The 57265-nt window shown below is 61.6% G+C and carries 52 protein-coding genes and 1 other RNA gene (2 of these 53 cut by a window edge); 19 read left to right on the forward strand and 34 right to left on the reverse strand.

From position 1 onward, the window contains the following. The 22 genes from J3351_RS05080 to J3351_RS05185 all read right to left on the reverse strand — a co-directional run. Positions 1–47, reverse strand: partial view of a YqeG family HAD IIIA-type phosphatase gene (locus J3351_RS05080; RefSeq protein WP_156061865.1) — the beginning only. It extends 457 nt beyond the left edge of the window; 47 of the gene's 504 nt are visible here — the first part of the coding sequence; its start codon is at positions 45–47; the stop codon falls past the left edge of the window. 277 nt (positions 48–324) lie between these two features. Then, the gene (gene rpsU, locus J3351_RS05085; RefSeq protein ID WP_005928271.1) at positions 325–501 is read right to left on the reverse strand and encodes a 30S ribosomal protein S21; all 177 of its coding nucleotides are present in this window, start codon (positions 499–501) and stop codon (positions 325–327) included. 143 nt (positions 502–644) lie between these two features. Continuing rightward, positions 645–3194 (reverse strand): leucine--tRNA ligase, encoded by a 2550-nt coding sequence (gene leuS / locus J3351_RS05090; protein ID WP_207697238.1) that lies wholly within the window; start codon positions 3192–3194, stop codon positions 645–647. 51 nt (positions 3195–3245) lie between these two features. Next, positions 3246–3626: a ribosome silencing factor gene (gene rsfS / locus J3351_RS05095; protein ID WP_156068715.1), complete on the reverse strand. Its 381-nt coding sequence runs from the start codon at positions 3624–3626 to the stop codon at positions 3246–3248. Between the two features lie 21 nt (positions 3627–3647). Then, on the reverse strand, positions 3648–5078 hold the full coding sequence (locus J3351_RS05100) for an LCP family protein (RefSeq protein WP_227622307.1): 1431 nt from the start codon (positions 5076–5078) through the stop codon (positions 3648–3650). A 126-nt stretch (positions 5079–5204) separates the two neighbouring features. Further along, positions 5205–5792, reverse strand: a complete 588-nt coding sequence (gene yqeK, locus J3351_RS05105; RefSeq protein WP_207697239.1) for a bis(5'-nucleosyl)-tetraphosphatase (symmetrical) YqeK — start codon at positions 5790–5792, stop codon at positions 5205–5207. Next, on the reverse strand, positions 5746–6432 hold the full coding sequence (nadD, locus tag J3351_RS05110) for a nicotinate (nicotinamide) nucleotide adenylyltransferase (RefSeq protein ID WP_207697240.1): 687 nt from the start codon (positions 6430–6432) through the stop codon (positions 5746–5748). Before nadD ends, yqeK begins: the two co-directional genes overlap by 47 nt. Continuing rightward, complete coding sequence (locus J3351_RS05115) at positions 6429–6725, reverse strand: YhbY family RNA-binding protein (RefSeq protein WP_005932885.1); 297 nt, start codon at positions 6723–6725, stop codon at positions 6429–6431. Before J3351_RS05115 ends, nadD begins: the two co-directional genes overlap by 4 nt. A gap of 14 nt (positions 6726–6739) precedes the next feature. Continuing rightward, entirely contained in the window at positions 6740–7372 is a 633-nt protein-coding gene (rdgB, locus tag J3351_RS05120; protein ID WP_117533525.1) for an RdgB/HAM1 family non-canonical purine NTP pyrophosphatase, read from the reverse strand. Positions 7373–7482: 110 nt separating this feature from the next. Beyond that, entirely contained in the window at positions 7483–8421 is a 939-nt protein-coding gene (ftsY, locus tag J3351_RS05125; RefSeq protein ID WP_207697241.1) for a signal recognition particle-docking protein FtsY, read from the reverse strand. A 149-nt stretch (positions 8422–8570) separates the two neighbouring features. After that, positions 8571–12128 carry a chromosome segregation protein SMC gene (smc, locus tag J3351_RS05130; RefSeq protein ID WP_207697242.1) on the reverse strand — a complete coding sequence of 1186 codons (3558 nt, stop codon included), beginning with the start codon at positions 12126–12128 and terminating at the stop codon, positions 8571–8573. Then, positions 12129–12803: a ribonuclease III gene (gene rnc, locus J3351_RS05135; protein ID WP_005935533.1), complete on the reverse strand. Its 675-nt coding sequence runs from the start codon at positions 12801–12803 to the stop codon at positions 12129–12131. It lies immediately after the preceding gene. A 69-nt stretch (positions 12804–12872) separates the two neighbouring features. Beyond that, entirely contained in the window at positions 12873–13883 is a 1011-nt protein-coding gene (plsX, locus tag J3351_RS05140; RefSeq protein ID WP_207697243.1) for a phosphate acyltransferase PlsX, read from the reverse strand. A gap of 175 nt (positions 13884–14058) precedes the next feature. Then, on the reverse strand, positions 14059–15435 hold the full coding sequence (trmFO, locus tag J3351_RS05145; RefSeq protein ID WP_207697244.1) for a methylenetetrahydrofolate--tRNA-(uracil(54)-C(5))-methyltransferase (FADH(2)-oxidizing) TrmFO: 1377 nt from the start codon (positions 15433–15435) through the stop codon (positions 14059–14061). Between the two features lie 115 nt (positions 15436–15550). After that, on the reverse strand, positions 15551–17635 hold the full coding sequence (topA, locus tag J3351_RS05150) for a type I DNA topoisomerase (RefSeq protein ID WP_097772669.1): 2085 nt from the start codon (positions 17633–17635) through the stop codon (positions 15551–15553). 138 nt (positions 17636–17773) lie between these two features. Continuing rightward, positions 17774–18919, reverse strand: coding sequence for a DNA-processing protein DprA (gene dprA / locus J3351_RS05155; RefSeq protein ID WP_207697245.1), 1146 nt, complete (start codon positions 18917–18919; stop codon positions 17774–17776). Further along, on the reverse strand, positions 18916–19695 hold the full coding sequence (locus tag J3351_RS05160; protein WP_005935549.1) for an RNA methyltransferase: 780 nt from the start codon (positions 19693–19695) through the stop codon (positions 18916–18918). The genes dprA and J3351_RS05160 overlap by 4 nt, the downstream gene beginning before the upstream one ends. 79 nt (positions 19696–19774) lie before the next feature. Beyond that, a complete protein-coding gene (gene rplT / locus J3351_RS05165; RefSeq protein ID WP_005935552.1) occupies positions 19775–20125 on the reverse strand; it encodes a 50S ribosomal protein L20 in 351 nt (116 codons plus the stop codon). Positions 20126–20178: 53 nt separating this feature from the next. Beyond that, positions 20179–20382 (reverse strand): 50S ribosomal protein L35, encoded by a 204-nt coding sequence (gene rpmI, locus J3351_RS05170; protein ID WP_005935556.1) that lies wholly within the window; start codon positions 20380–20382, stop codon positions 20179–20181. Between the two features lie 18 nt (positions 20383–20400). Next, entirely contained in the window at positions 20401–20952 is a 552-nt protein-coding gene (gene infC / locus J3351_RS05175) for a translation initiation factor IF-3 (RefSeq protein WP_005935558.1), read from the reverse strand. Between the two features lie 255 nt (positions 20953–21207). After that, entirely contained in the window at positions 21208–24909 is a 3702-nt protein-coding gene (locus J3351_RS05180) for a UvrD-helicase domain-containing protein (protein ID WP_207697246.1), read from the reverse strand. Further along, positions 24906–28259, reverse strand: a complete 3354-nt coding sequence (locus J3351_RS05185; RefSeq protein ID WP_207697247.1) for a PD-(D/E)XK nuclease family protein — start codon at positions 28257–28259, stop codon at positions 24906–24908. Before J3351_RS05185 ends, J3351_RS05180 begins: the two co-directional genes overlap by 4 nt. Positions 28260–28461: 202 nt before the next feature. On the opposite strand from J3351_RS05185, the gene ruvX reads away from it, so the two are divergent. Further along, complete coding sequence (gene ruvX / locus J3351_RS05190; protein ID WP_156064953.1) at positions 28462–28893, forward strand: Holliday junction resolvase RuvX; 432 nt, start codon at positions 28462–28464, stop codon at positions 28891–28893. Positions 28894–29054: 161 nt separating this feature from the next. On the opposite strand, the gene J3351_RS05195 is transcribed toward ruvX, so the two are convergent. Then, on the reverse strand, positions 29055–29798 hold the full coding sequence (locus tag J3351_RS05195) for a peptidylprolyl isomerase (protein ID WP_242699311.1): 744 nt from the start codon (positions 29796–29798) through the stop codon (positions 29055–29057). A gap of 281 nt (positions 29799–30079) precedes the next feature. Here J3351_RS05195 and J3351_RS05200 point away from each other — a divergent pair, with 281 nt between their 5' ends. The 3 genes from J3351_RS05200 (at position 30080) to J3351_RS05210 (ending at position 31423) form a co-directional block, all read left to right on the forward strand. Further along, entirely contained in the window at positions 30080–30394 is a 315-nt protein-coding gene (locus J3351_RS05200) for a DUF1292 domain-containing protein (protein ID WP_005935590.1), read from the forward strand. A 29-nt stretch (positions 30395–30423) separates the two neighbouring features. After that, a non-coding RNA gene (gene ssrS, locus J3351_RS05205) (6S RNA) lies at positions 30424–30627 on the forward strand. A gap of 166 nt (positions 30628–30793) precedes the next feature. Beyond that, positions 30794–31423: a hypothetical protein gene (locus tag J3351_RS05210; RefSeq protein WP_098923009.1), complete on the forward strand. Its 630-nt coding sequence runs from the start codon at positions 30794–30796 to the stop codon at positions 31421–31423. A 49-nt stretch (positions 31424–31472) separates the two neighbouring features. Here the strand turns inward: J3351_RS05210 and J3351_RS05215 are convergent, their stop codons facing one another. Genes J3351_RS05215 through J3351_RS05235 form a run of 5 tightly spaced genes read right to left on the reverse strand, consistent with a single transcriptional unit; the run spans position 31473 to position 34507 of the window. After that, positions 31473–31676 carry a DUF378 domain-containing protein gene (locus J3351_RS05215; RefSeq protein WP_227611521.1) on the reverse strand — a complete coding sequence of 68 codons (204 nt, stop codon included), beginning with the start codon at positions 31674–31676 and terminating at the stop codon, positions 31473–31475. A gap of 56 nt (positions 31677–31732) precedes the next feature. Further along, a complete protein-coding gene (ispE, locus tag J3351_RS05220; protein WP_207697249.1) occupies positions 31733–32623 on the reverse strand; it encodes a 4-(cytidine 5'-diphospho)-2-C-methyl-D-erythritol kinase in 891 nt (296 codons plus the stop codon). 12 nt (positions 32624–32635) lie between these two features. After that, positions 32636–33823, reverse strand: coding sequence for a pyridoxal phosphate-dependent aminotransferase (locus J3351_RS05225; RefSeq protein WP_117505728.1), 1188 nt, complete (start codon positions 33821–33823; stop codon positions 32636–32638). Continuing rightward, positions 33823–34302 carry an Lrp/AsnC family transcriptional regulator gene (locus J3351_RS05230; protein WP_005935606.1) on the reverse strand — a complete coding sequence of 160 codons (480 nt, stop codon included), beginning with the start codon at positions 34300–34302 and terminating at the stop codon, positions 33823–33825. Before J3351_RS05230 ends, J3351_RS05225 begins: the two co-directional genes overlap by 1 nt. Next, the gene (locus J3351_RS05235; RefSeq protein WP_207697250.1) at positions 34253–34507 is read right to left on the reverse strand and encodes a hypothetical protein; all 255 of its coding nucleotides are present in this window, start codon (positions 34505–34507) and stop codon (positions 34253–34255) included. The genes J3351_RS05230 and J3351_RS05235 overlap by 50 nt, the downstream gene beginning before the upstream one ends. A gap of 184 nt (positions 34508–34691) precedes the next feature. On the opposite strand from J3351_RS05235, the gene J3351_RS05240 reads away from it, so the two are divergent. From J3351_RS05240 to J3351_RS05280, 9 genes are all read left to right on the forward strand, one after another. Further along, positions 34692–34961: an ACT domain-containing protein gene (locus J3351_RS05240; RefSeq protein ID WP_035394907.1), complete on the forward strand. Its 270-nt coding sequence runs from the start codon at positions 34692–34694 to the stop codon at positions 34959–34961. A gap of 91 nt (positions 34962–35052) precedes the next feature. Continuing rightward, the gene (locus J3351_RS05245) at positions 35053–36420 is read left to right on the forward strand and encodes a PFL family protein (protein ID WP_082210803.1); all 1368 of its coding nucleotides are present in this window, start codon (positions 35053–35055) and stop codon (positions 36418–36420) included. A gap of 162 nt (positions 36421–36582) precedes the next feature. Next, on the forward strand, positions 36583–37422 hold the full coding sequence (locus tag J3351_RS05250; protein WP_242699312.1) for a stage II sporulation protein R: 840 nt from the start codon (positions 36583–36585) through the stop codon (positions 37420–37422). Next, positions 37331–37810 carry a peptidoglycan-binding protein gene (locus J3351_RS05255; RefSeq protein WP_207697251.1) on the forward strand — a complete coding sequence of 160 codons (480 nt, stop codon included), beginning with the start codon at positions 37331–37333 and terminating at the stop codon, positions 37808–37810. The genes J3351_RS05250 and J3351_RS05255 overlap by 92 nt, the downstream gene beginning before the upstream one ends. Before the next feature lie 236 nt (positions 37811–38046). Beyond that, entirely contained in the window at positions 38047–39186 is a 1140-nt protein-coding gene (locus J3351_RS05260; protein ID WP_207697252.1) for an exonuclease SbcCD subunit D, read from the forward strand. Beyond that, positions 39183–41639 (forward strand): AAA family ATPase, encoded by a 2457-nt coding sequence (locus J3351_RS05265; protein WP_207697253.1) that lies wholly within the window; start codon positions 39183–39185, stop codon positions 41637–41639. Before J3351_RS05260 ends, J3351_RS05265 begins: the two co-directional genes overlap by 4 nt. Positions 41640–41861: 222 nt before the next feature. Beyond that, entirely contained in the window at positions 41862–42203 is a 342-nt protein-coding gene (locus J3351_RS05270; protein WP_005935628.1) for a hypothetical protein, read from the forward strand. Between the two features lie 193 nt (positions 42204–42396). Further along, positions 42397–42618, forward strand: a complete 222-nt coding sequence (locus J3351_RS05275; protein ID WP_005935630.1) for a YdbC family protein — start codon at positions 42397–42399, stop codon at positions 42616–42618. 1 nt (position 42619) lies between these two features. Continuing rightward, positions 42620–43201, forward strand: coding sequence for a hypothetical protein (locus tag J3351_RS05280; protein WP_005935632.1), 582 nt, complete (start codon positions 42620–42622; stop codon positions 43199–43201). A gap of 53 nt (positions 43202–43254) precedes the next feature. On the opposite strand, the gene J3351_RS05285 is transcribed toward J3351_RS05280, so the two are convergent. From J3351_RS05285 to J3351_RS05300, 4 genes are all read right to left on the reverse strand, one after another. Beyond that, complete coding sequence (locus tag J3351_RS05285; protein ID WP_207697254.1) at positions 43255–43869, reverse strand: hypothetical protein; 615 nt, start codon at positions 43867–43869, stop codon at positions 43255–43257. Positions 43870–43941: 72 nt separating this feature from the next. Then, positions 43942–45114: a cell division protein FtsZ gene (gene ftsZ, locus J3351_RS05290; protein WP_005935636.1), complete on the reverse strand. Its 1173-nt coding sequence runs from the start codon at positions 45112–45114 to the stop codon at positions 43942–43944. An 89-nt stretch (positions 45115–45203) separates the two neighbouring features. Next, positions 45204–46535, reverse strand: coding sequence for a UDP-N-acetylglucosamine 1-carboxyvinyltransferase (locus tag J3351_RS05295; protein WP_207697255.1), 1332 nt, complete (start codon positions 46533–46535; stop codon positions 45204–45206). Between the two features lie 285 nt (positions 46536–46820). Beyond that, positions 46821–47963: an FtsW/RodA/SpoVE family cell cycle protein gene (locus tag J3351_RS05300; RefSeq protein WP_242699313.1), complete on the reverse strand. Its 1143-nt coding sequence runs from the start codon at positions 47961–47963 to the stop codon at positions 46821–46823. Positions 47964–48208: 245 nt separating this feature from the next. Between J3351_RS05300 and J3351_RS05305 the strand changes: the two genes are divergently transcribed. Further along, positions 48209–50080: a penicillin-binding protein 2 gene (locus tag J3351_RS05305; protein WP_207697256.1), complete on the forward strand. Its 1872-nt coding sequence runs from the start codon at positions 48209–48211 to the stop codon at positions 50078–50080. A 48-nt stretch (positions 50081–50128) separates the two neighbouring features. On the opposite strand, the gene J3351_RS05310 is transcribed toward J3351_RS05305, so the two are convergent. Beyond that, positions 50129–50722, reverse strand: a complete 594-nt coding sequence (locus tag J3351_RS05310; protein ID WP_035394911.1) for a xanthine phosphoribosyltransferase — start codon at positions 50720–50722, stop codon at positions 50129–50131. A gap of 245 nt (positions 50723–50967) precedes the next feature. Here J3351_RS05310 and J3351_RS05315 point away from each other — a divergent pair, with 245 nt between their 5' ends. The 4 genes from J3351_RS05315 to J3351_RS05330 all read left to right on the forward strand — a co-directional run bounded on the left by J3351_RS05315 (position 50968) and on the right by J3351_RS05330 (position 54783). Then, positions 50968–51837 (forward strand): patatin family protein, encoded by an 870-nt coding sequence (locus J3351_RS05315; protein ID WP_207697257.1) that lies wholly within the window; start codon positions 50968–50970, stop codon positions 51835–51837. A gap of 45 nt (positions 51838–51882) precedes the next feature. Next, positions 51883–52407, forward strand: coding sequence for a nitroreductase family protein (locus J3351_RS05320; protein WP_207697258.1), 525 nt, complete (start codon positions 51883–51885; stop codon positions 52405–52407). A gap of 397 nt (positions 52408–52804) precedes the next feature. Further along, positions 52805–54205 (forward strand): MATE family efflux transporter, encoded by a 1401-nt coding sequence (locus J3351_RS05325; RefSeq protein ID WP_207697259.1) that lies wholly within the window; start codon positions 52805–52807, stop codon positions 54203–54205. Beyond that, positions 54205–54783, forward strand: coding sequence for an AAA family ATPase (locus J3351_RS05330; protein ID WP_207697260.1), 579 nt, complete (start codon positions 54205–54207; stop codon positions 54781–54783). The genes J3351_RS05325 and J3351_RS05330 overlap by 1 nt, the downstream gene beginning before the upstream one ends. A 352-nt stretch (positions 54784–55135) precedes the next feature. On the opposite strand, the gene J3351_RS05335 is transcribed toward J3351_RS05330, so the two are convergent. Beyond that, complete coding sequence (locus J3351_RS05335; protein ID WP_207697261.1) at positions 55136–55993, reverse strand: AraC family transcriptional regulator; 858 nt, start codon at positions 55991–55993, stop codon at positions 55136–55138. A 128-nt stretch (positions 55994–56121) separates the two neighbouring features. On the opposite strand from J3351_RS05335, the gene J3351_RS05340 reads away from it, so the two are divergent. Beyond that, on the forward strand, positions 56122–57265 hold the 5' portion of the coding sequence (locus tag J3351_RS05340; RefSeq protein ID WP_207697262.1) for a glycogen/starch/alpha-glucan phosphorylase. It continues 1118 nt past the right edge of the window; the window shows 1144 of its 2262 coding nt (coding positions 1–1144); it begins with the start codon at positions 56122–56124; its stop codon lies off the right edge, out of view.

Genomic DNA, 57265 nt, shown 5'->3' on the forward strand with positions numbered 1-57265 from the left:
GTGATATGGGTAACGTCCTTAAAAACATATTCGGGGGTAACTAACATACAGAACCCTCTCTTTGCCTTTCACAGGCTCACCCTCTCAGTCCGCTTCGCGTCCAGCTCTCCCAAAGGGAGAGCCTCTGGCGAAACCAATAACTTTGCACGGATTGCCAAAGCCTCTCCCCTTGGGAGAGGTGGCATTGCGCAGCAATGACGGAGAGGGCGAGGATGTTTATCTTTTTCATAAATGAAAATAGGAGAGCCTGAGTTTCAGGCTCTCCTACATCGGCGTTAGCAACGCGTTTGAAATCTAAAGCAACGTGCGATTTCAAGCAGTTAATTACTTGAACTTGCGCTTGCGGGCTGCTTCGGACTTCTTCTTGCGCTTAACAGACGGCTTCTCGTAAGCCTCGCGCTTACGAACCTCTGCGAGCACACCGCTGCGAGCGGTGCTGCGCTTGAAGCGACGCAGTGCGCTTTCCAGCGACTCGCCCTCTTTAACACGAATTTCCGACATCTTATTCCCTCCCTTGGACCGTGAGGCAGGAATTTCGTTGTTACATGGTAACTAACAGTAGACAGTATAGCGCATTTTCATGCGTTCGTCAACCTTTTTTGAAAGATTTTTTGAAAAAACTCTCCGGCAAAGCGCCTGAATAATCAGCCCTTCACAGCCAGGTTGACCAGACGGCCCTTGACGTAGATCTCCTTGACGACCTGCTTGCCCTCCAGAGCGGCGGCAACAGCGGGGTCAGCCTTGGCGGCGGCAATGGCGGCGGCAGCATCGATGTCGGCAGCCACCTTCAGGCGGGCCTTCACCTTGCCGTTCACCTGCACGGCGATCTCCACGGTGCTCTCCACGCACTTGGCCTCTTCGTACTGAGGCCAGGGGTAGTAGGCCAGCTGCTCATTGTGGCTGTGGCCCAGCTTCTCCCACAGCTCCTCGGTCATATGGGGAGCAAACGGGTTCAGCAGCTGAACAACGGTCTCCAGCTCGGCCTTGGTCGCGCCGCCGTTGTCGTACAGGGCGTTGACCAGCGTCATCAGCTGGGCGATGGCGGTGTTCATCTTCAGACCCTCGATATCAGCGCCCACCTTCTTGATGGTCTGGTGCATCAGGGTCTCGATGGCGGGGCGATAGCCCTCGCCCTCCACCAGCTTGTCGGACAGCGCCCACACGCGGTCGAGGAAGCGGTTGCAGCCGGCAATGGCAGAGGTCTGCCAGGGTGCGGCCTGCTCAAAGTCGCCCATGAACATCTCATACAGACGCATGGTGTCGGCACCGTACTGGTCCACCACCTCGTCGGGGTTGATGACGTTGCCCAGGCTCTTGGACATCTTGACGATGGGATGGCGTGCCATCTCGCCATACTTCTCTTCCAGTGCCTTTTCGGCGGCCTTCTGGCTGCCGTACTCCTTCAGCAGCTTCTCCTGCTCGTCAGCGGGCAGGTTGACAAAGCTGTGGGGGTTCAGGCCCAGGATCATGCCGTGGGCGGTGCGCTTCTGGTAGGGCTCGGCAGTGGGCACCACGCCGATATCGTACAGGAACTTGTGCCAGAAACGGCTGTACAGCAGATGCAGGGTGGTGTGCTCCATGCCGCCGTTGTACCAGTCCACAGGAGACCAGTATTCCAGCGCCTCCTTGGAGGCCAGAGCGTCCTTGCAGTGGGGGTCCATGTAGCGCAGGAAGTACCAGGAGGAACCGGCCCACTGGGGCATGGTGTCGGTCTCGCGGGTGGCGGGACCGCCGCAGCAGGGGCAGGTGGTCTTGACCCAGTCGGTGTGGCGGGCCAGCGGGGACTCACCATCGGGGCCCGGCTCAAAGTCGGTGATATCGGGCAGGGTCAGGGGCAGGCTGCTCTCAGGCAGGGGCTGCCAGCCGCACTTTTCACACTTGACCATGGGGATCGGCTCGCCCCAGTAGCGCTGACGGCTGAACACCCAGTCACGCAGCTTGTAGTTCACCTTATCGCAGCCCTTGCCGTTGGCTTCCAGCCACTCGATCATCTTTTTCTTGGCATCGGTCACAGACAGGCCGTTCAGGAAGCCGGAGTTGACCAGCGTGCCGGTGGCAACATCGGTAAAGGCAGCCTCGTCCAGATTGGACTCGGTATTGCCCTTGACCACCTCGATGATGGGCAGGCCGAACTTCTTGGCAAACTCCCAGTCGCGGGTATCGTGGGCGGGCACAGCCATGATGGCACCGGTGCCGTAGGTAGACAGGACATAATCAGAGATAAAGATGGGGATCTGCTTGTCGTTGACGGGGTTGATGCCCATCACGCCCTCCAGCTTCACGCCGGTCTTTTCCTTGTTCAGCTCACTGCGCTCGAAATCGCTCTTGCGGGCAGCCTCTGCCTGATAGGCCGTAACGGCATCCGCATTCTTGAGCAGGCCCTTTTCCAGCCACTCCTTGACCATGGCGTGCTCCGGGGAGACGACCATGTAGGTAGCGCCGAACAGGGTATCACAGCGGGTGGTGTAAACAGTCAAGGTATCGCCTGCGGTGGTACCGAAGTTCACCTCTGCACCATGGCTGCGGCCGATCCAGTTCTTCTGCTGGGTGGCAACGCGCTCGATGTAATCCAGACCATCCAGGCCGTCGATCAGCTTGTCGGCGTAAGCGGTGATTTTGAGCATCCACTGGCTTTTGACCTTGTGCACGACCTCGCTGCCGCAGCGCTCGCACACGCCGTTGACAACTTCCTCGTTTGCCAGCACACACTTGCAGCCGGTGCACCAGTTGACGTTCATTTCCTTCTTGTAGGCCAGGCCGTGCTTGTACAGCTGCAGGAAGATCCACTGGGTCCACTTGTAGTACTCGGGGTCGGTGGTGTTGATCTCGCGATCCCAGTCAAAGGAGAAGCCCAGCGCCTTGAGCTGCTCACGGAAGTGATCCACATTCTTTTTGGTGACGATGGCCGGGTGGATGTGGTTCTTCATGGCAAAGTTCTCGGTGGGCAGACCGAAGGCATCCCAGCCCATGGGGTACAGCACGTTGTAGCCGTTCTGGCGGCGCTTGCGGCTGACCACATCCAGGGCAGTATAGCTGCGGGGGTGGCCCACATGCAGGCCCGCACCCGAGGGATACGGGAACTCCACCAGCGCATAGAACTTGGGCTTTTTGTGGTCGATCTCGACATGGAAGGTCTTTTCGTCCTCCCACACCTTCTGCCACTTGGCCTCAACGGCCTTGTAATCATACTTCATAGCTTTCAATCACTCCTCATATTCGGCAGCCGCCCTTGCAGGCAGGGAAGCTTACAGACTGTTTTCCGGGGTCAGATATTCCGAGATATCCATGGGCTGACCATCGGCCCACAGATGTTCCAGATCATAGTAGGTGCGGGTGTTGGGCACAAAGACGTGCACAATGACGCTGGAATAATCCAGCAGCACCCAGTTCTTGGAGTCGAAGCCCTCGGTGGTGTAGGGCTCGATGCCCTTCTGAGAAAGCTCGTACTCCACCTCGTCGGCCAGAGCACCCACCTGGGTGGTGGAGGTGCCGGAAGCAATGACGAAGTAATCGGTCAGAACGGTCAGGCTCTCCACTTTGAGCACGCGGACATCCACGGCCTTTTTCTTATCCAGGATCTTTGCGATCTCAATGGCAAGGGTCTTGCTGTCGATCTTGTTTTCCATAAAAGTCTCCTCTCTGGTTTGTTACTGTCCTGCGGCCTGGCCGTCGGTGGTGGTCGCACCTGCCACGTCGGTATCGCCGCTCAGGATGGCATCATCGGACTCCTTGTCCAGCTGTCCCACGAACTGGACGTTGGCGCTGGTGGAAGCGGTGCCGTGGGGCCAGTTGTTGGTCACAAGGTTCATTTCCTCGGCGCTCACGGGGCCGGTGTAATTGCGGAAATAGGTGTTCAGCAGCTCTGCAATGGAACCGGCATCCGGCACCACGCAGGAGTATCCGTCAAAGCTGCTGGTCTTGCCCACATTGGGCACGCCCATGAACACAGGGGTCTGGGCCAGCATGATGTTCCCACTGTCGATGCGGGTAAAGGACACCAGCATCTTGGCAATGGTGGTCAGATCCATATCCGTGTGGATATAGTTGTTGAAGATCAGGGGCAGCTGCGCAATGACATCGGTCACGCCCATGCTGCGCACCCGCTTGAACAGGCCGGCATAGAAGTAGCGCTGCATGTTCAGGCGGTCGATATCCGAGTTGGCGTAGCCCTCGCCGTGGCGGCAGCGGACAAAGAATTCTGCCGATGCGCCGTCCAGGTTGCGGTAGCCCTGCTTCAGGACACTGCCCGCAAAGGACATATCGTGGGGGATATACACCTCGATGCCGCCGAAGTTGTCCACCATTTCCACCAGTGCCTGCATATCAATGGTCACATAGTAGTCGATGGGCAGTTTGTACTGGTCATAGATGACCTCCGCCAGCGCGGCAATGTCGCCGCCGTTGGAGAGGGCCACCGAGTTGATCTGATAGTTGGTAGCCGCGTAGGTCTTGCCGTTGGAAAGGGTGATCTTGCGGTTCTGGGTCGCAACAAGGCTGTTGCGGGGGATCTGCAGCATCCGCAGGGCACCGCCCTTGATATCGAACTGGCAGTACAGGATCATATCCGTCATGCCGTCGTTGCTGCCGTCCGAGGAATAGGCGCGGCCCTCCTCATAGTCGATGCCACAGACAAGGATGTTCACCACATCGCCCTTGTACTCCTCCAGCGTCTGGATCTCCTCCACCAGCGAGGTCGCGTTCTCCTCGGGCTTCAGATTATCCTCCACCTTGTTCACCATGTTCACGGCGTAGACCACCACGCCCGAGATCACGGCCAGCACCGCCAGCGTCACAGCCATCGGCAGCCACACGGGGGTCTTTTTCTTCTTTTTGCGGCGGCGGGGGGCATCAGCGGGGGCCGCGTGCCGGGGCGGCTGACTGCCGCCGTTGCCGCCGCGTCCGCCGCCTGCGCTCTGGCGGGGCGGTTCCGGCCGCTGGGGTGCGGGCTGTTCGTTCTGGAAGAAATCCGGCTGCCCGGACAGCGACACCTGATGCAGGGCTGAGGCCTCCGTGGGGCGCTGCTCCGTGGGACGGTTCAGCGAGCGGTCTGTATTGATATGACGCGGACCTTGACTCATTCGTTCGGTTCCTCCAGCTTTTTTATTCCGACAGAGACTGTCGTCATGTTCCATAGTATAACATTCTTACCCACAATCTGCAATCGGTATTCTTTTCCGGAGCAGGGTGTGTGCAGAAAAACAGGCTCACCCGGCCTTTGCAGCCCGGACATCCACCTCTGCTTTGATCTCATCGTAGGCCGCCTTGGACATGGGGTCCAGGGGCTTGCCCTGCGAGAGCACAAAGTCGTTCGTCTGCCTGAGGGCTGCCAGCATGGCCAGATCCAGATCCTTCAGTTCCAGCTTGCGCAGCTTGTTCACCCCGGGCCAGTCCCGCTCCTTGCTGGACATATCCGCCAGATAGACGATTTTATCCAGCCTACTCATGCCGGGCTTGCCCGCGGTGTGGCAGGCAATGGCCGAAAGCACAGCCTCATCCTCCACGCCCCACTCGGTGCGGGCCAGGATGGCGGCGCAGATGCCGTGCCACACCGGGGTGGGGCGCTTTTCCCCGCCCTCGGCCAGTTCCGGGTGGGCCCGCATGATGGCGCGCATCTCGTCCTTGCTGATCTCCTTGGCCGAATCGTGCAGCAGGGCGGCCAGCGCGGCCTTGTCCTCATCCACGCCATACCGCTTTGCCAGCTTGACGGCCATTTTTCTCACGTTCAGGGTATGCTCGTAACGCTTGTCACTCAACCGGCCGCGCACAAGCTCCTTTGCCTGTTTCAGATTCATGGTTTCTGCCTTCCCCTCTGTCTGCCCGGTAAAGCCCCTCCCGCCGGATGACCCGGCGCACGAGGGCGGGCAGTTCATTTTCACACGCTTCCCCTGCTGCAAGGCGGGCACGCAGGCTGCTGCTGGCCATGGGCAGAGCCTCGACCTGTGCAAACAGGATGCGTGCCCCGGTGGGGTCCATCTGCTTTGCCTTGGCGTGAAGCTCCGGCGCATCGCCCACATTCCGGCTCGTGACCACCAGCCGGGCCAGCCGCAGGATCTCCTGCCAGCGGTGCCAGCTGTCAAAGCTCAGCAGCATATCGCTGCCCATGGCCATGTACAGCTCGGCTTCCGGATAGGTGCGGGCCAGCATTTCCAGCGTGAGCACCGTATAGTTGCGTCTGCCCAGCGCGGCCTGCTCCACCTCCCAGCCGCTGACGCACAGCGCCGGGACAGCCCCCTCCGCTTCCAGTGCACGGAAGCACGCGCACATCTCCACCCGGGCGCTGCCGGGGGCGGCGGTGGACTGCTTGAAGGGGGAAAGCCCCGCAGGCATCACCACCACTCTGTCCGGGCGCACCCGGGCAGCGGCGGCGCGCAGATTGTTCAGGTGGCCGTTGTGGGGCGGGTCAAAGGTGCCGCCGTACAGCAGAAGCCTCATTTCAGCAGGTCAGCGTAGGCGCTGTCTTTTTTCTTCTGCAGATAGAGCACGAACTTGGAGCCGATGACCTGCACGCAGTCGGCACCGGTGGCCTCTGCCAGCTTGACAGAAGCTTCACGGGCGTTGTACATGCTGCTCTCCAGCACCTTGAGCTTGATCAGCTCCCGGGCATCCAGGCAGTCCTTCACGCCCTGGATCATGGTCTCGTCGATCTCACCCTTGCCCACGATGAAAACGGGGTCCATGGTGTTTGCCTTGCCGCGCAGAATGGCGCGCTGTTTGCTCGTCAACATAATTATTTCTCCTTTTATTTCAGAAATTCAGGTAATTCTTTTTCCAGCTTTGCCAGCGCCACACCGCGGTGGCTGATGGCATCCTTTTCGTCCGGGGTGAGCTGGGCATAGCTGCGTCCCTCGGTGTTGGGGCGCTTTTCCGCTTTGCCCACACCGCATTCATCGGGGATGAACAGCGGATCGTAGCCAAAACCGTAATCGCCCGCCAGGCGCGCAAAGGCCACCTTGCCCGGGCACTCGCCCCGGCAGGTCAGGTGCCGGCCGGTGGGCAGGATAAAGCAGACAGCGGCCACAAATTTTGCGCCGCGCTGTTCCGCCGGAATATCCTGCATATTCTCCAGCAGCTTGTCGTTGTTGGCCTCATCGTCGCCGTGGCGGCCGCAGTAGCGGGCGCTGTACACGCCGGGGGCACCCTCCAGCGCGTCCACGCAGAGGCCCGAATCATCGGCGATGGTGGGCAGGCCGCTGGCTTTGCAGATGGTCTCGGCCTTGATGAGGGCGTTTTCCTCAAAGGTGGTACCGGTCTCATCGGGTTCAATGGTGATGCCCAGCTCCTTCTGGCTGACCACCTCGTGGCCCTGCGCTTCCAGAATGCGCCGCAGCTCACGGAGCTTACCGGCGTTGCCGGTCGCTGCACAAATTTTCATGTTTTTCTCCTCTCTGCCCCTGTCGAACTCCTACACTTTGCTCCCCTGTCAGGGGAGCCGGACGCACCAAAGCGCGGCCTGACAGGTTTGACTGCAGATCCATTCGACACTTAATGCTTCCACTGCCGGGGCAGCAACTCTTCCACATAGCCCTCCGGGGTGAAGGGGATCAGGTCATCGATGCCCTCACCCACGCCGATGAACCGCACGGGCAGGCCCAGCCGCTGCTTGACCGCCACGACACAGCCGCCCTTGGCGGTGCCGTCCAGCTTGGTCAGGATGATGCCGGTGGCGTTTGCCGCCTTGCAGAACTCCCGGGCCTGGCTGATGGCGTTCTGGCCCGTGATGGCATCCAGCACCAACAGGGTCTCCAGACTGGCCTCGGGGCTGGCCTTTTTGACGCTGCGGCTGATCTTGGAAAGCTCTGCCATCAGGTTTGCCTTGTTGTGCAGGCGGCCTGCGGTATCCGCAATGACCAGATCATAGCCGCGTGCGGTGGCCGACTTGACCGTGTCAAAAATGACAGCGGCGGGGTCTGCGCCCTCGCCCGCCCTGACAAGGGGCACGCCCGCCCGGTCGGCCCAGATCTCCAGCTGCTCGCTGGCGGCGGCACGGAAGGTATCGCCTGCAGCCAGCATGACCTTTTTGCCCTGACGGGTATAGAAATCGGCCAGCTTGGCAATGCTGGTGGTCTTGCCCACGCCGTTCACGCCGATGACCAGAATGACGGCAGGCGTGCCGCTCAGGTCCATCTCAGCTTCGGGGCGCATCTCATCGGCAATGAGGTCGCGCAGTTCATCGCTGGCCTGCTCACCGGTTTTCAGGCCCTTCTCGTTCACCCGGTCCCGCAGCTTGTCCACCAGTTTGATGGCCACTTCACCGCCCACATCGGCCAGAATGAGCTGCTCTTCCAGCTCATCGTAAAGATCATCATCGATCTTGCTGCCGGTGAGGGTATTCATAATGTTGCCCCAGAAGCCCGTGCGGGTCTTTTCGAGGCCGTCTTTCATCTTATCTTTTTCTCTTTTGCCAAATCCAAAGAGGCCCATTGGTTCTCTCCTTTGTTTTGCTGTTTCTATCCGTGATGGCAAAACCCGCCATTTCACGATTTGCGCTCAGTGCTGCCCGGTATGCCAAGGGCTCCCCTACTAGGGGAGCTGGCGAGCGAAGCGAGACTGAGAGGTTTAATCTATTATACCTACGAAACCAGCGTCGCGTCAACCTGTTCCAGATCCAGCTTGAGCAATTTCGACACGCCGTCCTCCTGCATGGTCACACCGTACAGGACATTGGCGGCCTCCATGGTGCCGCGGCGGTGGGTGATGACGATGAACTGGGTCTTGTCGCTCACCCGGCGCAGATACTGTGCAAAGCGGCTGACATTGGCATCATCCAGGGCGGCTTCGATCTCGTCCAGGATGCAGAACGGTGCCGGGTTGACGGCCAGGATCGCAAAATAGATGCTGATGGCCACCAGCGCCTGCTCGCCGCCGGAAAGGGCTTCCAGGTTCTTGATGACTTTGCCCGGCGGTGCCACCTGAATGCCAATGCCGCAGGAAAGCACATCGCTTTCATCCTCCAGCACAAGGCTGGCTTCGCCGCCGCCAAACAGCTCGGCAAAGATGCGTCCGAAATTTTCGTTGATGGCCCGGAAGCTGTCGGTGAAGATCTCCTTCATCTGGCCGGACAGGCTGGCGATCATCCGCGTCAGCTCGTTCCTGCTGCCTTCCACATCGGCCACCTGAGCGCTCAGGGCATCGTACCGCTCCCTGACCTCCTGATATTCCTCAATGGCGCTGACGTTTACATTGCCCAGCGCCCGGATCTGATTGCGCAGATCGGCCACCTGCGCCCGCAGGGCGGGCAGGCTGTCGAACTCCACGCAGAGCTCCTCGGCCTGGCTCACCGTCAGCTGGTATTCATCCCAGAGCTTGGCGGCGGTGGCATCGTATTCGCTCTCAGCGGCTGCTTTCCGCTCGGCCAGACGGGCCATCTCCCGGCCCATCTCCTCGCGGCTGTCGGCAGCAGTGCGGGCCCGGGCCAGTGCCTCGGTCTCGGCCTGCTGGCGGGAAAGCCGCTGTTCGGTGGCCTTCCGGATCTCGGCTTCTTTCGCTTCGATCTCCGCCCGGCTGTCGGTCTTGGCCTTGCGGATGGCCTCGATCTCGGCCCGGCAGGCATCACTGCGGGCGGCAAGGGCGGCAAGGCTCTCCTCCAGAGAGGCCCGTCGGCTCTCGGCATCCCGGGTGCGCTGTTCCAGCGCTTCGATCTGCGCCTGCGCCAGCTCGGCATCCTTCTGGCGGCTCACCTGTTCCAGCCGCTTGGCGCTCACCTGCTCGGCCAGCGCCCGCTGCCGGGTCAGGAACGCATCGTCTCCCTCGGCAATGCGGTTCAGCTCGCCCGATTTTGCTTCGATCTCCCCGGCCAGCGCAGCTTCCTGTGCTTCGGCCTGCGCGGCCTTTTCCCGGCTGTCAGCCAGCTGGGCGTTCAGGGTGTCGATTTCCTTCTGCCGCGCGGCAAGGGCCGTCTCGGCCTGCTCCATGGCGGCTTCCAGCCGCTTGCGCTCTGCTTCGGCCCGCACACGGTCGTTGGCGGCAGTGATCTGCTCACTGCTGGCGGCGGTCAGCTCTGCGTTCAGAGCATCTGCCTGCTGTTTGCACTGGTCGGTCTTTTCCTGAGCGGCAAGGCATTCCTTCTGCAATTTCGCAGCCTTGACCCGCAGCTCCTCCAGCTCCTGCTTGCGGGTGAACAAGCCCGCGCTGCGCTGGACACTGCCGCCGGTAAAGCTGCCGCCCGCATTGACCACCTGACCATCCAGCGTGACGACCTTGCTGCGGAAACCGTTGTCCCGGGCCACACGGGAGGCCTCGTTGATATCATCCACCACGATGATGCGGCCCAGCAGATTGGACACGATGTCGCTGTACCGTGCATCGGCCTGGACCAGGCTGCTTGCCAGCCTTGCCGAGCCGGACAGTTTTCCCCGGAACACGCCGGGCTGGACTGTGTCCAGCGGCAGGAAGGTGGCGCGGCCCGCGTTCTCGCTCCGCAGCAGGGCGATGCCCGCCTTGGCGGCGGCTTCGTTCTCCACCACGATGTTCTGCAGGGCACCGCCAAGCGCGGTCTCAATGGCGACCTCCCGGCCCGGCTCCACCCGCAGGATGGAGGACACCGGCCCGATGATGCCCCGCAGCCGCCGGGCGGATGCCGCCCGCATCACGGTCTTGACGGAGTTCTGGTAGCCTTCCATGTTCTTTTCCAGCTCCCGCAGCACGGAAAGCCGCTGACGGGCGGCATCCAGCTCCCGGTTCAGCTGCTGTTCGGCACGGTCGGCTTCCTCCAGCGCGGCGCGGCGGCTCTTCAGCTTGAGTTCCAGACCGGCCCGGATATTTTTGAGCTGCTGCTCATTCTCGGCCAGCGTGGTGAGGTACCGCACGGTATCCTCCAGATCCTGCTTTGCGTCGTCCCGCTGGACAGCCAGCACCTCGGCAGCTTCTTCCAACGCAGGCAGACGGCTCAGGGCCGTCTCGGCAGCAGCCTCGGCAGCGGCCTGAGCCACCTGCGCTTCGGTGTGCCGGGCCGTCAGGGCCGCCACCTCGCCCCGCAGGGTATCCCGGCGGGCACCGCTCTGGTCGTTTTCCCGGGTCAGGCGCACCAGCTCATCGTTCAGGGCATCCAGCTCTGCGGCCAGTTTCCGGCCCGCCAGCTCCATGCTCTTTGCCACGGCGCGGTGGCGTTCCAGCGCGGCGGCGGCCTCGGTGCTGTCCTGCTGCCCGGCGGCGATCTCTGCCCGCAGGTCTGCGGCGCTTTCCTCGTTGCGGGCAATGTCGTTTTCCAGCACGGCGATCCGGCTCTCGCTGCCGCTGATCTGCTCGGTGATGCTGCGGATATCCCCATTCAGGCGCTCGACCGCAATAGTCAGCTGTTGTGCCTGCATCCGGATCTCCTCAGCCTCGCTCTCGGCGGCTTTGGTCTGGCGGTCGAACCGCTCATAATCGGCCTGGGCTGTCTCGTAATCCCGCACCTGACGGCGCACGGCTTCCTTGGCCCGGTGCACGCCGTCCGTCCACAGGGTCACCTCCAGCGTTTTGCGCCGGGCGCTCAGTTCCAGAAACTTCCGGGCCTTTTCGCTCTCTTTTTCCAGCGGGCCCACCCGGGCCTCCAGCTCGCCCAGGATATCCCGCAGGCGTTCCAGATTTTCGGCGGCGGCGGCAAGGCGGCGCTCGGCCTCGTTTTTGCGGTAGCGGTATTTGGCAATGCCGCAGGCTTCCTCAAAGATCTCCCTGCGCTCGCTGCTCTTGGCCGCCACGATCTCGGCAATGCGGCCCTGCCCGATGACCGAGTAGCCATCGCGGCCGATGCCGGTATCCAGCAGCAGTTCATACACATCCTTCAGGCGGCAGATCTGCCCATTGATGCTGTACTCGCTCTCGCCGGAGCGGTAATACCTGCGGCCGATGGTCACCTCGTCCGCTTCCACATCCAGTGCGTGGCTGCTGTTGTCCAGCGTCAGGCGCACCTGAGCAAAGCCCATGGCCCCCCGCCGCCGGGTGCCGCCAAAGATGACATCCTCCATCTTTCCGGCGGCGCGCAGCTGGCGGGCGCTGGTCTCGCCCAGCACCCAGCGCACGGCATCGGACAGGTTCGACTTGCCCGAACCGTTGGGGCCCACCACGCCGGTCACGCCCTCGTCAAAGGTAATCTTGACCTTATCGGGAAAGCTCTTGAAGCCCTGGATCTCCAGTTCCTTGAATACCATTTACTTTTCCTTTATCACGCCCAGGAGCTTGAGGGCTTCGCGGGCGGCGTGCTGTTCGGCCATCTTCTTGCTGCGGCCCTCGCCCCGGGCGACCTTATCGGAGTTGAAGCGGACAGCCACCACGAAATGCTTGTCGTGGTCGGGGCCGGATTCCTGCTCCACCACATAGCTCAGCCGCTCCTCGGGGTTCTGCTGGACGATCTCCTGCAGGCGGGTCTTGTAATCGGCCTCAGCGTGCTTGCCCTCGGTGATGAAGGGCAGGATGAAGCTCTTCGCCACCTCCATGCCGCCGTCCAGATACAGGGCGGCGATGACGGCCTCAAAGGCATCGGACACCACGCTGGGGCGGGTACGGCCGCCGCAGCGTTCCTCGCCCCGGCCCAGGCGCAGATACTCGCCCAGATTGATCTCCTGCGCAAACTGGAACAATGCGCCCTCGCTGACCAAGCTGGAACGGATGCGGGTCAGGTCGCCCTCGGGCCGGTCGGCGTAGGCGTGGAACAGATAATCTGCCGAGACGATCTGCAGCACGCTGTCGCCCAGAAATTCCAGCCGCTCGTTGTGCTGCACCGGCGTGCGGCTCTCGTTGGCGTAGCTGGTGTGGGTGAGCGCCGTCTCCAGCAGCTTCGGATTCTTGAACTTGTAACCAATAATTGTTTCCAACTGATGGCTCATGGATTTCTTACTCCCTTTATGTCAAAAATCGTTCTTTCTTGGCTCCCCTGCCAGGGGAGCTGGCCGATGTCAGTCGGCCTGAGAGGTTGTCAGCTCATCCAGCGCGCTCTGCATGGTGCCGCACAGGTCGTTCTCCACGCAGATCTTGGCCTGCCGGATGGCGTTCTTGATGCCCTTGGCCTTGGAGGAGCCGTGGGCCTTGATGACCGGCTGCTTTGCGCCCAGGAAGGGTGCGCCGCCGTACTCCTCGCTGTCCATCTGGTGCTTGAGGCTTCCCACGCCGCTCTTGAGCAGCAGGTAGGCGATCTTGCCGCCAAGGTTTGCCAGGAACATCTCCTTGAGCATCCCCAGCAGCATCTTGGCCACGCCCTCGGTCAGCTTGAGGATGACATTGCCGGTAAAGCCGTCGCAGACCACCACATCCACATCACCGTTGGGCACGTCACGGGGCTCGATGTTGCCCACAAACCGGATGCCCGGTGTTGCCTTGAGCAGCTGGTGGGCTTCCCGGAGCATCGGGGTGCCCTTGCTCTCCTCGGCACCGTTGTTTGCCAGCGCCACGGTGGGGGCGGTGCGGCCCTCCACCTTGTTGACATAGCAGCTGCCCATCACGGCAAAGGCTGCCAGCATCTCGGGGCGGCACTCCACGTTCGCGCCGCAGTCCAGCAGCAGATAGGCCTTGTTTTTGGCCGGCACCATGGTGGCCAGGGCCGGGCGCTTTACGCCCTTGAGGGTGCGCACGATGAGGCTTGCGCCCACATGGAGCGCGCCGGTGCTTCCGGCAGAGACAAAGGCATCACCCTTTCCCTCCTTCAGCAGGTTCAGGCCCACCACGATGGAGGAATCCTTCTTGCTGCGGATGGCCCTTGCAGGCTCATCGCACATCTCAATGGTCTCGGTGCAGTTGACCAGCTCGATGCCGTCCAGCGGGATATTGTGCTCGGCGGCCGTCTTGCGCACCAGCTCCTCGCTGCCCACGCCGATGACCTGCACACCGTATTCCTTCACAGCCTGTGCGATGCCTTCCAGCACAGCCAGCGGGGCGTTGTCGCCGCCCATCATATCAACGATAATTTTCATAAACATCGTCCTTTCTCGGTCAGCATCCTCACCCTCTCAGGCCGCTTCGCGTCCAGCTCCCCCGAGGGGGGAGCTTTTGACAAAACCCTAAACTTTGCAAGAAATGTCAAGACCTCCCACTTTGGGGGAGGTGGCATTGCGAAGCAATGACGGAGAGGGCAAGCCCGCTTCCCGTTTAGAATCCAGTTGCATCCAGCCACTGTTGGAAGCTGGCCACGGCACGCTCGGCCACGGCCATGTAACGCAGGCGTTTGTCACGGGGGCGGCTCTCGGCCGGCAGCGGGGGCAGGATGCCCATATTCGCGCCCATGGGCTGGAAATGTTTGTTCTCGGTGGTCAGATACTGGATCAGCGCGCCGCACATGGTATCCACCGGCGGCGGGGGCAGCTGCCTGCCCTCCAGCCGGGCGTAGATGCTCCGGGCTGCCAGCAGACCGCAGGCGGCGCTCTCCATATAGCCCTCAAAGCCGGTGATCTGGCCCGCAAAGAACACGTTGGGGTGCTCCTTCAGGAACAGCCCCGCGTCCAGCACACGGGGCGCATCCAGGAAGGTGTTGCGGTGCATGACACCGTACCGCACGAACTCGGCATTTTCCAGGCCCGGGATCATGCTGAACACCCGCTTCTGCTCACCCCACTTGAGGTTGGTCTGGAAGCCCACGATATTATAGAGGGTGCGCTCCTTGTTCTCGGCGCGGAGCTGGACATTGGCCCAGGGGCGGTGGCCGGTGTTGGGGTCCACCAGACCCACCGGGCGCAGGGGGCCGAAGCGCATGGTATCAGCACCCCGGGCGGCCATGATCTCAATGGGCATACAGCCCTCGTAGACCGTGACGGTATCCGCCTTTTTGCCGTGGGCATCGGGGTCGGGCTGCGCGCCCTGCTCCGCACCGGCATCGAAGGCATGGAGCGGGGCACGCTCTGCCGAAGCCAGCGCGGCGTGGAAAGCCTCATACTCTGCCTTATTGAAGGGGCAGTTCAGGTAATCGGCCTCGCCCCGGTCGTACCGGGAAGCGGCGAACACCTTGTTGTAATCCAGGCTCTCGGCCGTGACGATGGGAGCTACGGCATCATAGAAATGGAGCCGTTCATCGCCGGTCAGGCGGCCGATCTCGTCGGCCAGCGCACCATCGGTCAGGGGGCCGGTGGCCACCAGAATGGGTGCACTCTCATCGATGTGCTCCACCTGCTCCCGCACCACAGTGATGTTGGGGCACTCCTCCACCCGCCGGGTCACGGCGGCGCTGAATGCATCCCGGTCCACGGCCAATGCGCCGCCCGCGGCCACACGGGCCTCCTCGGCGGCTTCCAGCAGCTGGCTGCCCATCCGGCGCATCTCCTCTTTCAGCAGGCCGGAAGCGGAATCCAGACGCTCGGCCTTCAGGCTGTTGGAGCAGATCAGCTCCGCAAAGCCCGCGCTCTTGTGAGCCGGGGAAAAGTGGGTGGGCTTCTGCTCGTAGAGCGTTACCTGAACGCCCTTGCCTGCCAGCCATAGCGCCGCCTCGCAGCCTGCCAGACCGGCACCCAGTACAGTAACTTTATAGTTGCTCATGTTGTATCCCTTTATCTTATCTCGCACTTCCAGCAGTCAGGAAAAACTTTCCGCCCTGCCAAGGGCTCCCCTACTAGGGGAGCTGGCAATGCGAAGCATTGACTGAGAGGTTTGATCAATCCTTCTTCGGCACCGGCATCTCAAAGCCGCAGCCCTCTTTTGCGCAGTAGAGCTTGGAGCCCTTGCGGAACAGGGTGGAGCCGCACTTTTCGCACTTGGTGGGCACCGGGGTATCCCAGGTCATAAAGTCGCAGTCGGGGTAGCGCTCGCAGCCGTAGTAGATGCGGCCCTTGGCGCTCTTGCGCTCCAGCATCCGGCCCTTGCCGCACTTGGGGCAGACACCGCCGGTGTCCTTGACCAGACGCTTGGTGCCCCGGCACTCGGGGAAGCCGGAGCAGGCCAGGAACTTGCCGTACTTGCCCACCTTGATGACCATGGGACGGCCGCAGAGGTCGCAGACCTCGCTGGAAGGCTCGTCCGGCACCTTGACCTTCTTGCCCTCCATGTTCTTTTCGGCCTGTTCCAGGCTGGCGGCAAAGCCCTGATAGAAATCATCCACGGTCTTGTGCCAATCGGCCTTGCCGCTCTCGATCTTATCCAGGTTCTTCTCCATCTCAGCCGAGAAATCCACGTCCACGATATGGGGGAACTGCTCCAGCATCAGGCCGTCCACGGCGCGGCCCAGCAGGGTGGGCTTGAGCTTTTTCTGCTCCCGCTCCACATAGCCGCGGTCGATGATGGTGGTGATGATGGGCGCATAGGTCGAGGGACGGCCAATGCCATTTTCCTCCAGCGCCTTGATCAGGGTCGCTTCGGTGTAGCGGGCGGGGGGCTGGGTGAATTTCTGCTCACTCTTCAGCTCCTTGAGCTTGAGCAGCTGCCCCTGTTCCAGCGGGGGCAGGCTGGTCTCCTTCTTTTCCTTTTCATCGGTGGCTTCCTCGTACAGCACGGTAAAGCCGTCAAAGGTCACGGTGTAGCCGCTGGCCTTGAAGCGGTAGTCCCCCGCATATACGGTCACGCTCACGGTATCCTGCTGGCAGTCTGCCATCTGGCTGGCCATAAAGCGGCTCCAGATCATCCTGTAGAGCTTGGCGGTATCGCCGCTGATGCTCTTGTCCACCTCGTCAGGGGTCAGCCCCGGCACCGAGGGACGGATGGCTTCGTGGGCATCCTGCGCGGCGGTCGCGCTTTTGGTCTTCCAAGTGCGCTTGTAGGGGCAGATATACTGTTCGCCGTAAGCGTCCGCAATATACTCCTTTGCAGCGGCGACCGCCTCATCGGAAATGCGCAGGCTGTCGGTACGCATATAGGTGATCAGACCCATGGTGCCGTGGCCCGCGATGTCCACGCCTTCGTACAGGGTCTGGGCGGCACGCATGGTACGGGTAGCCGTAAAGCCCAGACGGCGGGAGGCCTCCTGCTGCAGGGTACTGGTGATAAAGGCCGGGGTGGGCTGCTTGGCCCGCTTGCCTTTTTTCAGTTCGCCCACGGTGTACTCGGCACCCTCCAGACCCTTTTCGATGGCACGGGCCTCTGCCTCGTTTTTGGGCAGCAGCTTTTTGCCGGTGCTGTCAGAGGCCAGGCGGGCGGTAAAGCTCTTGTGGCCAGTGCCCAGCGTGGCATCCACGTTCCAGTATTCCTCGGGCTTGAAGTTTTCGATCTCCTTCTCGCGGTCATCGATCAGCCGCACCGCCACGCTCTGGACACGGCCCGCCGACAGGCCCCGGCGCACCTTCCGCCACAGAAAGGGGCTGAGCTTATAACCCACCAGACGGTCGAGGATGCGGCGGGCCTGCTGGGCGTTGAACAGATCCTCGTCGATGGCACGGGGATTGGCCATGCCCTTCTGCACGCCCTTTTTGGTGATCTCGTCAAAGGTCACGCGGTTGGGCTCGTGGGGGTCCAGCCCCAGGATATTGGCCAGATGCCAGCTGATGGCTTCGCCCTCACGGTCCGGGTCGGTTGCCAGCAGAACGCCGTCGGCCTGCTTGGCTTTTGCCTTGAGCTCCTTGATGAGCTTGGATTTATCCTTGATATTGATGTACTGGGGGGCGTAGTCATGTTCCACGTCGATGCCCAGCTGGGACTTAGGCAGGTCCCGGATGTGGCCCATGCTGGCCGTGACCTCGTAATCCTTGCCCAGATATTTGCCAATGGTCTTCGCCTTTGCCGGCGACTCCACGATTACCAGTTTTGCCATGGTTCTCTTCTCCTATATTATAAACTCCCAGCCTGACGGTGGTAGTAAAACCCAACGAAATGCCAAGGGCTCCCTTATTAGGGGAGCTGGCGAGCGTCAGCGAGACTGAGAGGTTTCATTCAACTTAAATTGCGCAGTTCAGCGCAGAATATACCGCTTGCCGGGCAGGCAGGTCACACGGCCCGCCAGCTCCAGCTTCATCAGGGTGCCCAGCAGCAGGCCGGTGGGCAGGCCGCTTGCCGCGCCCAGCTCCTCCACGCCCTTTGCCTTGGGGCCGATACAGGCCAGCACCCTGCGCTCAGTCTCGCTCATGGGGTCGGGCACAGAGCGCACCGCCGCCGGAGCCGCCGCGCCCCGCAGGCCCAGCACCCCGAACAGGTCGTCGGGTTTGCAGACGGCTTTGGCACGGCCCTCCCGCAGCAGGGCGTTGGTGCCTGCTGAGTTGGGCGAGTAGATGCTGCCCGGCACCACGAACACCGGCTTGCCATACCGCTCGGCATGGTTGACTGTGGACATGGTGCCGCTCTTTTCCTGCGCTTCCACCACCACCAGCGCCGAGGACAGCGCCGCAATGAGCCGGTTGCGCTGCAAAAAGCCATTGGGGCCAACGGGGCCGCTCTCGGGCGGGTACTCACTGATCACGCAGCCCTTTTGCTCGATCTTTTTCCGCAGCTCCCGGTTGGAGGCCGGGTAGGTGCGGTCAATGGGCACGCCCAGCACCCCGATGGTGGGGCAGTTTTCCTTCACTGCGGCCCGGTGCCCGGCGCTGTCCAGCCCATCGGCCAGACCGCTGACGATGATGGCCCCGTTTTTGGCCAGCCCGCTGCCCAGGTCTGCCGCCGCCTGCAGGCCGTACTCGGTGGGCCTGCGGCTGCCCACCATCCCCACAGCCCCCGGCTCATTGAGCCAGAGGGGGTCGCCGGTGCAGTAGAGCACCAGCGGCATATCGGGAATGCGGGAAAACGCCAGCGGGTAATCCGGGTCATCATAGGGCAGGATGCGGATATTCCGCGCCGCGCACCGCCGCGCAAAGGCCCGGTAATGCGCCGGGGTGTTGTCGGGCAGGTTGGCCCGGGCAAAGGCCGGGCTGCCCACCGCTTTGCGGAACGCATCGGAATCCCGGTTCTCCCAGGCCTCCTGCGCCCCGCCGAACACATCCAGCACCCGGCCTGCATGGCTGCTGCCCGCGCCCAGCGTGTTTGCCAGCCAGAGCCAGCAGAGCAGCGGGTCGGGGGCCGGTTCGGGCGGGAAAAGACTGGTCTGGCCGAAGCCGGGCCCGGTCACAGGCTCTCCTCCCGGAAATGCCACAGCAGGATGCTGCCCGCAATGCCGGCGTTCAGGCTTTCCACCCGGTCGGTCATGGGGATGCGCACGGTGCCGCTGCAGGCAGCAATGGTCTCTTCCGTCAGGCCCTGGCCCTCACTGCCGATGACTACGCAGACACCGCCCGGGTAACCGGGCCGGGCCGCGCTCAGGGGCTGGCTCTGGTAGAGTGCCGCCGCAAGGCAGGTGATGTTCTTTGCCCGCAGGGCGGCAATGGCGGCAGGCATTGCCCCCACCTCCATCACCGGCACCCGCACGGCGGCCCCCATGGAGGCCCGCAGGGTCTTGGGGGCAAACACGCTGGCACAGCCATCGCTCAGCAGCACGCCGTCAAAGCCGAACGCGGCGGCAGAGCGCAGCAGCGTGCCCACGTTGCCGGGGTCCTGCACCCGCTCAAGCGCCAGATACCGCCCGCCGGTCTTTGCCTCGTCCAGCGTGTGCACCGGGGTGCGGAAGATGCCGAACACGCCCTGATGGGTGCCCACATCGGCCAGCTTATCGGCCACATGGTCCTCCACCAGATAGTGTTCCCCGGGCAGCCCGGCCAGCTCCGGGCACTTTTCCAGCGCTGCCTCGGTGCAGAACAGGGTCTCCAGCGCCGCGCCGCGGCAGAGCTCCGGGCAGAGCTTGCGGCCCTCGGCCAGAAATTTCCCCTCACTGCGCCGGAACGCCCCGCTGGAAGCAAGGCGGCAGGCATATTTGATCTTTGCGTTTTCCCGGCTGGTGATCTTTTCCATGCGGTCCTCCAGAAGATACTAAAATATACAAAAAGGACGCCCGCGTATTTACTACGCGCGGGCGTCTTTCAGGTCTTTATCAGGCGTTTTTCACGGTCTCGACCAGAGCAGCAAAGCTCTGAGGATCGTTGATGGCCATCTCGCTCAGCATCTTGCGGTTCAGCTCGATGCCTGCCTTCTTCAGGCCAGCCATGAAGGTGGAGTAGTTCATGCCCAGAGGACGAACTGCGTTGTTGATGCGGCAGATCCACAGGTTGCGGAACTGGCGCTTCTTCATGCGGCGGCCAGCCAGAGCGTAGTTGCCGCTCTTCATGACCTGCTGCTTGGCCATCTTAAAGTGCTTGCTCTTGCAGCCATAGAAGCCCTTAGCCAGCTTCAGCATCTTCTTACGACGTTTGTGAGTCATGGTTGCGCCCTTGATACGTGCCATTTTTTATATCTCCTTTAGTTATCTCTTAGAATGTCTTTGCCTGCGGCTCGCACTTAGGCGTAGGGCAGCATGCTCTTGATGGTAGCGGCGTTGGTCTTGTCAACGTAGTTGGGCTGACGGTAGCCACGGGTCAGCTTGGTGGTCTTCTTGGTCAGGATGTGGCTGCGGAATGCGTGACCGCGCTTGATCTTGCCGTTCTTGGTCAGCTTAAAGCGCTTCTTAGCGCCGGAATGCGTCTTCAGTTTCATCTTAGCCATTTTAGTTTCCTCCTAAAATTAGTCCTTATTGGGTTTCGGGATCAGCAGAATGGACATCGTGCGGCCCTCGAGCACCGGCGGCTTATCCATGCTTGCCTGGGGCAGAGCCTCGGCAAAGCGTTTCAGCACGTCAGCACCCAGAGCACTGTGCGCCATCTCACGGCCGCGGAAGCGGATCGAAGCCTTCACCTTGTGACCAGCGGCCAGGAACTTGGCGGTCTGGTTCAACTTGGTGTTGAAGTCGTTGGTGTCAATATTGAGCGAAAGGCGGGTCTCCTTGACCTCGACCACTTTCTGGTTCTTCTTGGCTTCCTTCTCCTTCTTCTGCTGTTCAAAACGGTATTTGCCGTAATCCAGCACCTTGCACACAGGCGGGGTAGCCTGCGGTGCGATCTTGACCAGATCGAGCCCGGCTTCTTCTGCAGCGCGCATGGCCACCTGAATGGACACAACGCCCTTCTGCTCGCCATCGGCACCGATCAGGCGAACTTCACGATCACGGATCTGACCGTTGATCTCCAGTTCCTTCGACTTTCCAGCGGTAGCGATAATGAATGCACCTCCAAACAATAATCCATAGTGTTGCAATATTTGGCATAGAAAACGCGGCCGCCCATTTGCAGGACAGCCGCGCGAAATTTCACACAAAAGCGCAGTTCGTTCAAAGAATCGAACCGTGTTTGGGTATAGCCCGGGGATTCCGACCCCACAAGGCGAGCGCGGCACAGGCCGTAGCTGCTTTCTTTACCAGAACAGTTTACCACACCCACAAAGCCCTGTCAAGCACTTTTACGCGATTTTGCAATAAAATATTCGTACAGAGCATTACTTGACCTCGATCAGCTTCCCCAGTTCCAGCGAGTAGATGCCCTTATAGGTCACCGGCTTCGGGGCAAAGCGCTTGCTGATGGCAAGGGCATAGAGGTCAAGCTGGGCGCGATAGGCGGCAAGGAAGTCCGCTTCGGATTTTCGGCGGTCCGTTTTGTAATCCAGCAGCTCCAGGTGGTCCGGGAACACCAGCACCAGGTCAGCGATGCCCTGCACCAGCACCTTTGCCTGTGCCACGGCAGCGCTGTCGGCGGGGGCAGTGCCCTGGGCGGTCAGCACCTCGGCGGCAGGCAGGGCCGTGATGAAGTCCAGCTCCCGCAGCACCTCGTCCGCAGCGCAGATGCGCGCAAAGGCTTCGCTCTCCACAAAGCGGCGGATGCGCCCTGCATCCAGCTTCTCCGCAATTTCGGACGCGGTGAGCTTTGCTTCCACCTGCCGGTCACGCTCGGCGGGGATCGCCGTTTCCAGCGTGCCTGCCTGTTTTGCCGCTGCAAGAGCCGCAAAATCGGCGTGCTCCAGGAAGGCGTGAAGGGCCGTGCCCATCTCGGCGGCGGTCAGGCCGTCCTTTGCCAGAAAGCCCGGTCGCTCCAGCGTGGTCTGCTCTGCCTTGTGGACGATGCCGGTCACACTGACCTTGGCGGGCACTCCGGCCAGCTCTGCCGCCGGGTACTGCCAGGCAAAGCCCTGCCGCAGTGCCTCGGTCAAAGCCGGGTCTGCCTGGATCAGCGGCCTTTCCTCAGGTTCCGGGTCGGTCGGCTCCACGCCCTCGGGCAGCGCCTGCTGCACCGTCAGGGCAATGGTGCTCCCGGTATCCGCAAAGGGCAGTTCCAGATCCTCGGCCAGCCGGCGCAGAGGGCCGCCGTTGGGGTGGACGAGCAGGGCCGCGCGGAGCCAGTCGGCAAAGCTGTTCGCCTGCCGGCAGAGCGTCTGCCCCGCCCCGGCTTCAAGGAAGGCCGCCGCTCTGGTAAAGGGGTTGGAGGTCTTCCCGATGCCCAGCGGCACGGTCAGGATGAGCTTATCCTGCGCGCGGGTCAGCGCCACATAGAGCAGGCGCATCTGCTCACTGCGCATCTCGGTGGCGTGGACATTGGAGAGCGCCGTGTAAGCCGCCGTCTTGTAAGCGCCCTCGCCCTCCTCGGGGCGCAGGCGCAGGCCCGCCCCATACATCCGATGCAGGAGCACCGGCTGACGGGTATCGGCTGCATTGAAGCGCCGGGCCGTGTCGGCCACAAACACCACCGGAAACTGCAGGCCCTTGGAGCGGTGGATGGTCATCACAGTCACACAGCCGGGACGGGAGCCGCCGGGCACGGTATCCTGCCCCGTGGAGCCTGCCAGCGCCGCAGCGTCAATGGCCCGCACCAGCGCCGAGATGCCGCCGGAGCCTGCCCCGGCGCAGAAGGAGGCAAACCGTCGGGCATCCTCCCGGCGGCGGGCACCGTTTTCCATCACGCCCAGTGCGGCAAGGTAGCCGGTGGAAGCAAAGATCTCCTCCAGCAGCTGTTCTGCCGGGGCACTGCGGGCCATCCGTCGCAGCTCGGTCAGCCGGGCATAGAACGCCCGGACTTTTCCAGTAAAAGGGGTGTCCTCCCCGCTGTTCACGGTGAGCAGCAGCGCGCCGTAGAGGCTGATGCGCTGGGGGGCGTTTTCCCCCTGCTGTTTCTGGATCTCTTCGGCTCTGGCCCGCAGGCGGACAAGGTCGTCGTCGGTAAAGTCAAACAGCGGGCCCAGCATGGCGGCGGCAAGATAGATATCCTGCGCCGGGTTGTCAATGACCTTCAGCAGGGCGATGAGGGGCCGGATGTGGGGAGCATCCAGCAGGTTTTCGCGGGCATCCGCATACACCGGGATGCCCCGGGCGGTCAGTGCTTCCACATAGGCCGGAAAATCAATGCGCGCCGCCAGCAGGATGCAGCAGTCTTCGTACTGCACCGGGCGGGTGGCACTGCCATCCCGCACCGGCTCACCGCTCTGCACCATCTCCTCGATGCGCCGGGCGATCCAGCCCGCGTCCGTTTCGGCGGTGTCATCGGGCAGGAAATGCGCCTCCACGCTGCCCGTGTATTCCCCGGGTGCCCCGCAGATCAGCCGCTGGCCGTCGCCGTAGGCCGTGTCGCCGAGTTCCGGGGACATGAGCCGCTCGAACAGGAAGTTGATCCCTTCCACCACCTGCGGAGCCGAGCGGAAGTTGGCATCCAGCGCCAGCATGGCATCGGTGCCGGGGGCACCTTCTGCCGGGCGGGGCCGCGCCGTTCCGCCGGGCAGGGCGGGCCAGCTGTCCAGTTTTTCCCGGAAGATGCTGGGGTCTGCCTGCCGGAAGCGGTAGATGCTCTGCTTCAGATCTCCCACCAGAAAGAGGTCGTCCCCTGCCGGGGATGCAAGGCACCGGTACAAGGCATCCTGCAGGGCGTTGGTGTCCTGATATTCATCCACCATCACGGCGGCGTAGTTCTGCCGGATGACCCCGCACAGCGCAGTGGGGGTGCCGTCCGGGTCACGGAGCAGACGGAGGGCCTGATGCTCAAAGTCACTGAACTCCAGCAGCTTCCGGTCCCTCTTTTTGGCCGAGAACCGGGCATCGAAATCCCGCACCGCCACGAACAGCGCCCGCAGGCGGGGCTCTGCGGCCCTGCGGTCTGCCTCAGCCTCCTCCTCACTGCAGGGGATCAGCTCAAGGATCTGCGCAAACAGGGCAGCGCCCTCATCGGCGCGGGTGCGGATGACTTTTTTGTGTTCGCCGTTCAGCCGCTTTTTCATTCCTTTCAGGCCGGGCAGTTCCTCCATGCCCAGCACATAGGGGGTCAGCAGATCGTAAAGCGGAGTCCACTCCCCCGCCACAGCCAGCTGTTCCACCCTGCCCAGCAGGGCGGCAGCCTTGTCCAGCCGTTCCTGGGCATCGGTATATTTTTCCAGCACGGCATTCTTTGCCTTTTCCCGGGCAGAGGGCGTTTTCTTTTCCTCGGCATCGGCCAGCTCCTGCTCCCGGTCGCCCGGGCAGTCGGCCAGCGCGGCGCGGAACAGTTCCCCTGCTGCCCTGGCACTGCGGGCGGCTTCGGCCAGCAGCAGATCATGCCAGCAGGTGGCAGCAAAGCCGTTTTCCTCCTGCCACGGAGCCAGAAATTCCTCCAGCTTTTTGTCGTAATCGGGCAGGGCGCGCAGGAAATCGTAGACATGCAGGATCGTCTCGCCCGCCGCGCGGTCGGTGCGGCCCTTGCCGTAGAGGTCGGCAAAGGCGCAGAAATCCGGGTCGCGGTAGGCATTTTCCAGCGTCTCGCTCAGGGCAGAGGCCCGCAGGAGCTCCACACTGCCGGGGTCTGCGGGGGAAAAGTCCGGCGGGATATCCAGCGCCTGAAAGTGCTTGCGCAGCAGGTCCAGACAGAAGGCATCGATGGTGCAGATGGGTGCGCGCTGCAGCAGCATCCGCTGGCGGCGCAGCGCGCCATTGCCGGGTTCCGCCTGGCTGCGCTTCAGAAGCGCCTGCCCGATGCGTGCCCGCAGCTCTGCCGCCGCCGCATTGGTAAAGGTGACGATGAGCAGACGGTCCGCATCCACAGGATGCTCCGGGTCGGTGATGAGCCGGACAGCCCGCTCGGTCAGAACAGCCGTTTTGCCGCTGCCCGCCGCCGCGCTCACCAGCAGCGCGCCGCCCCGGTCCTCGATGGCGGCCCGCTGGGCGGGGGTCCACTTGGGTTCACTCATTCCTGTTCCTCCTCTCCCTCTTCGGGCTGCCCGGGAGCCTCAAAGGGCTTTGCGGGGGCCTCCAGCGCCCGCTCTCCGATGCCGGTCTCGTGGCAGCAGACAAAGCCGTAATCACACCACTGGCAGGGGCTCCGGCCCGTGACCAGCGGCTCGGCGGCGATCTGCCCCTCATAGAGCTGCTGGCCCATCCGGGTCACAAGATCATCCAGATGCAGCTGGATGCGGTTCAGCTTGGCGATGTCTGCCCGCTTGTCCTTCTGGTAGGGGCTGGGCGCGCCTTTGTAATAGGAGAAGGGCAGGTATCTGCCGGTCTCGTCGGCATCCATGGCATCGAACAGCTTCTGCTCGTCCCGCACCAGACCGTCCAGCTTGTATTCCACACTGTGGGCCGCCTTTTCGCGGGTGGTGGTCTCAGGGGCCGGGTCGGCCAGCAGGTAGAGCACGCCAGCCGGTTCCGCCCCCGTAAAGCGGCCGCTTTTATCCCGGGTCAGGCTGAACAGGTAGAGCAGCATCTGGCAGTCCAGACCGCAGTAGACTTCCTTCAGGTCCAGCTTTTTGGTGCCGGTCTTGTAGTCCACCACCCGCACCCAGCGGGTGCCGTCCTCCTCCACCCACTCGTCGGCACGGTCCACGGTGCCCACCAGCTGGACAGTGCGCCCGTCCGACAGATGATACACCTGAGCGGGCACGGCATCCTCGCCCCGGCCGATCTTCAGCTCACAGGCCACAGGCTTGAAGCTGGACTGCCGCTGCTCATCCCGCAGGTAGAGCAGCAGGCTCGTCATGCTCTTTTTCAGGCGGGAGAGCAGATAGGCAAAGCGGGCGGTATCCTCGGGCAGATAGCGCTTGGCGTACTCGTCCACCAGCAGCGCGGCAAGGCCCGCCATAGCCTCATCGTCCAGCTCCATAAAGGGCTGCAGCGCCGCCATGGGGTTGTCCGGGCCGGGGTGAGGGTCCAGCGCCATCTGCAGCACCCAGTGCATCAGGGTGCCGCTCTGGTCGGCGGAAAGCTCGGCCCGGCGGCGGGGCCTGAGCCCCAGCACATACTGCAAAAAGTAGCCGTAGCGGCAGGTATAATATTTTTCCAGCTGACTGGGCGAAATGCGCAGCTTCCGCCCCAGCAGCGCTTCCAGCGCAGGCAGGTCATGCACCTGCCGGGGGGCAGTGTCGGCCATCCGGCGCAGCAGGGCAAGGCCCTGCGGCTCGGTCTCGCCGGGGGTGTGCAGGGCTTCTGTCAGGCTGGCACGCTCGGTCTCCGTCAGGGGCCAGCCGCCGCCCAGACAGTCCAGCCCATCTGCAGGGGTGGCCGCAAGGTCCGTCAGTTCCAGCTCCGGGGCAGCGGGGGCCAGTGCTTCCACGAGGGGTTCCAGCGCAGCGCAGAGGGTCTGCCCCTGCCCCTTGGGCCAGCTGAACCACAGCCCCTTTGCAGGGGCAGTCAGGGCCTTGTAGAAGCAGACCTGCTCACGCACCACACGGTTCTCAAAGCAGTCGGGCAGGTCGATTTCCTGCGCCATCAGGGCATCGCGGTCGGCGTGGGTCAGCAGACCCACCTCGCCGGGCGCGGCCGGGAATTCCCCCTCGGCCAGCCCCAGCACAAACACATAGTCCGGCGCGTCCAGACGCATCTTGCCTGCGCTGGCCAGCACCACCGCATCCAGAGTCTGGGGGATGTGCCCCAGGTCGGACGAGCGGAGCAGCAGCCCGAACAGGTCCTCGTATTCGGCCACGGTCACGGTCTGCTCCCCCAGCAGATGGGCCATCTCGTTCAGCAGCCCCATGACCACGTTCCACTCCCGGGCGGCTTCCTCCGCCGCCGGGATGCCCCGGCCCGCGCGGATGGCCTTTACCTGAGCGGCCTGCTGTTCCTCAGCCCCCAGCGTTTTCAGGCAGAAATACACCGCCCGGCTGATGGCCTCGGCATTGACCCCGCGCACCTTGGCCCGGAATGCATCCACTGCCCCCACGAGCAGGGCACGGGCATGTTCTGCCCGCTCCCGGTTGCGGAGGTCCTCTTCGGTCAGCTCCTGTTCCCCAAAGCCCTTGGGGCTGCGCTCAAACTTCTCCCGCCAGGCCGCCGCTGTGGGGGCCCAGGTGTAGGCATAGTTTTCCAGCGCACAGACCTGCTCCTCGCTCAGGGCACACAGGCCGGTTTTGGCAAGGGTGGTCAGGTTCTCGGTCAGGTCGGCTCCCCGGGCGATCTCCAGCAGGGCCCGCACCGCCGTGGCCGGGGCGCTGAATTCCGGGGTGCTGGGTTCATCGCAGTACAGGGGGATCTCCGCCATCCGGAATTCATACCGGACAGCGGCACGATACTTGGCGATATCGCGGCAGACCACAGCGATCTTTCCGCACCGCACACCCTGCCGCATCAGCCGCCGGATGGCACCGGCAGCGGCACGGGCCTCCTCCTCCCGGCTGGGCGCGGCAAAAAGCCGCACCTCGCCCGCCGGGGCATCCGCGGTGCAGCTGCCGGTCTCCAGCAGCTCTGCCACTGCAGCAAGGCCCGGGGCGTTCCGGTGGCGCAGGTCCTTGCGCAACAGCTGCGGAACGGCCACCTCTGCCCCGTTTTTCCGGGCCAGCTGGCGCAGCTGCGCCGCCACCTGCTTGGCCCCGGAGAACAGGCTCAGGTCACCGGGCAGCAAGGGGGCTCCATCATCGCAGAGGGCCACCGTCACGCTGGGCAGCGCCGCCAGCATGGCCCCCAGCAGCCGCTTTTTGGGGGCGTTGAAGGTATCGAACTCATCAATGAACACCGCCCGGTCCCGCAGAAACTCCGGCAGGCTGTGCCGGGCCAGTGCTTCCTCCAGCCGGGCTCCAGCCAGCTCCAGCCGGTCAGAGGGGTCCATGCCGCTGCGGGCCAGCAGGGTCTCGTAGCCCTGAAAGATGAGGGCCAGCTCACTGAGCTTACCGCTCTCGGCCCCGCAGGCACCGGCCAGCTGTGCCAGCTGCTGGCCGGAAAGGCCCGCGCTCTTCAGCTCATCGATGGTCTGAGCCGCCATCTGGCAAAAGGCCGCACTGCGCCGGTGGCGGTGATAATAGTGGACATTGTCCTGCAGCTCCTCCAGCGCCCGGCGCACCAGCACGGCACGGCCTGCATCAGAGAGGGTCTGCACCGCCGCGCCGCCCTCGGTGGAAAGGATCTTTTCTGCCAGACTGGTAAAAGAAAAACTCTCCACCATGCCGGACAGGGCATCCCCCAGCTCACGGTAGATACGGCCCTCGGTGCTGGAAGTGAATTGTTCCGGCACCAGCAGGATGCTTTTTTCCCCTTTTTCGGCCCGGGCGCGGATGCGCTGGTACAGCAGCGTTGTTTTTCCGCTGCCGGAACCACCCAGAAGTAGCTGTAACATTGTTTTCTCACTTTCTATAACGAGCTCACCCTCTCAGTCAAAGCCTGCGGCTTTGCCAGCTCTCCCGAAGGGAGAGCCTTTGGCATATCGGGTCAGCCCTGCGCAATGGATAATAATTGAGTTTATTGTACCGCAAAATTGAAGAAAAATCTATTCTGTGGTAAACTGAGGAAAAACAGCAAAACAGGAGGGGCACTTCCCCATGAAGATTCTAGCAGTTGATTACGGTGCCAGCCGCACGGGGCTTGCGGTCTGCGACCCCACCGAGTTCCTGACCACGCCCATCACCCCCCAGATCACCCTGAAGGCCCGGCCCAAGGTGGCCGCCGAGGTCTGCCGCATTGCCCAGGAGCAGAAGGCAGAGCTCATTGTGGTGGGCCTGCCGCTCAACATGGACGGCACCGAGGGCGAGCGCGCCGAGAAGAGCCGCAAGCTGGGCAAGACCCTGCAGATCTGGAGCGGCCTGCCCGTGCGGATGTGGGACGAGCGGCAGTCCACCTGTGAAGCCGCTGACATCCTGGACGAGGTGGGGACTTTTGGTGCCCACCGCAAGGCCATTCTGGATTCCGTCAGCGCCACGGTCATTCTGGAAGATTACCTCGCCTGGCGCAAGGAGCACCCCGGCGAAATGTAAACCGGAAGCAAAAAGAGACGCTTTTCAGCGCCTCTTTTTCGTTTATATGGGTAATGTCACGGTAATGCAGCTGCCCTGATCGGTCACCGAGACCATCAGGGCGCTTTTTTCTTTGCGCAGGTTCACAGCCACAGGAAAGCCGGTTTTGTCATTTTCAGTTGTTACTGCGCCTGATATGTTTCAATGCTGACGCTGTTGATGGTGATCGTTTCCGTGGGCTTCTGGTTCTCATCCACGGCGGCCTGAGCGATGGTGTCCACCACGTCCATCCCCTCGTACACCTGGCCCAGCACGGTATCGGTGTAGTCGAGGTAGGGTGCGCCGCCAACGGTCTGGTAGGCCGAAACGACCTCAGCGCGGTAGCCTGCACTGTTCATCTGGTCGGTAAGCTCCTGGGTGATGGAATCCCCGCCGGGCAGAGTGGACATGATATAAAAGACGCTGGCGCACTGGCCGGAGGAGTCCGCCGCCATGCAGAGGGCACCGGAATAATGGTGGAGTTTGTCGGTGGCCTCAGCCGGGTAGCGGCTGCCATTCCAGATGGTGGTGCCCTTGCCGTCAGCACCCTGACCGGCCTCCACCACAAAGTCCTGCTCCACACGGGTCACGGTCAGGCCGTTATAGTAGCCCGCCTGCACCAGACCCACAAAGTTATCATAGGCCTGCGGGGCCTGCTCCGGGAAGAGCACGGCCTTGAACACACCTGCCGTGGTATCGAACACCGCCACGGGTTCCCCCGCTGCCGGGTGGGTGAACTGCAGCTCGGCCGATTCCACCGCCGGACGGGTGATGGTCTTTGTTCCGGCTCCGCTGCTGCCGCCGATGTTTTTCACAAGGCTGCAGCCGGACAGTGCAAAACTCACGGCCAGCAGCAGCGCCGCCAGCCGGACACGGGTCTTATTCATAAACAGATCCCTCCGTTCATATTCTGATAGCAGTTCCCCCGCACGCGGGAGATACGCAGAATTCAGTATAGCATATTTCTGCCCGGGAAGCGAGAGGGAAATGCGTGAAAATTTGTCGTGCATTTTCTGTGCGAAAAACATCTTGACGAGCAGGCAAAAAAACGCTACACTATAAGCACAGCAAGGGACGGCGGGAACGCAGCAGATCCCGGGCTGTGTGCGTAATTTTATTTGAGTACCATCCCTTTGATTGGGTTTGGATAGACAGGAGAACGTATCTTATGGCAGAAGAGATCAAGAACCCGAACACCGAAGAGGAATATCAGCCCGATCTGATGACTCTTGAGGATGAGGACGGCAATGAGGTCACGTTTGAAGTGATCGATGCACTGGACCATAAGGGCGTGCATTACCTTGCAGTTGTCGAATACGCAGAGGATGAAGAGGATGTCAACGAGGACGCACAGCTGGTCATCCTGAGCGTGGGCGAGGACAGCGAAGGCGAATATCTGGACGTTGTGGAGGATGACGAGACTCTGATGGAAGTCAGCAAGCTGTTTGAGCAGCGCCTGAGCGACCAGTTCGAGATCGAGTAATTCCCCTGCACAGACAGATTCCCAGGCAAGACTTCCTGCCCGGCGCGATTTGTTGCGGTTTATATGATCCTACTAATCATTCAACGGGAGCCCGGAGTTCTCCGGCGGATTGCAGACCTCCCCGCCATGGGTCGACCATGGAGGTTCGATGAGGAAGCGTGAATCCGGCGACAGGGCACCCACCTGTCCGTAAGGGTAGGTTTGATTGCCGCAGACGACCGGGCGGGATCTTTTTATAGCATTGCATCCACCGCTGGCCTGCCACAAGGCCAGTGTGTGGATTTTTTTATAGGACAACCTCTCAGGCGCTGACGCGCCACCTCTCCTATTAGGAGAGGTGGCATTGCGCAGCAATGACGGAGAGGTTTTGGTGATGATGGAAAGGATGTGCATTGCGGTATGAAAAGCGAACATCTTGTGGGGACGAGCATCCCCCGTTTCACCTACGACACCCCCACGGTGCCGGGCAATGATTTTTACGCCCTGTGCGAGGGGGAGCATCCGCTGTGCATGATCTTCCTGCCCGGGTTCGATCACCCTGTCAGCCGCGAATATATCACCCGTTACCTGAAAACGCTGCCCCAGCTCAAGGGGGCACGGCTTGTCTGTGTGGTGCGTTCCTCGGCGCAGGCGGTGGCTAAAGCCACCCACGGCTCAGATTTCCCCTTTCCTGTCATCTGCGACGGCCCCGGCGTACTGTACGGCTACCTGGGCGTAGAGCAGACCCGTGGCCTGCTGAGCTGGAGCTTTGCGGCCCAGAAGATCTACAAGGCCGCCAGAGATGCCGGTTACCACTACGACACCAAAGCCCCTCAGCTGCTGCCGCTGACGCTGGTGGTGGGCCATCTGGGCAAGATCCTGTTCACCCACTCGGGCCGCAGCCAGACCGACCTGCCCGAGGACTGCGCCGCCATCAGTGAGATCGTGCGGGCTGTGGAAAAGGCCACCGCCCCCACCGACGGCCCCGCAGACCCCCACTGCTCGGACGAGACCCTTACCCTGCCCGATCTGGTGGGGTGGGATAACTGAATGATCCACAAAAACGGCTGCTGCACATTTTCCGTGCAGCAGCCGTTTTTCATTCTTCCGTTTCCTCTGCAAACAGCCCCGGGATGCCGCAGACAGCGGCCACGCCCACCACCGTAAACACGATGCGCGACCAGATGGAGCTGCTGCCGCCCAGCAGCCAGCCCACAAAGTCAAACTGGAACAGGCCCACAAGCCCCCAGTTGATGCCGCCAATGATCATCAGGATCAGGCACACTTTATAAAAGGTCTGCACAAAAAGACCTCCTTTCCTTTGGGCAGTTTTCCCCATTGGAAAGGAGGTTATGCATGTTACAACATCCACTTCGGGCTGATGACCCGCGCGCCGCCCCGATCGGGCCGGGCCACATACACCTGCGGCCACTGCGCCCTGACAGCCTCGGCAGCGCTTCGGGCAGCTTCTTCGCTCTCAAAGATGCCAAACACAGCCGCGCCGCTGCCGGTCATCAGGGCAGTGACAGCGCCGTTCTCTTTCAGCGCGGTCTTGATGGCCTCGTTGTCTCTGGCACCGCTGCATTCCTCCAGCGCGTTGCCTGCGGCGGCACACACACCCGCCAGATCCCCGGCGCGGATCGCCTTTTCCTGGGCTTCGCAGTCGGGGTGGGTGCTGCTGCCCACTTTATCATAAGCGGCAAAGGCTTCCGGGGTGGAAACGCCGTAATCGGGCATGACCACCGTGAACCAGCAGTCCGGGCAGGGCGGCAGGGCTTTCATCACATCGCCCACGCCCTGCACCCGGCAGGTGCCGCCCATCAGGGCAAAGGGCACGTCCGCGCCGATCTTTGCCCCCAGCGCGCAGAGCTCACTCATGGAGAGCTTTGCGCCGTAAAGGACGTTCAGGCCCACCAGCACACCGGCGGCATCGGCGCTGCCGCCCGCCATACCGGCACGCACCGGCACATTCTTGTAAATGGTGATTTCTACACCCACCAGCAGGCCGGTATAGTGGAAGAAGGCCAGCGCCGCCTTGATGGCCGTGTTGGAATCGTTGGCGGCCACCGGGCTGCCCGGCAGGGTCAGGCTCAGGTTCTGGCTGCGGCGCAGCACCACCCGCTCGTACAGGGTGATGGCCTGCATCGTCATATCCAGGTTATGGTAGCCGTTGGGCAGCATGCCCACTACATCCAGTGCCAGATTCAGCTTGGCCGGGGCCAGAACGGTCACGCAGTTCAGTTTTGCCATCGTTCTTCCTCCTCACTGCTCTCCGCTGTTGATGCCGTTTTCTTTCAGGAACTCCCGGATGCGCTTCATAGCCTCGGTCAGGTGCTCCACGCTGTAAGCATAAGAAACACGGCAGTAGCCCTCGCCGGATGCGCCAAAGGCATCGCCGGGCACCAGCGCAACATGCTTCTGCTCCAGCAGCTTTGTGCAGAACTCCTGGCTGGTCATGCCGGTGCTCTTGATGCAGGGGAAGGCGTAGAACGCACCCCGCGGCTCAAAGCAGGTCAGGCCCATAGAGTTAAAGCCGTGCACCACCAGGCGGCGGCGCATGTTGTACTCATCCCGCATCTTGTCGATCTCACCGTCGCACTCCCGCAGGGCGGTGATGGCCGCATACTGGCTGGTGGTGGGGGCGCTCATAATGGCACTCTGGTGGATCTTGGTCATAATTTTGATGATGGGAGCCGGGCCGCAGGCATAGCCCAAGCGCCAGCCGGTCATGGCATAACTCTTGGAAAAACCATTCACCACAATGGTCCGCTCGGCCATGCCGGGCAGGGTGGCAATGGAGACATGGGGCCGCAGGCCGTAGTTCAGCTCGGCGTAGATCTCATCCGAAAGCACCATGACGTTGGTATCCCGCAGGACCTCCGCAATGGCTTCCAGATCCTCCCGCTCCATCACCGCACCGGTGGGGTTGTTGGGGAACGGCATGATAAGGAGCTTGGTCTTGGGGGTGATGGCGGCTTTCAGGGCCTCGGGCCTGAGGCGGAACTCATCCTCCTGGCGGCAGGGCACATGCACCGGCACACCGCCGGACAGGGTGGTGATGGGCTCATAGCAGACAAAGCAGGGCTCCGGGATGATCACCTCATCCCCGGGCTGCACAATGGCGCGGATGCACATATCAATGGCTTCGCTGCCGCCCACGGTCACCAGCACCTCCCGCAGGGGGTCGTAGTGCAGGTGCATCCGGCGCTCCAGATATCTGCAGATCTCCGCCCGCAGCTCTTTCAGGCCTGCGTTGGCGGTGTAGCGGGTGCGGCCATGCTCCAGGCTCTCGATGCCTGCTTCCCGCACAGCCCACGGTGTTTTGAAATCCGGCTCGCCCACGCCCAGACTGATGCACTCGGGCATATCAGCGGCCAGATCAAAGAATTTGCGGATGCCGGAGGGGCGCATCTCCCGTGCGGCAGGCGCGATCAGTTTATCGTAATCCATCACAGAACCGTGCACTCTCTTTCATCGATCTCTTCGTCCTGATACAGGCGGCCCTCTTTTTTATAGGTGCGCAGGACAAAATGGGTGGCAGTGGACAGCACATCGTCCAGCGGGCTCAGGCGCTTTGCCACGAACAGGGCGATCTCCTGGAAGGTCTGGCCCTTGATGACCAGCTGCAGGTCGTAGCCGCCGCTCATCAGCAGCACGCTCTCCACCTCGTCAAAGGCGGCAATGGTGGCTGCGATCTCATCAAAGCCGCGGCTCTTCTTGGGGCTGACATTCAGCTCGATGACTGCTTCCACCCGGTTCACCCCGGCCTTTTCCCAGTCCACAAGGGTCTTATAGCCCTTGATGATGCCCTGCGCCCGGGCCAGGTCGATCATAGCCGCCACCTCGGCGGGGGATTTATTCAGCATGGTGGCAATGTCCTCAATGGGCAGCCGCGCATTGTCTTCCAGAATCTTCAAAAGCTGTTCCATGGTCGTTTCTCCTTTGTTTTGCGCGGGTGGGCGTACCCGCCCCGCTGTTATTTTTCAGTATAGCACAAGAATCGCCGCTTTGCATCTTGTTTTTTACATCAAAGCAGTATAGAATGTCTTTTCCGCCTGAAAACTGCTCTTTTTTCCAAAAAGAGTGTTCAAAAATCGGCAAATCTGCTATACTGGAATTGAACTCTTCCGTCAAACCCCTCCGTCAAAGCCTGACGGCTTTGCCACCTCCCCTAATAGGGGCGGCCTTGGCAGAATGATACAGTTTGTGCGGAACGGGGAACTTGCAAAACTCCACGCAACGCCAGAGGCCCCACTACCAGGGGGGCTGGCGCGAAGCGCCTGAGGGGTTTTTACCAGAAACAATGGGGGTAAGGAATATGAAAGCGTTTATCACTGTCATCGGACACGATACCGTGGGCGTTGTTGCCAAAGTGGCCGCCCTTTGCTGCGAGCTGAACATCAACATTGAGGATGTGACCCAGAGCGTTCTGCAGGGCATGTTTGCCATGATCATGCTGGTGGACATCTCCAAGTGCAGCGTCAGCCATGAGGAGCTGCACACCCGCACCGATGCTCTGGCCAAGGAGATGGGGATGCAGATCAATCTGACCCGTCAGGAAGTTTTTGACGCGATGCATACCATCTAACAGACAGAACCTCTCAGACGCTTTGCGCCAGCTTCCTTAATGGAGGCGGCATTGCGAAGCAATGACGGAGAGGTTCAGAAAGGATACTCTTATGAGCATGATGAATACCGGCGACATCCTCGAGACCATCGAGATGTTCACGCAGGACAATCTGGACGTGCGCACGGTCACCATGGGCATCAGCCTGCTGGACTGCATTGATCCGGACCCGAAGAAGGCCTGCGAAAAGATTTACAACAAGATCACCACCAAGGCAGCCGATCTGGTGCCCGCCGTGGAGCATATCAGCGCCGAGTACGGCATTCCCATCATCAACAAGCGGATCAGCGTCACCCCCATTGCCATGCTGCTGGGTGCCTGCCCCGATGCAGACCCCGTGGACTTTGCCAAGGCACTGGATGCCGCAGGCAAAAAGGTGGGCGTGAACTTTGTGGGCGGCTACACCGCCCTTGTGCACAAAGGATTCTCGGCCGGTGACCGCCGCCTGATCGAGTCCATCCCCCGCGCACTGGCCGAGACCGACATCGTGTGCAGCTCGGTGAATATCGGTGCCACCAAGGCTGGCCTGAACATGGATGCCATCAAGCTGATGGGCGAAGCCGTGAAGAAGGCCAGCGAGCTGACCGCCGACCGCCAGTGCATCGGCGCGGCAAAGCTGGTGGTATTCTGCAACGCACCCGAGGACAATCCCTTCATGGCCGGTGCATTCCACGGCCCCGGCGAGCCCGACTGTGAGATCCACGTCGGCGTTTCCGGCCCCGGCGCTGTGCGCGCCGCGCTGGCAAAGCTGCCCAAGGATGCTCCCATCGACGAGGTGGCGGAGCTGGTCAAGCGCACCGCCTTCAAGATCACCCGCGTGGGCCAGCTGGTGGCCAATCTGGCCTCCAAGGCTCTGGGCGTGCCCGCGGGCATCATCGACCTTTCGCTGGCCCCCACCCCTGCTGTGGGCGACAGCGTGGCCAACATTCTGGAAGAGATGGGCCTTGAGACCTGCGGCTGCTGCGGCACCACGGCCTGCTTGGCCCTGCTGAACGATGCTGTGAAGAAGGGCGGCGTGATGGCCTCCAACCATGTGGGCGGCCTCTCCGGTGCCTTTATCCCCGTCAGCGAGGATGACGGCATGATCCACGCCGCCGAGTGCGGCTGCCTGACCATCGAAAAGCTGGAAGCCATGACGGCTGTCTGCTCGGTGGGCATCGATATGGTCATCATCCCCGGCGACACTACCCCCGCTGTCATCAGCGCCCTGATCGCCGACGAAGCCGCCATTGGCATGGTGAACAGCAAGACCACCGCTGTCCGCGTCATTCCCGCCATCGGCCGCAAGGCAGGCGAGATCCTGGATTTCGGCGGTCTGCTGGGCTATGGTCCCATCATGCCGGTCAATCAGCGTGACCCCTCGGTGTTCATCAACCGCGGCGGCCGCCTGCCGGCTCCCATGCAGTCTCTGAAGAACTAAAAGGAACAACCCTCTCAGTCAATGCTTCGCATTGCCAGCTCCCCCGAAGGGGGAGCCCTTGGCATTACAGTCAGGCTTCACTGCAAAAATCAAGTATCAGAATAAAATGTGTCAAACAGGCCCATTCTCTGGTTATCATTTCCAGAAAAGGGGCCTGTTTTTATGCTGCCATTCTTTGCCCGCACGCTCACCCGCCGTGAGATGGCGCTGGGGTGCGCCGTGCTTTCCCTTGCGCTGCTTCTGAGCGCCCTGCCTGCTGCCCTGCGCTGGGGGCAGGCACAGCTGGACACCGGGGCCCTCCTCTGTGCCGACACCCTGCGCTTCCACATCCGGGCCGACAGCGATTCCCCTGCCGACCAGACCGTCAAGCTCGCCGTGCGGGATGCTGTTCTGGCCTACGCCGATGTCCACTGCACCGCACAGGACAAGCCTGCCGCCCTGCGCTGGGCGGCAGAGAACCTGCCCGCACTGGAGCTGACGGCCCGGGCCGTGCTGGCAAGGCGGGGGATCTTTTCCACCGTTACGGTACAGCTGGTGGAAATGTACTTTGATACCACCCGCTATTCCACCGGCATCCTGCCCGCCGGGCGGTATCTGGCTCTGCGCATCGACCTGGGCGGCAACGCCCGCCACGGCAAAAACTGGTGGTGCGTGCTCTACCCGGGGCTGTGCCGCTCTGCCTGCGGCACCTACGCCCTGCCGGAGGAAAACGATCTGGTGTGTGGGTCGTATGTGGTGCGGTTCAAGTGTGTGGAGTGGTGGCAGCGGATGACAGCAAGCCGGGAGGATACGGTGCTGGTCGAAACAGCCTCGCCCTCTCAGGCGCGAAGCAAAGACGGAGAGGGCAAAAACGCTATGGCACACCTCCCCACAGCGCTGCATACGCTGTCGTGGAAGGAGTGTGACCACAATGGCGATCCCCGCTTATTATTCGTTGATCCAAAAGGGCTCCTACGGCCCGGACGAAGCCCTGGTGCAGACCTGGCTGAACGGCGTGCGTGACCAGTGCAGCTATTACCCCGCACTGACCACAGACGGCCGCTTTGGCACCAAGAGCGAAAATGCCGTGAAAGAATTCCAGCTCCGGAACAATATGAACATGGACGGCAAAGTCGGGGCAAACACCTGGAACGTCCTCTACGCAAAGTACACCGCAAAGCACGGGCTGGCGGTGCCCTATCCCGGCATCGTGATGCGCACCGGCATGTCCGGCGGCACCATCCGGCTCATCCAGCAGAAACTCAACACGCTGGGGGAGAAGATCGGCACGGACGGAAAGTTCGGCTCCCGGACTGCCGCCGCTGTTCAGCGGTTCCAGCGCCACAACGGCCTGAACGCTGACGGTGCTGTGGGTAAAGCCACCTGGGAGAAGCTGTTCCCCGCTCGTTAAAAATTTCAATCGGCTCCGGGCAAAAATGCGGTTAAGAGATCTTCACGCCGACAGGCGGGAATCTCCAGCATTTTTGTTCGGAGCCCTCTGCTTTGGGGTTACTAGGGGCGAGCAGCCCCTAGTTCGTGCCTCCCGCGCTTCGAAAGTAGCGGGTGCTTTTCTGGTTCTCTTTTGGCACGCAAAAGAGAACATTCCGTGGTATAATAGAGCCATCCTTTTAGAAAGGGGGCTTCCCCATGCGTTTTCTCCACCTCTCCGACCTGCACCTGGGCAAACGGGTCTGCGAGTTCTCCATGCTGGATGACCAACGCTATATTTTAGAGCAGATCTTATCCCTGCTCGATTCCCGCCCCGTGGATGCCGTGCTGCTGGCCGGTGACCTGTACGACAAACCCGTGCCGCCTGCCGAGGCGGTCCGCCTGCTGGACTGGTTCCTCACCGAGCTTTCCCACCGGGAGCTGCCGGTGTTCGCCATCTCGGGCAACCACGATTCCGCCGACCGGGTGGCCTTTGGCTCTGCCCTGCTGGCCGAAAGCAGGGTCTACGTTTCGCCGGTGTTTTCCGGGCCGCCGGAGCCCATCACCCTCACCGACGCACACGGCCCGGTCGATCTGTACTTACTGCCCTTTTTGAAGCCCGCCATGGTGCGGCACGTCTGGCCGGACGCGCCCATTGAGAGCTACAACGATGCCCTTGCCTGCGTGCTGGATCACTGTTCGCCTGACCCGGCCCGCCGCAGTGTGCTGGTGGCACACCAGTTCGTGGCAGGAGCTGCCTCCTGCGAGAGCGAGGAGCCCAGCGTGGGCGGCATCGACTGGGTGGATGCCGCCCTGTTCGACAAGTTCGACTATGTGGCGCTGGGGCATCTGCACAGCCCCCAGAAGGTGGGCCGGGATGCCCTGCGCTACTGCGGAACGCCGCTGAAGTATTCCTTCTCGGAGGCCAGCCAGCACAAGAGCGTGACCTTTGTGGAGCTGGGCGAAAAGGGCAGCGTGACCATTGCCGCCGAACCGCTGGTGCCCCGGCACGATCTGCGGGAGCTGCGCGGCAGCTATATGGAGCTGACCGACCGCCGCAATTACGAGGGCACCGCCGTGGACGACTACCTGCACATCACCCTGACCGATGAGCAGGACATCCCCGAGGCACTGGCCCGCCTGCGGGTCATCTACCCCAACCTGATGCGGCTGGATTACGACAACCGCCGCACCCAGACCCGGCAGGAGCTGGATGCCCCTGCAAAGGCCGAACAGAAAACACCGCTGGAACACTTTGCAGATTTTTACCAGCTGCAGAACAACCAGCCCCTGACCCATGAGCAGGCGGCATTCTGCCAGCAGCTCATTGAAAGCATCTGGAAGGAGGAGGACGCATGAGACCGCTCAAGCTGACCCTCTCGGCCTTTGGCCCCTATGCAGGCACCACCACCCTGCCGCTGGAGCAATTGGGCAGAGGCGGGCTCTACCTTGTCACCGGTGACACCGGCGCGGGCAAGACCACCCTGTTCGATGCCATCACCTACGCCCTGTACGATCATTCCAGTGGCGGCGTGCGGGATGGGGCCATGCTCCGCAGCAAATATGCAGACCCCGGCACCCCCACCTTTGTGGAGCTGGAATTTGAGGTGCGGGGGCAGCGGTACACCGTCCGGCGCAACCCGGAGTATCTGCGCCCCAAGGCCCGGGGCGAGGGATTCACCACTGAAAAGGCAGATGCCGCCCTGACCTATGCCGACGGCCGCCCGCCTGTGACCAAAGCCAAGGAGGTGACTGCCGCTGTCATTGATATCATCGGGCTGGACTACAACCAGTTTTCCCAGATCGCCATGATCGCGCAGGGGCAGTTCACCCGGCTGCTCAACGCCACCACTGAGGAACGGAGCAAGATCTTCCGGAAGCTGTTCCGCACCCAGCGCTACCAGAAACTGCAGGAGGCGCTGGCCGAGGAAAATTCTGCCCTCACAGCCCGACGCGCCGCCCTGAATGCAAAGCTGGACGCAGTGCTTGCGGGCATCTCGTATGATGCCGCAGACCCGGAGGCCGAAGCACTGGGGGCGCTCTCGGCGCAGATGCCGCCGGATGCAGTGGCCACCCTGCTGAAGGGACTGACCGCCCGGCAGGAAGCCGCCGCCGCACAGGCTGCAGACGCGCTGGCTGCGCTGGACAGGCAATTGAGCAGGTTACAGACCACGCTGGGCGCAGCAGAGCAGGCAGAGCGCCAGCGGCAGGAGGTTGCCGGAGAGCTGACCAAGGCCCGAAGCACCGCCCAGCTGGAATCCGCCAAGGCCAGCACCCGGCGCAAAACGCTGGAAGCACTGGATGCGGCACTCACGGCCTCTGAAGCAGAGCTTGCCACTCTGGCCGATGCCGACACCCGCCGGGTGGAGCTGGAGGCAGAAGCGGCCCGTCTTGCCCAGCGGGAAACCGCGCTGAACGAGCTGGCCCGGAGCCTGACAGAGTGCCAGCACCGGAACACAGCCGCACGCACCGCGCAGGAGGCCTACCGACAGGCGGCGGGCAGACAGACCGAGGCCCATTCTGCCCGTGACACACTGGAGCGTGCTTTTCTGGATGCGCAGGCGGGCCTGCTGGCTCAGACGCTGGAAGAGGGAGCCGCCTGCCCTGTCTGCGGCAGCACCCACCACCCGGCCAAAGCCCACCTGCCCCGCACCGCCCCCACTGAAGTGCAGGTGAACCAAGCCAAGCAGGCCGCCGCCCAGGCCGACAGTGCTGCACAGGAGGCCAGTGCCGCCGCGCGGGAAGCACTGACGCGGGAGCAGGAGGGCCGCGCCCAGCTGCGGAAGGATGCCGAAGCGCTTCTGCCTGAGCGGTTCACTTCGCCCGAGGGGCCGGTGCCCCTGACCGTGAGCCTGCTCAAGACTGCACTGGCCGAGGAGAACGATGCTCTGCACACTGTACAGACTGACCTGAAGCAGCGCCAGACCAAAAACCATACCGACTGCCGCCGCAAAAAAGAGCTGGAAGCCCAGCGCAAAGCACAGGCAGAACAGCGCACCGCTCTGGAAGCGCAGGTGACGGCAGCCCAGCAGGCTTCTGCCGCCGCCCAGGCTGCGGTGCAGACACTGGAAGCCCGGCAGGCTGCGGAGCAGATCGCGCAGCCCCAGAAGATCGCGGCGCTCAAGGCAGAGCAGAACGAGCTGCTGACCCGGCGCAAAGCCCTTGCCGCACAGGAGAAAGACCTGAACGCCCGGCTGCTCCCCAACCGGAGGGCGCTGGCCGATCACCGGAAGCTTTCCGACCAGCGGGACGCGCTGGATGCCCGCTGGCAGTGGGTAAACGCACTGGCCTCCACGGCAGGCGGCACCTTGAGCAGCAAGCAGAAGATCCGGCTGGAGGCCTACATCCAGATGAATTACCTCGACCGCATCCTTGTCCACGCCAACACCCGCCTGATGCAGATGACGGCGGGCCAGTACGAGCTGGAGCGCATCGGTGCCGAGAACCAGCGCAGCCAATCGGGCCTTGACCTGGGAGTCATCGACCACTACAACGGCACCCGCCGCAGTGTCAAGACCCTGTCCGGCGGCGAGAGCTTTAAGGCCTCGCTGGCGCTGGCCCTGGGTCTTTCCGATGAAGTCCAGAGCACCGCGGGCGGCATCCGGCTGGACACCCTCTTCCTCGATGAGGGCTTCGGCTCGCTGGATGAGGAATCGCTGGAGCAGGCCATCCGGGTGCTCTCCGGCCTGACCGAAGGCGACCGGCTGGTGGGCATCATCTCCCATGTCGCCGCCCTGAAGGACCGCATCGACCGGCAGGTGGTCGTGCATAAGGAGCGGAGCGGGGGCAGCTGGGTGGAGATTGTGACGTAACCCCACCGACAAAGCCTATCGGCTTTGCCACCTCCCCTGGTAGGGGAGGCCTTGGCAGAGCGGTTCAGCCTGCGCACAAAGGGGAACTCACCAAACTCCATGCAACGCCAGAGGCCCCACTACTAGGGGGGCTGGCAATGCGAAGCATTGACTGAGGGGTTTCACCCCTTTCCCGCATAAACGACCACACCTCCGCACACATTAAGTGCGGAGGTGTTTCTTATGTCCCACAAGCAAAAGCATGTCGGCCCCACATCCAGCCGGGTGAGCCCGCCGCTGGGGGCGCTGCCCAGCCAGCCGGACAGCCCGGAGGTGCAGCTGCCGCCGCCGGAACCGGATCTGCCGCCGATCCAGGCGGTCCCCATGACGGACGGCACACCGGCAGCCTGTATGCAGAAAAACGCCAAGGAATTTCTGGCAGGAAATACACCCGGAGTAATGGCGCAGTATGCCCCCGGGCTGTTCAGCACGGAGCAGAAGCGAAACAGCCGCCAGCCCGCACCGGATGACCCGGAGGCGGTAAAAGAACTGGTTCGCCTGCGGGAAGAGGAGCCTTATGGTTGACCCCCTCCGTCACACCCTGCGCGCCAGTTTCCCCGGCGGGGGAGCCTTTGGCAGGACGTTCCGTTTTGCGGATATCACATCCGGCTCCTGCAAGTAAATTTAAAATTTTCAAATTATTTTCCAATTACCTGTTGAAATCTTCGCCGCGTTCTTATATTATGATAACAAACAAAGCAAAGGCAGGTAAGGAAACATGGCAGAAATCAAATACGAAGTGGTCCAGCGCATTGCAGTGCTGTCTCAGCGGCCCCGCGGCTGGGAGCGCCAGCTCAACCTCATCAGCTGGAATGACGGCGAACCCAAGTACGACATCCGTGATTGGTCCCCGGACGGTACCCGCATGGGCAAGGGCATTTCCCTGAGCGGCGAAGAGCTGGCCATCCTCAAGGGCATTCTGGAAGATCTGGAGCTGTAAGATGGACTACCGCGAGGAGTTTTTGCAGATCTGGCACCAGCATGTCTCCCGCCCGGGCAGCGAAAAGCTGCTGGACTGGCTGGACAACAAGACGGATTTCTTCTCGGCTCCGGCCTCCACCCGGTTCCACGGGGCCTGTGACGGCGGCCTGTGTATGCACAGCCTGAACGTCTACCATGCCCTCCACGACGGCTTTTTCACCGAGGGCGAGAGTGAGGAGAGCTATGCCATCTGTGCTCTGCTGCACGATCTGTGCAAGGCCAACTACTACAAAAAGGGCACCCGCAATGTAAAGAACGATGCCACCGGCCAGTGGGAAAAGGTGCCCAGCTACAGCGTGGAGGATCTGTTCCCCTATGGCCACGGCGAAAAGAGCGTGTTCCTGATCGAGCGGTTTATGAAGCTGAAGGTCGAGGAAGCGGTAGCCATCCGCTGGCACATGGGCGGCTTTGACGATGCGGCCAAGGGCGGCTGCTTCGCCATCTCGGAAGCCTACGACAAATACCCGCTTGCCGTCAAGCTCCACATTGCCGACCTGAAGGCCACCTACCTCATGGAACACCGCACCAGCGCCGTGCGGTAACATCCCCAAGACGCAAAAAAGACGATGCACAGCGTTTGTGCATCGTCTTTTTGTTACACAGTCATTAAGCTTTCCAGCTGATGTACCAGATCCACCGCCTGATGGTCGAGTGCCGTGGTGGGCTTCCAGTCCGGCTGCGCAAAGGGGCGGCGTTCTTCCTCCGGTTCCGGCGGTGCGGCCTGCGGGGCAGGCTCCTGCTCCGGTACAGCATCCGGCTGGGGCTGCTCTGCCTTGGGGGCATCCGCCGCCGGGTGGAACACGATCACCGGCAGGCCGGGCTGTTCCAGCACCTTGGGCTGCGGGGGCACGGGCGGCAGCAAACTGTTTGCCCGCGCCTGCTCACACAGAGCTTCCAGCTCGGCGTTCTCCTGCCGCAGTGCCACCATCTCCCGCTCACAGGCGTAAAGCCGGGTCTGGTAACGGCGGATCTCCGCATTGGCAGCGGCAAGACGGCGGTTCAACAGCTCCGCCTGAGCGGGCTGGCTCGGGAGCCGTCTCCCGGTTTCCGGTTCGACCTGCGCCATCTTTTCCTCCACTTCCTGCACCCTGCGCAGAGCGCGGCGGTATTCACGGGCAGCGGCGGCACAATAACGCTCCACACAGCGCAGCACACTGGTCCTGCGGCAGCTCAGCCATTCGGTGCGCAGCCAGATGTCGTTTGGTACCATCTCTGCTCCTCCCGCTCACGCGCGCAAGAGACCACGCCCCCTCCCGGGCGGTTCACACTGTAACTTACAAACTTACTTGCGCTTATTCAGGATCGCCAGCAGCTCATCGTAGTAACGGTTGTCGCTGCTCTCTTCCTCCACCGGCTTTGCGGCGCTGTTTGCGGCGGCAGCAGGCTGCTGCTTTGCGGCACCCGCGCCGGACACATCAGAGCTGAACACTGCGCTGGGGGTGGAAGCACCGGCACCGGCGGCGTTGTTCAGGCTGCTGCGCAGGCCATCGGCGGCCTTGTTGTCAAAGCCGGTGGCCACAACGGTAACGCGCATCTCATCGGACAGGTTCTCATCGAACGCAGTACCCCAGATGATGTTTGCATCGGGGTGAGCGCTCTGGGTGATGAGGCCGGCAGCAGTCTCAACATCCTCCAGGCCGATATCGGGGCTGGAGGTGATGTTGATGATCACGCCGTGTGCACCGGCAATGCTGGTTTCCAGCAGCGGAGAGGAGATTGCAGCCTTGGCGGCGTTCTCTGCCTTACCTGCGCCCTTGGCGCTGCCCACGCCCATGTGGGCGTAACCGGCATCCTTCATAATGGAGCGCACGTCTGCGAAGTCCAGGTTGATGAAGGCGGGCACATTGATCAGAGCAGAGATGGATTCCACGCCCTGACGCAGCACATTATCGGCGGCCTGGAAGGCGTTCATCAGGGTGATCTTTTCCTGGCTGATCATCTTCAGGCGCTCGTTCGGGATAACGATCAGGCTGTCAACGTGCATGAGCAGGTTTGCAATGCCCTGCTCTGCCAGGCCCATCTTGCGCTTGCCCTCAAAGGAGAAGGGCTTGGTGACGATGCCCACGGTCAGGATGCCCAGATCGTGTGCCACCTCAGCCACAACAGGAGCCGCACCCGTGCCGGTGCCGCCGCCCATACCGGCGGTGATAAAGACCATCTGGGAGCCCTTCAGGGCATTTGCGATCTCGTCCTTGCTTTCCTCGGCAGCACGCTGGCCGATCTCGGGATCAGCGCCCGCGCCGCGGCCCTTGGTGAGCTTGGAGCCCAGCTGCACCTTGGTGGCAGCATGGTTCTTGGCCAGCGCCTGCTGGTCGGTGTTCATTGCAATAAATTCTACGCCCTGCAGACCGTCGCTGACCATGCGGTTGACTGCGTTGCCGCCGCCGCCGCCCACACCAATGACCTTGATCGTCGTAACGTTTTCATCCATTTCTTCGTCGAGCATGAGTGCCATAACTTTTGTCCTCCATCGGATATGTTATCGTAAACCTGCGCTTTTCGCACAAGAAGAGTTCGATACTATACTTATATAACTGTATCGTATCATCTTTTTGCCCCGATTGCAAGACAAATTTGTTTTTTTGCAGAGGTTTTTTTGGCCGACCCGTTTCCCGGGGCCGATTCCCGCCGAATTTGCGCCCCCAAACCGGCCAAAATCTCTGTAAATCCGGCATAGCCCCGGTCGATATGCGCGGGGGGGGTGATGCCCGTGGTCCCCCGGCCCGAAGCCCCCGCCAGCACCAGTGCCGCCCCGCCCCGCAGGTCGGGGGCCTCCACCACGGTGCCGCACAAATGGCCGCCCGGCGCAATGGTCAGCACCCTGCCCGCCGTTTCGGCCTGTGCACCCAGGCGGCAAAAACCCTCGGCACAGCCGAACCGGCGCTCAAAGATCACGTCCTCAATGCTGCTCTCGCTGTCGGCACAGAGCATTGCCGCCGCCAGCAGCGGGGCAGCATCGGTGGCAAGGGCCGGATAGGCTCCGGTGAACACCCGGCCTGCCCCGTGCAGCCGCCCAAAGCGGGAAATTCGCACCGTATCCCCTGCCGGTTCCACCCGGCACCCCATTTGTCCCAGAATTTCCAGCACCGGCGCATAGAGCGCAGGGGCGCAGCCGGTCAGTTCCACCCGGCCGCCCGCCGCCGCACAGCCGCAGGCCAGCGTGGAAGCAAAAATACGGTCGGGCAGGGGCGAAAAACAGCACCCGGAAAGCCCCCGCCGCCCTTCGATGCGGATCGTGGAGCTGCCTGCCCCCTCGATGCAGCCGCCGCATCGGTTCAGAAAAGCGGCAAGGTCGGCGATCTCCGGTTCCCGGGCCGCCCCCCGCAGGATGGTCCTGCCCTTGGCACAGGCAGCGGCCAGCAGAAGCGTCTCGGTGGCCCCCACGCTGGGAAAACGCAGGGTGATCTCGGCCCCGTGCAGGCCGGAGGGAGCCGTCAGCACCAGGCGCCCTTCCCCAGCTTCCAGCTCCACCGCCCCCATTTTTGCCAGCCCCGCCAGATGCAGGTCGATGGGCCGGGCCCCGATGCGGCACCCGCCGGGCAGGCTGGTCTCGGCGCGGCCCAGCCTTGCCAGCAGGGGTGCGCAGAACAGAATGGAGGCCCGCATTTGTCCCGCTGTTTGCCCCGGCAGGGTGCTGTTGGCAGGCGGACCGGAGAGTACTGCATCACTGCCCTCCCACCGGGCGGAACAGCCCACGCCCCGCAAAAGCGCCATGCAGTGTTCCACATCCGCAAGGCGGGGCACAGCCTGGAGCCGCACCTCTCCCGTGCAGAGCAGCGATGCCGCAAAAAGCGGCAGAACGCTGTTTTTCGCCGCCGGAATTTTCACGCTTCCGTTCAGCGGGCGGCCCCCTGTCACCACGATCCGTTCCTCCATGTCCGTGCCCCCATTCCGCAAAAGATACCCCACCGTATGCAAAACAGGGCCGGAGTGTGAGGCGGACAAGTTTGTTTTGTAATTTATGGCATCCTCGCCCTCTCAGGCGCTTTGCGCCAGCACCGGGTTGCGGCTCCCAGCATCCGCTTCGCGCAAACCCTTGTGCTTGCGTCCTGCTGGCCGCGGCCCCAACAACTCCTCCCTCATTCCGCCGCAGGCGGTGGTCGTCGTCGTTGCTCCCAAAGGGAGAGCCTTTGGCAATTCAACTTTATGTTTTCTATTCCGTCAGGTCTCCCCTCTCGAGACCGAGAGCACGATCCCCATTTCGCCCAGCAGCATCATCAAGCTCGTTCCTCCGGAGGAGAAAAAGGGCAGGCTGATGCCGGTGTTGGGGATGGTATTGGTGACCACGGCCACATTGAGGACAGCCTGCAGGGCCACCTGCACGGTAAAGCCCACCACCAGCAGCGCCCCAAAACGGTCGGGAGCATGGGCGGCAATGGTAATGCCCCGCCAGAGCAGCAGCACGAACAGCAGCACCACGGCGCAGGCCCCCACAAAGCCCAGTTCCTCGCAGACAATGGAGAAGATGAAGTCGTTCTGGGGTTCGGGCACAAACAGATGCTTCTGGCGGCTGTTCCCCAGCCCCAGCCCGGTGGCTCCGCCGGAACCGATGGCGTACAGGCTCTGGATGGTCTGGTGGCCGTCCCCCAGCGGGTCGGCAAAGGGGTCCTGCCAGGAGCGCAGGCGGTCGGCAGCGTAGGGCACAAGGTCCGGCATAACGACCACCGCCGCCCCGATGGCGGCCGCCCCGCCCAGGCCTGCCAGCACGAACCACCGCAGACCTGTGCCGCCCACGAACATCAGCACTGCCCCGATGCCCAGGATCAGCAAAGTGCCCGAAAGATGGGGCTCCAGCAGCATCAGCGCTGCCACCACCCCCAGCACCAGCACAAAGGGCAGCACCCCCACCGCAAAGCTGTGCATCCTGTCATGGTTCAGCGAGATGATGTGCGAAAACACCAGCACCACGGCAAATTTTGCGATCTCGCTTGGCTGCAGGGTACCCACACCCGGCAGCACCAGCCACCGTTTGCAGCCGTTGTATTCCGGCATAAAAAGCACCACTGCAAGCAGCACCAGCGAGACCCCCAGCAGCGGCCAGGCCAATTTGTGGAAGATGTGATAGTCCACCCGGCTGGCCATCCACAGCCCCGCAATGCCCATGGCGGCATAGAGCAGCTGGGGGCGCAGGTAGGCAAAGGCATCGCCCCGCCGGTAAAGGGCCACCGCCCCCGATGCACTGCCCAGCATCACCAGCCCGAACCCCACCAGCGTGAGTACCAGCACCAGAAACGGCAGGTCCATGGCCGGCAGCGGCTGCAGCGGTGCCTTGTGCCGCCCGCCTGCCAAGGCAGTCAGTTTCATGTCGTCACCCCCCAGTTTTACTATTGTACGCCATGCTGCTGTTGGCTATACGGATATTATCGTGACGTTGTGCATATCTTGTACACTAGCTCACCCTCTCAGGCGCTTTGCGCCAGCTCCCCCAAAGGGGGAGCTTTTGACAAAATCATAAACTTTGTATCGAATGCCAAGGCCTCTCCCTTCGGGAGAGGTGGCATCGCGTCAGCGATGACGGAGAGGGTGAGCCCGTTAAAGGGGGTGACATCATGCCCAAAGTTCTCCGCACCCTGCCCGAGCGGGGATTCCGCCGCCGGGCACGGGCCGTGGCGGTGCTGTTTTGTGCCGTCTGCCTGGGGCTGGCTGTGCGGCTCTTTTTTCTGCAGGTGCGCACCGACGGCTTTTATGCCGACCGTGCGCAGGGCCAGCAGCTGCGGGATACTGTGGTTCCAGCGGACCGGGGGCGCATTTACAGTGCCGACGGCCTTTTGCTGGCCGCCAACAGCAGCTGCTGGACCCTGCGGGCCTCACCCCGGGAGATGCCGGAAGAAAAGCTCACCCTTGCCGCCCACGGCCTTGCGGAGATCTTAGCGCTGGACGAAGCGGCCCTGCTGGAAAAATTCAGCGACCGCCGCTCCAACGACTGCCTGCTCCGCTACCGGGTGGACCGTGCCGCAGCCGATGCTGTGCGGGACTTCTGCGAGGAAAACAGCATCACCGGCATCCGCATCAATCAGGACAGCAAGCGCTGGTATCCGCAGGGAGCGTTTCTGGCTTCGGTGCTGGGGTTCACCAATGTGGACAACGCAGGGGTGGCCGGGCTGGAACTGAAATATGACGAACTGCTCACCGGGGAAAACGGCGTGGTGCTCACGGCTGTCAACGCCTGGGGCTACACGCTGGAACAGAGCTACGAGACCGAGCGTTTTCCCACCGAGGGGGACGGCCTGCGGCTCACCATCGACAGCTGTATCCAGCACTACCTTGAAAACGCGCTGTCCTACGCCGTACAGGAGCACCATGTGGCGGCGCGGGCCGTGGGGATCGTCATGGATGTGAACACCGGGGCCGTGCTGGCCATGTCCACCACGCCCTCCTACGACCCCAACGAGCCCCGCGTCATTGCCGACACCGCCGCCCGGAACACCGTGGAAGCCCTGACCGGTGATGCGCGCAAGGCCGCTTTGCAGCTGGCCCAGCAGACCCAGTGGCGGAACAAAGCTGTCAGCGACCTGTACGAGCCGGGCAGCGTGTTCAAGCTCATCACCTGCGCGGCGGCGCTGGATGCCGGAGCCATCACAAAGCATTCCAGCTTCTACTGCGGGGAATCCATCTCGGTGGCAGGCACCCGCTTCCACTGTGCCAACCACAAGCGCCATGGGGCCCAGAGCGTGACCCAGGCGCTGGAAAATTCCTGCAACCAGAGCTTCATCCAGATCGGGGGCCGGCTGGGCAGGGAGGCCTTCTGCGATTATTTTGCCTCCTTCGGCCTGCGGGAGCCCACCGGCATCGACCTGCCCGCCGAGCCGAAAAAGAGCCTGTACTATACCGCCGACCGGATGGGCCCGGTGGAGCTGGCCTCCTGTGCCTTTGGGCAGAGCAGCAAGATCTCCTATCTGGAAATGGCGGCGGCAGTCTGCGCCGTGGTCAACGGAGGAAAGCTGATGCAGCCCTACGTCGTCTCAGAGATCCTGGCCCCGGACGGCAGTACCATTGAGCAGCTCTCCCCTGTCTGCAAACGGCAGGTGCTCAAGGCAGAGACCAGCCAGACCATGCGGGAGATGATGGAGGCCGTGGTGCTCTACGGCGGTGGACGGAACGCCCAGATCCCGGGTTACCGGGTAGGCGGAAAAAGCGGCACCAGCCAGAAGCTGGACAGCGCCGACGAAAAAGCCCGCATTGCCAGCTTTGTGGCGGTGGCTCCCATCGACGATCCGCAGTTTCTCTGCCTGGTCTGCCTGGACGAACCCCACAGCTGGACGACCGCAGGCGGCAGCCTGTCGGCCCCGGTCTGTGCCGAAGTGCTGGAGCAGACGCTGGTGTACAGGGGCGTGCCCCGCGCCACGGAAGCCCCGGCTGCCTCCACAGCAGAGACCGCCGCCGACCTCCCTGCTGACGGCGACAGTTTTGACGGGGCCTGAAAACGGGCAGCAAAAAAGACCGCCGAAGCGGTCTTGAATTGCTTGTTTTCAGTTCTGGTGCGGCTGCTCGCGGAACTTGATCTCGCCGGTCTCGCTGTTCATGGATTCCACAATGGCAAGGCTCTCCAGCTGGATACCCTTGCTGCGGATGAGCTCGCCGCCCTGCTGGAAGCCCTTCTCCACAGCAATGCCAATGCCCTCGACCGTGGCTCCGGCCTCCTTGGCCAGATCCAGCAGGCCCATCAGGGCACAGCCGTTTGCCAGGAAGTCATCGATGATCAGGACATGGTCCTCTGCGGTGAGGAACTTTTTGGAGACGATGACATTGTAAATCTTCTTGTGGGTGAAGGACTGGATCTTGGTCTCATAGTTGTCGTAATCCAGGTTGATGCTCATGGACTTTTTGGCAAACACCACAGGAACATTGAACTCGCTGGCAACCACAGCGGCAATGCCGATGCCGCTGGCCTCAATGGTCAGCACCTTGTTGACGGGCTTACCTGCAAACAGGCGCTTCCACTCCTTTGCCATCTCGCGGAACAGGGGGATATCCATCTGGTGGTTGATGAAGCTATCCACCTTCAGCACATTGCCCTCGCGCACGATCCCGTCTCTCTGAATGCGTTCTTCCAGCAGTTTCATATCCGTCTCTTCCTCCAAGCTTTGGTACTGCATTTTGATTTTACCTAGTATACCGGATTTGCCCCCCTGTTTTCAAGGTCTTTTGGCATTTTCTCTCTTGTTTTTCAGCAAAATTTGAGTATACTGGAAGCAACGGCTCCGGGTGGATTTCCGGGGCGCTCCGGGCACAGGGAGAGGTGCCCGTTTTCTGCATCCTGCCGCCTGTTCGGGCGGGATGCATTGTGAGGAGAAGGAGTATCACGCGTATGAAGACCGGATTGATCCTGGAAGGCGGTGCCATGCGGGGCATGTTCACTGCCGGTGTTCTGGATGTTCTGATGGAGCAGGGCATCACGGTAGACGGCATGGTAGGTGTTTCGGCGGGAGCAGTGTTCGGCTGCAACTACAAATCCCACCAGATCGGGCGGACCATCCGCTACAACACCACCTATTGCAAGGACAAACGCTATGCCAGCTTCCGCAACCTGCTGCGCACCGGCAACCTGTACAGCGAGGATTTCTGCTACCACGAGGTGCCCGAAAAGCTCGACCCGTTCGATGACAAGGCTTTCCGGGAATCCCCCATGGATTACTTTGTAGTCTGCACCGATGTCCGCACCGGCGACCCCATCTATCATAAGTGCCGCACCGGTGATGCGGAGGATGTGCTCTGGATGGAAGCCTCGGCTTCCATGCCGCTGGCCGCAAAGATCGTCAGGATCGGCCATTACGGCCTGCTGGACGGCGGCGTTGCCGATTCCATCCCCATCCGCTTCTTTGAGTCCATCGGCTACAAGCGGAACCTCATCATCCTGACCCAGCCCAAGGGGTTTGTGAAAAAGAAGAATCCCATGCTGCCCGCCATCCGGGCACGGTATCTGCGCTATCCTGCCTTTGTGGAGGCTGTGGCCGACCGCCATGAGCGCTACAACGAAACCCTGAGCTACATCTCCATGCTGGAGCAGTCCGGCAAGGATTACGTTATCCGCCCGCCCATCCCGCTGGAGATCGGTGCCATGGAGCGTGACCCCGACCAGCTGCGCCGCGTCTACGAGACCGGCCGGGCCGTGGCACAGATCCAGGTGGATAAGATCCGGGCCTTCCTTGAAACTGCAAAGGCAGAAACCGAGGAATGATCACGGTGCTATACTGGGGCAAATCAAAACAGGAGGCACTGATCTATGAACACTCTGGATGCCATTCTCACCCGGCGCAGCTGCCGGGAATTCACCGACAAGCCCATCAAAAGCGAAACACTGCACCAGCTGCTGGAAGCGGCCATGAGCGGACCCAGCTGCGTCAATGCGCGGGATTGGTCCTTCGTGGTGGTGACAGACCCGGAAAAGCTGGCACAGATGGCCGATGCCAATGGCCGCCCTGCTGAGCCGCTGCGGAAAGCTGCCGCCGGTATCCTCGTCTGCGGCGACCTTGACCGTGCGTTCCGCTTTGCAAAGGACTACTGGGTCATTGACGGAGCCATTGCCGCCCAGAACATCTGCCTGGCTGCACAGGAGCTGGGGCTTGGCGCAGTCTGGCTGGGCACCTGGCCCCAGATGGACCGGGTAGAGGCCCAGCAAAAGCTGTTTGCTCTGCCGGAGACCATTGTGCCCCACTCCATCATCGCCCTTGGCTACCCGGAAGCAGACCTTACTGCCCCGCGTGAGAGCCGCTATGAGGATGACCGAGTACATTTTAACCAGTGGTAAATCTGCCAAACGCAAAGGCTGTTCTTCACAAAAAAAAGCATGGCGTGTCATTGTCAAAAATCACAACATGAGCGTTCCTGCTTGATACTTTACCATATTGCTCCTCTTTCATCCAAGTGGAACAGACTGTGCAAAACAGACTTTCCAGCGCGTTTTCGTTCTTTTCCATTATAACACAAACAACTCCATGGCTTCAAAGGTGATTTTCCACAAAGTTTGCATCGTGCAATATGCGCAGAATGACCCGCAGATTTCTTGTGCAAAAGTACCTTTGCAAATTGGGCAGAGAATCGGTATAATGATTTCGTACAACGAGTGGCACTCATGCGTAAGACCGGTTGCATGAGTGCCACTTGTTTTTTTGTTTGTCCTAAAATGGAAAGGTAAGGTGAATCCCATGGAAAGTTCCAATGAATTTCTCGGCACGGAACGCATCGAAAAACTGATGCAGAAGTATGCGATCCCGTGCATTATTTCTCTGCTGGTCGGCGCACTGTACAACATCGTGGACCAGATCTTTATTGCAAACGCCAGTTATCTGGGTTCCTACGGCAACGCCGCCAATACGGTCGTGTTCCCGCTTACGGTGGTGGCGCTGGCCATTGCCGTGATGATCGGTGACGGCTGCTGCGCCTTTGTCAGCATCAGCCTTGGCCAGAACGAAGTTTCCAAGGCAAGGCGGAGCGTTGGCAACGCGGTGGTGATGTGTCTTGTCAGCAGCATCGTTCTGACCGCTGTGTATCTGATCTTTGCAAATACCATTCTCGCCATGTTCGGCGGAACGGTCAACGCCGAGACCTATCATCATTCCCAGGAATATTTCTTCTACATCACGCTGGGTATCCCCTTTTATATGTTCGGGCAGGCCATGAACCCCATCATCCGTGCCGACGGCAGCCCCCGGTTTGCCATGGTGTCCACCCTTGCGGGTGCGGCGCTGAACATCATTCTGGACCCCATCTTCATTTTCGGCTTCCGCTGGGGCATGATGGGCGCGGCGGTGGCTACCGTGATCGGTCAGGTGGTCACTGCTGCGCTGGCGGTATGGTATCTGCTGCACATGAAGATCATTCGCCCGGCGTGGGCTGACCTTCGGCTGAAGGGTTCCATCTGCGGCCGCACCCTGACCCTTGGCATGACCAGCTTTCTTTCTCAGATCAGCCTTGTTGCAGCCATGGCAGCCATCAACAACATGATCCGCAAATACGGCGCACTGGATGCGGTGTTCGGGCAGGAGCAGTACGCCCAGATCCCCATGGCGGTGGTGGGCATCGTGATGAAGTTCTTCCAGATCGTCATCTCCATCGTGGTAGGCATGGCAGCCGGCTGCATCCCCGTGGTGGGCTTCAACATGGGTGCAAAAAAGCCCGCCCGTGTGAAGGAGCTGTTCACGAAACTGCTGCTGGCAGAAGCCGCTGTCGGTGTGGTCGCACTGGTGCTGGTGGAGCTGCTTCCCCGGCAGCTCATCGCCCTGTTCGGTGCCGCCAATGAGAGCGTGTACTACACCGATTTTGCCGTGAAGTCCTTCCGCATCTACCTGTGCATGATCATTCTGGCCTGTGTCAACAAAGCCTGCTTCATCTTCCTGCAGGCCATGGGCAAGGCAGCAGAATCCACCGCCCTTTCCATGGTGCGTGAGGTGGTGTTCGGCGTGGGCTTTGCCCTGCTGCTGCCCCGGTTTTTCGGGCTGGATGGTGTGCTGTACTCCATGCCGCTGTCGGATATCCTGACCTTCCTGATCGCAGGCTATCTGATTCACAAGACCTACCATGAACTGAATACGAAAGGAGAATCCTAATGGAAAAACGGATCATTACCATCAGCCGCGAATTTGGCAGCGGCGGCAGGACCATCGGCAAACTGGTTGCCGAGCACCTGAACATCAAGTGCTACGATGCTGAATTGATCCAAAAGCTCGCCGTGCAAAGCGGCTTTGACGAGAGTTACATCAAAGAAGCCGGAGAGTATGCCCCCGGCGGCTTTCTTGCCTCTGCCTTCACCGACCGCAGCTTTGGCCCCACCAATGAAGATCGTCTTTGGAAGATGCAATATCAGATTATCCGGGACCTTGCCGAAAAGGAGCCCTGCGTGATCGTTGGCCGCTGCGCAGACTACATTCTTCGTGATCGTGCCGACTGCCTGAGGGGATTCATCCATGCCGACATGAAGTTCCGGGCAGACCGCATCGTGCGGGTCTATGGGGAGCGAGAGAACTCTCCCGAAGCCCGGCTAAAGGAGAAGGACAAGCGCCGTGCCGCCTATTACCGTTTCTACACCGATATGAAATGGGGTGATGCCGCCAATTATCATATTGCGTTGGATAGCGGTGTCATCGGCATTGAAAAGTGCGCGGAGATCATTGAAAGTCTGGTTTGAATGAATCGGAGTCTGCTGCCATCCGGCTGCCACTGATCCAGAAGTCAAAACCACCGGCTGAGCCGGTGGCTTGAGTAAGCCCTAGAAGGGCTCCTTACTAGCAAAGCCCCTGCAAGGGGCCACGAGCAAGCATCTTTCATCTGCATTACCTGCCCTACTGCTCTAACGAGCAGTATCATAAAGTGCATCTTCTAAGATGACAATTTCTTTGTCATCTCGCTTCGCTCGAATCTTATAGCTAAAGTATTTTCTTTTCCACCAGCGGAGCTGGTGGTTGTCGCTCGCTCAAGCTACTCAAAACAATGAGGCCGTTCCCTCTCTTTCTCAGAGAAGCGGAACGGCCTCATTTTGTTTATTTTTTCCGGTACTCCCGCGGAGTCATGCCAAAATGCGCCTTGAATGCCCGGTTAAAATAGGAGAGGTTTTCAAACCCGCACCGGGAAGCGATCGTCAGCACTGTCTCGTCCGTAGCATGCAGCGCTTCGGCGGCGGCATTCAGCCGGTATTCGTTCAGAAAGGCAACAAAGCTCTGCCCGGTCATCTGCCGGAACCAGCGCATGAAGTGGCTGGAACTGAAGGAACAGACCCCGGCGGCATCGGCGACCCGAAGCCCTTCGGCATAATGGGCAGAGATCCATTGCAGAACGGCTTTCAGCCGCTGGGTATCGGCAGTTTCCACGGGGAGCTGCTGTTTTCCCTGCGCAATGAGCAGGGAGAGGAAGCGCAGCAGTGCTCCTTTGACCAGCAGCTCATAGCCGGGAAGCTTGGCGCGGTTGGCTTCCTCCACCTCCCGCAGGCAGGCGGCGGCCTGGAGATAACACAGGTCGTTGGGTGTCAGCCGCACAGGCAGCAGCAGCCGTCCGCTTTGCAGCGGAAGCAGGTATTTTTCGGCGCAAAGGTCCTCCGCACCGCCCAGAAGCTCCAGCTCAAAGATGATATTCTCATATTCCATCCGCCGCCCCTCTGCCTGCCGCAGGGCGTGGAGGGTGCCGGGCGTAAAAATAAAGATATCCCCCTGGTAGGCCGGGCAGGACACCGCACCCACCTGCACCAGCCCCGCGCCCCGCTTGACAAAGACCAGCTCCATGCTCTCCTGCCAGTGGAGTGCCACCTGCGGAAAATCTCCCGGAATGGTGCAGGGATACAGATTGAAGGGGAACCGCACGGCACCGTGCTGCTTGGTTTCCTGCAATGATGCCTGATTTTGCATCTTCTCACCTCCAGATGATAGGATTGTACCACAATTTGCACTTTTAAGGCAAGATTTCGATTGTTTTATCTGGTATATCTTGCATTATAGATGTCAAACCTGTTTTCCGTAGCAAAGGAGGAGCCATTATGAGCTTTACCGAAACATTACAGAGTATCACCGGCAAGCTGCTGGCGGACTGCACCGATCAGGAGCTGTATCTGGCACTGCTGGAGCTGGTGCGGCAGAAGAGTGCCGACCACGTGCAGCCCGTCACCGGACGCAAGCTGTATTATATCAGCGCCGAATTCCTCATCGGCAAGCTGCTGTCCAACAACCTCATCAATCTGGGGTTGTACGAAGAAGCCCGGGATGCACTGGCCGCTGCCGGAAAGCGCCTTTCGGACATTGAAGAGGTGGAGCCGGAGCCTTCTCTCGGCAACGGCGGTCTGGGCCGTCTGGCTGCCTGCTTCCTGGATTCGCTGGCAACGCTGAACCTGCCCGGCGACGGCGTGGGCCTGCGGTATCACTTTGGCCTGTTCCACCAGTCCTTTGAGGATGGTGTGCAGAACGAAAAGCCCGACCCCTGGCTCACCGCCCACAGCTGGGCCGAAAAGACCGATGTGACCTACCCGGTGGAGCTGGCGGGCAAGGAATACACTGCCCGGCTGTACAAGCTGGCTGTCACCGGTTACGAGGGCCGCACCAACACCCTGAATCTGTTCGATCTGGATACCATCGACGAGAGCATCGTCCATGACGGCATTGCCTTTGACAAGACCGCCATCGACAAGAACCTGACCCTGTTCCTCTACCCGGACGACTCCGATGAGGCAGGCCGCCGTCTGCGGGTGTATCAGCAGTACCTCATGGTTTCTGCCGGTGCCCAGCTCATTCTGGCAGAGTGCGCTGCCCGGGGCTGCAATTACCACGATCTGGCCGACTACGCCGCCATCCAGATCAACGACACCCACCCCAGCATGGTCATCCCGGAGCTGATCCGGCTGCTGGGGCAGCGGGGCATTGAGTTTGAGGAAGCTGTGGAGATCGTTACCAAGACCTGTGCCTACACCAACCACACCATTCTGGCCGAGGCACTGGAAAAGTGGCCCCGCGCCTATCTGGATGCAGTGGTGCCCCAGCTGATGCCCATCATTGAAAAGCTGGACGCACTGGCCCGCACCCGCACCGAGGACGAGAGCCTTGCCATCATCGACAAGGACGACCGGGTACACATGGCCCACATGGACATCCACTTCACCCATTCCACCAACGGCGTGGCAGCGCTGCACA

This window comes from Faecalibacterium sp. Marseille-Q0746 (genome assembly GCF_017377595.1).
Lineage (GTDB): Bacteria > Bacillota > Clostridia > Oscillospirales > Ruminococcaceae > Faecalibacterium > Faecalibacterium duncaniae.

Coding starts and splice junctions, on each gene's coding strand:
- J3351_RS05160 (WP_005935549.1), bottom strand. CDS start 19,695: ATGGAAAAGATCACCAGCCGGGAAAACGCAAAGATCAAATATGCCTGC.
- J3351_RS05100 (WP_227622307.1), bottom strand. CDS start 5,078: ATGAGTCAAGGTCCGCGTCATATCAATACAGACCGCTCGCTGAACCGT.
- J3351_RS05115 (WP_005932885.1), bottom strand. CDS start 6,725: ATGTTGACGAGCAAACAGCGCGCCATTCTGCGCGGCAAGGCAAACACC.
- J3351_RS05195 (WP_242699311.1), bottom strand. CDS start 29,798: ATGAATAAGACCCGTGTCCGGCTGGCGGCGCTGCTGCTGGCCGTGAGT.
- J3351_RS05270 (WP_005935628.1), top strand. CDS start 41,862: ATGTCCCACAAGCAAAAGCATGTCGGCCCCACATCCAGCCGGGTGAGC.
- J3351_RS05330 (WP_207697260.1), top strand. CDS start 54,205: ATGGAAAAACGGATCATTACCATCAGCCGCGAATTTGGCAGCGGCGGC.
- topA (WP_097772669.1), bottom strand. CDS start 17,635: ATGGCAAAACTGGTAATCGTGGAGTCGCCGGCAAAGGCGAAGACCATT.
- J3351_RS05305 (WP_207697256.1), top strand. CDS start 48,209: ATGCCCAAAGTTCTCCGCACCCTGCCCGAGCGGGGATTCCGCCGCCGG.
- plsX (WP_207697243.1), bottom strand. CDS start 13,883: ATGAAAATTATCGTTGATATGATGGGCGGCGACAACGCCCCGCTGGCT.
- leuS (WP_207697238.1), bottom strand. CDS start 3,194: ATGAAGTATGATTACAAGGCCGTTGAGGCCAAGTGGCAGAAGGTGTGG.
- J3351_RS05200 (WP_005935590.1), top strand. CDS start 30,080: ATGGCAGAAGAGATCAAGAACCCGAACACCGAAGAGGAATATCAGCCC.
- J3351_RS05310 (WP_035394911.1), bottom strand. CDS start 50,722: ATGAAACTGCTGGAAGAACGCATTCAGAGAGACGGGATCGTGCGCGAG.
- J3351_RS05280 (WP_005935632.1), top strand. CDS start 42,620: ATGGACTACCGCGAGGAGTTTTTGCAGATCTGGCACCAGCATGTCTCC.
- ftsZ (WP_005935636.1), bottom strand. CDS start 45,114: ATGGCACTCATGCTCGACGAAGAAATGGATGAAAACGTTACGACGATC.
- J3351_RS05240 (WP_035394907.1), top strand. CDS start 34,692: ATGAAAGCGTTTATCACTGTCATCGGACACGATACCGTGGGCGTTGTT.
- ispE (WP_207697249.1), bottom strand. CDS start 32,623: ATGGCAAAACTGAACTGCGTGACCGTTCTGGCCCCGGCCAAGCTGAAT.
- J3351_RS05260 (WP_207697252.1), top strand. CDS start 38,047: ATGCGTTTTCTCCACCTCTCCGACCTGCACCTGGGCAAACGGGTCTGC.
- J3351_RS05285 (WP_207697254.1), bottom strand. CDS start 43,869: ATGGTACCAAACGACATCTGGCTGCGCACCGAATGGCTGAGCTGCCGC.
- J3351_RS05250 (WP_242699312.1), top strand. CDS start 36,583: ATGCTGCCATTCTTTGCCCGCACGCTCACCCGCCGTGAGATGGCGCTG.
- J3351_RS05300 (WP_242699313.1), bottom strand. CDS start 47,963: ATGAAACTGACTGCCTTGGCAGGCGGGCGGCACAAGGCACCGCTGCAG.
- smc (WP_207697242.1), bottom strand. CDS start 12,128: ATGGTATTCAAGGAACTGGAGATCCAGGGCTTCAAGAGCTTTCCCGAT.
- rnc (WP_005935533.1), bottom strand. CDS start 12,803: ATGAGCCATCAGTTGGAAACAATTATTGGTTACAAGTTCAAGAATCCG.
- rpsU (WP_005928271.1), bottom strand. CDS start 501: ATGTCGGAAATTCGTGTTAAAGAGGGCGAGTCGCTGGAAAGCGCACTG.
- rplT (WP_005935552.1), bottom strand. CDS start 20,125: ATGGCACGTATCAAGGGCGCAACCATGACTCACAAACGTCGTAAGAAG.
- J3351_RS05265 (WP_207697253.1), top strand. CDS start 39,183: ATGAGACCGCTCAAGCTGACCCTCTCGGCCTTTGGCCCCTATGCAGGC.
- J3351_RS05255 (WP_207697251.1), top strand. CDS start 37,331: ATGGCGATCCCCGCTTATTATTCGTTGATCCAAAAGGGCTCCTACGGC.
- J3351_RS05180 (WP_207697246.1), bottom strand. CDS start 24,909: ATGAGTGAACCCAAGTGGACCCCCGCCCAGCGGGCCGCCATCGAGGAC.
- J3351_RS05225 (WP_117505728.1), bottom strand. CDS start 33,823: ATGGATTACGATAAACTGATCGCGCCTGCCGCACGGGAGATGCGCCCC.
- J3351_RS05320 (WP_207697258.1), top strand. CDS start 51,883: ATGAACACTCTGGATGCCATTCTCACCCGGCGCAGCTGCCGGGAATTC.
- trmFO (WP_207697244.1), bottom strand. CDS start 15,435: ATGAGCAACTATAAAGTTACTGTACTGGGTGCCGGTCTGGCAGGCTGC.
- J3351_RS05185 (WP_207697247.1), bottom strand. CDS start 28,259: ATGTTACAGCTACTTCTGGGTGGTTCCGGCAGCGGAAAAACAACGCTG.
- J3351_RS05245 (WP_082210803.1), top strand. CDS start 35,053: ATGAGCATGATGAATACCGGCGACATCCTCGAGACCATCGAGATGTTC.
- J3351_RS05325 (WP_207697259.1), top strand. CDS start 52,805: ATGGAAAGTTCCAATGAATTTCTCGGCACGGAACGCATCGAAAAACTG.
- J3351_RS05210 (WP_098923009.1), top strand. CDS start 30,794: ATGAAAAGCGAACATCTTGTGGGGACGAGCATCCCCCGTTTCACCTAC.
- J3351_RS05230 (WP_005935606.1), bottom strand. CDS start 34,302: ATGGAACAGCTTTTGAAGATTCTGGAAGACAATGCGCGGCTGCCCATT.
- rsfS (WP_156068715.1), bottom strand. CDS start 3,626: ATGGAAAACAAGATCGACAGCAAGACCCTTGCCATTGAGATCGCAAAG.
- J3351_RS05335 (WP_207697261.1), bottom strand. CDS start 55,993: ATGCAAAATCAGGCATCATTGCAGGAAACCAAGCAGCACGGTGCCGTG.
- ruvX (WP_156064953.1), top strand. CDS start 28,462: ATGAAGATTCTAGCAGTTGATTACGGTGCCAGCCGCACGGGGCTTGCG.
- J3351_RS05315 (WP_207697257.1), top strand. CDS start 50,968: ATGAAGACCGGATTGATCCTGGAAGGCGGTGCCATGCGGGGCATGTTC.
- yqeK (WP_207697239.1), bottom strand. CDS start 5,792: ATGAATCTGAAACAGGCAAAGGAGCTTGTGCGCGGCCGGTTGAGTGAC.
- J3351_RS05275 (WP_005935630.1), top strand. CDS start 42,397: ATGGCAGAAATCAAATACGAAGTGGTCCAGCGCATTGCAGTGCTGTCT.
- nadD (WP_207697240.1), bottom strand. CDS start 6,432: ATGAGGCTTCTGCTGTACGGCGGCACCTTTGACCCGCCCCACAACGGC.
- J3351_RS05295 (WP_207697255.1), bottom strand. CDS start 46,535: ATGGAGGAACGGATCGTGGTGACAGGGGGCCGCCCGCTGAACGGAAGC.
- rdgB (WP_117533525.1), bottom strand. CDS start 7,372: ATGAAAATTTGTGCAGCGACCGGCAACGCCGGTAAGCTCCGTGAGCTG.
- rpmI (WP_005935556.1), bottom strand. CDS start 20,382: ATGGCTAAGATGAAACTGAAGACGCATTCCGGCGCTAAGAAGCGCTTT.
- ftsY (WP_207697241.1), bottom strand. CDS start 8,421: ATGGGCCTCTTTGGATTTGGCAAAAGAGAAAAAGATAAGATGAAAGAC.